The organism is Brucella pituitosa, from assembly GCF_965577835.1.
GTDB classification, from domain to species: domain Bacteria; phylum Pseudomonadota; class Alphaproteobacteria; order Rhizobiales; family Rhizobiaceae; genus Brucella; species Brucella pituitosa.
Genome location: NZ_OZ264093.1, coordinates 571,374 through 629,044, shown reverse-complemented (window position 1 = coordinate 629,044; position 57,671 = coordinate 571,374). Strand labels below are relative to the sequence as shown.

Sequence of the window (57,671 nt, the reverse complement as noted above, 5' to 3'; positions counted from 1 at the left end):
GCGAGCGTACCTGTTGGTGTTTATGAGGTCGTCGTTTTTGTAAATGACGGAACATTGGACTCGGAATCCGTCTCTTTCACGGTCACAGTAAACGAAGAGGGAGAACAACCTCCATTTGAGCCGTTGACGATCCAGGCGGAAGAGGCCGTCATTACATTGCTCGATAACGGTTCAAACTCGACCGTGACAACGATCCGCGACCCGTCCAACCCGGAAGACAACCAAAATCTTCCAACAGGCTTGCGGCCCGATTTCACTGGAACAGGCTACCTCGATTTCGGCGACACGGCAGGTGACAAAGCCAGCTATTCGCTGAACGTGGCTGAAGCTGGAACCTACATATTCAACATCCGATACGCTTCCAACACGAACCGGCCTCTGGATTTTGTTGTCAATGACGATGCAGCGATCTCCTTGCCATTCGTCTCGACCGACCCGGACGGCGCGGGAACGGCAGAAGGTTTCGACAACTGGCTATTCCAGACGGTGACGGTGGAATTGCTCGCGGGCGCGAACACCTTCTCCTTCGCAATTCCTGAAGGGGCAACCACAGGTCCGAACATCGACAGGATTGATGTCACACGACCGGACCAGCAAGATCTGTCAGCAGATGAGGACGATATTCCGCTGTTCCTCTCCGGCCCACAGGGCGAATTGAACGAAACCGAAGCGGCCTCTATCAACTTCAATATCGCGGGCGTGGACGACGATATTGTAAAGGTAGAAGTGAGCTTTGACGGTGGATTGACCCGTGTCGAGGTTTTCCCGGATGCCGATGGCGATTTCACGGTCAATGGCTCTGCTTTGGCACCGGGCAATCAGGTTGCGACAATCATCGTTACGGATGATGCAAACAACCAGGCCGAAACGACGATGAACTTCGTCATTGCTGGCGAGCCGGTCACCGTTCCGCCCTTCACGATACAGGCGGAAGACGCTTCAAAAGTATTTGTCGACGATACCGGAACTGGCGACAGCGATACGTCCCTGACACGCGAGGTCAATCCGGGTAGGGTTGATGCTTTCGGCAATTATCGTGATGGTGCCGTAGGTGGTGCATATATCGACTTTGGCACAAATCCCGGCGACGGTATTATTTTCAATGTCGATGCACCTGCCGCTGGCACTTACATGGTCACCTTCCGCTACGCCAATGGCGCGGCAGAAAACCGACCGCTGAACCTCATTTTGAATGATGGAACGCCAGTCTCGGTTGATTTCGTTCCTGGACCTGTTGTCGGCTCAGGATCGACAGCAACCGGGTGGGCGTCATGGGTCGAGCAAACGGTTGAAGTGACCTTGACCGAGGGGGCGAATACGGTTCGCCTCGAAATTCCAGCCGGGGCAATTAATGGACCGAACATCGATCAGGCGACTTTTGAATTCGTCGATGGTAGTGTCGATCCGGTACCGCCGTTCCTTGCCACAATCGAGGCCGAAACATTCAGCGTCAGTGATGTGGAGGCAAATAGTTCGACACCAGCCGACACTGTCGCACGTACGCCCGACAACAAGGAACCGGGTTCTAACGCTGGCAACAGTGGTCCCGGCCAGATCTACGACGCGAATGGCCTGCGGCCAGGCTACGAAGGTAGCGGCTATATGGATTTTGGCAATGATGTCGGTGATATGGCGTCGTTCAATATAGACGTTCCGTCTGCGGGCACGTATCAGCTCACGATCCGCTATGCAAATGGCGTAGTGACGGATCGCCCGATGACAATCTCGGTTGGTGGCGTCGAGCAAACGGTTGCATTCGAGTCGACAATACCAGTTGGTGGCGACACCAACTCGGGTTGGTCCAACTGGATCGATGTCACAATCGACATTCAGCTTGAAGCCGGTAGCAATACGGTATCCTTCATCAACCAGATAGCCAACGGTCCAAATATCGACAATGTCACGATTAGCCGTGAGGGCGATATTGGTCCTGTCGATCCACGTACTCTTGTTCGCTTCGAGGAGGTCGTCAAGATCAACTTCGAACCAGCTCCGGGTCAGACTACACAGGGTCTCCCATCCGGCTACACAACGCCAACGGGCTATCTGGCCGATACGGGATTGGCTTTTGGGGACCGCGGCAATGGGTTCTCCTATGGTTGGGTTACGGAGGCAAGTGTCGCCGATGGAACGGCTAACGGCACCATCGCAGCAAACCAGACCGCCAATGCCCATTGGTACAAGAATATCGCCACCGGTGCATCCGATCTCCAGAAGACCTACGCACATTTTGAATATCCCGGCGGCGGGGCTAATAATGCCCGTGCATGGGAGATGGCGCTTGAAGACGGCACCTATCAGGTCGTGATATCTGTCGGGGATACCGCCGGTGCCTTTGATAGCAATTATGTTATCAATGTCGAGGGCCAGAACTTCATGCCGAACTGGGTGCCGACAAACCCAATTGACGGTTCACAGAACGGCGGCGGTTTCCGATCAACATTGGTGACAGGCATTGTAACGGTTACCGATGGCCGGTTGACGATTGACTCGATTGGTGGAACCAACACCGAAATCCAGTATCTTGAAATTGAACGCATACCCGATCTCACCCCCGGTGACGGGCGGTCGGCGGATCTGGACTATTCGTTCTTTACAGCACCTGTTGCCGCTTCACTGGAGGACGGTCAGGTATCGATCGCCATCGGCCCGAACGGAGAGCTGCCAACTGATATCGACCCAACTTCAAGTTTTGTCATTGGTGTCAATATTCAGGCGGAGGGCAACCGTGGCCCAAACATTTCCTATGTGGAAAACATCAAGCTGGTGGAGACGCTCACCGGCATAGAAGTCCTTATCGACGTCCAGATCAGTGGTGGCGCGGATTCTATGACAATCCGTCCGCTGCAGCAACTGAAGGAGAACACAAGTTATACGCTCAAGGTTCAGGATGTCATGGATCTTGGCAGTATAACGGATCCCAATGGGGAGTTGCGGCAGTTCCAGGACCTCACGACGACTTTTGTGACCGGTGAAGCACCTGTCGATGTACCGCGCGAAGTGGCCTTTACGACGGATACATTGCTCAACGGCTTCAGTGACGGCGCGTTTGGATATACATCCGTGGAATTTGGTCCTGACGGCAAGCTCTATGTCGCCACGATTACCGGCGAAGTGCATCGGTGGAGTGTCAATGCTGACGGAACCATCAATAAGGCATCGCAGGAAACGCTTTCACTGGATTATCTGGATGCTGGTGGAGGAGAACGTCGCGGCATTGTCGGTTTTGTCTTCGATCCCGAAGATCCAAACACAATCTGGATTACTGACAACGCGCCGATTCCGCGAGAATCCAAGGCTTTCCAGACACCGGAATTCTCCGGGCGTGTCAGCAAGATAACACTTGGTCAAGGCGGTTCCTTCGAGGATGCCACCGCTGAGGCCTATATTACCGGGCTGCCCCGTTCCGGTGGCGACCACTTGACGAACAGTCTGGAATTCCGCGCCAACCCTAATGCAGGCAACGTGGGTGAACCCGATTATCTGTTGTATGTGTCTCAAGGGTCTAACTCAGCTGCTGGTGCGGCGGATGGAGCTTGGGGCAACAGGCCGGAGCGGCTGCTCAATGCGGCTATTCTTGAGATTGATCCGACACGGGATGCTCCGGAAGGCGGGTTCGACGTTCGCACAGAACCAATTAATCTTGGCGATGCGCCAACGACATCGTTCCCGTCCGGCCAGTTTAACGAAGATGGCACCTATCCTGGAATGTACAATCCATTCGCGGACGATGCCGTACTCAAAATCTACGCGACGGGTGTACGTAACGCTTATGATCTCGTCTGGCACTCGAACGGCAATCTGTACGTGCCGACCAATGGAACGGCATCCGGCGGCAAGACACCGACCGATCCGACGCAACCTGGTCTCGATACGACAATCAGCAACTCGCCGAAGCAGTACGACTACTTCTTCACTATCGAGGAAGGCGGCTATTACGGCCATCCCAACGTGCTGCGTGACGAATATGTTCTCAACGGTGGTAATCCCACCTCCGGTAAGGATCCGCATGAAGTCGTCGGCGGCAATGATGGCAATTCGAACACGGATGGATACCAAACCGGCGTTCAGGTTGACGAAAACTATGATTTCGACGGTGTTTACAATCTCGGATACAATCAGTCTCCAAACGGGGCTACTGAATATACGGGGAATGCGTTCGGATCCAATCTGAAAGGGGCCATCCTTTTCGCACAGTTCTCCACGGGTGATAATGTTCGTGTGATCCGCGTTGATGCGCAGGGCAATATCATCGGAGATGATGTGCTGCGGCGACCGGACGGTTCGGTCATCAACAACTATATCGATCCACTGGATATCATCCAGAATCCGATTACCGGCCAACTTTATCTTATGACGCTTAATCGTGGCACCGGTGCAAGCCAGCTGATCCTGCTGACACCCGCACCAGGTGGGGTGACACAAGATCTGACGGCAGATGTGGGCGGCGATCTTGCTCTTGTCGCAGTCGACGTCAGCGATCCGTCGCTGGCGATCTTCCAGGTCAACGGGCTGGACGATGACATCACGGCAATTCGCATCCAGTTCAATGATGGTCCCAGGACGACGATTGTCCTCGACGGTCAGGGCCGGTTCGTTATCGACCTCGGTTCACTGGAAGGGCCGGTCATAGCGACGCTCGAGGTTACGGACGATGCGTTGAACGTTGCGACCGCGAATGTCGAATTCACGCCGGGTGAAGAGCCTGTCGATTCTGATTACGTGACGCTGGTTACGATTCAGGCGGAAGACAAGACACCGGGCGACGGCACGTCGGTTACGGTCGCAACTGGACCGAATGCTCAGATCCAGATCCGGGACGCTTCTAATCTGGAGACAGGAACCGGTGTCGGATACGTCAACGGGTTGCGTCCAGGCGCTGTCGGCCTTGATGGCAATACGGACAATCTTGATGGCACACCAGGCGGATATGCGGATTTTGGTTCGACCAATGCCGATTTTATCAGCTTCACTTTTGATGTTCCGAGCGATAATGCAGGGACTGCAATCTTGAGGTTCCGCTATTCGAATGGTGCCGCGACCGACCGGCCGCTGCAATTGGAAGTGAACGGTTCCATCGTAAACGTCCAGTCATTCCTGCCAACCGGCAGTACTGGTGTTGACGGTTGGACGGTCTGGGCTGAAATCGAGATACCGGTTTCGCTTGTCGCGGGCCAGAATACCGTGACGCTGCGTTCGACGGAGGCCACAGGTCCGAATATCGACCAGCTGGAAGTTTTGGTTCAGGAAGCCACTGAAACCACGCCGAACGATGGTGAAGTTATCATCGATGGGGTCACCTATGTGGTCTATGAGGCCGAAAATGCCGACTACGGTAGTGCTGCCATCGTTACTGAGGATCGTAATCAGTCAGGTGACGCTTTCGTCGATTTTGTCGGCACCAATGACCAGACCATAAGCTGGACAGTATCAGCGGGAGACGCGGGAACCTATTCTCTTGATTTCCTTTACGCGTTGGCCGCCACGAAGGCCGCACGACCGATGACGCTGACGATCAATGGCGTGGCGGTTGAACTGCTGGCCTTCAATCCCAACAGCAATGCCATGGAAACGACGTGGGGGCTGCAATCGGCGACCGTGAATCTGCAATCCGGCATTAATACGATTGCACTCACTGCTCCGGGCGGAAATGGCCCTAACGTCGACGCTCTGCGTATGACCAAGCAGCCAATCAGCATCTTCGAACCGGATTTTGCCGATATCACCGGCTCTGGTCGTATCGAACTGGAAGCAGGTGACGGTTCGGCCAATACAATCAATGGAAGTGTGGTCGATTTCTACTTCACTGTGGATGCTGATGGCATCTACAAACTCGACACTGCAGCCAATGCAAATGCCACGAATGGACAGGGCTTGACCTGGTACATTAACGGCGTCGCTGTAGATGCCAGCAGCTTCCCTGGCATCGGCGATGCGGGCGAAGAGTCCATCTATGTCGAACTGGAGGCTGGGACCCAGTATCAAATCCGGATCGTCTCTGATGCGCCCGGTGCCAATGGTCTTGATTATCTGGATATTGGACCTGCACCTGGAAATGCGAATGCGGATATCGAAATTCTTAGCCTTGATGCGGCCTATCTAACCAACCGGCTTCATTTCTCCTATCTGGAGAACCCGGATGCGGTAAATCCCGATGCACCAGATCGTGATTTCAAGGACAGTGGAACGGTACGCATTTCAAATAGCGGCACCGAGACGCTTGAAATACTCGAAGCAACGATTACCGGGCCGTTTGTACTCGCTAATCCAGGCATATTCGATGGTCTTACCATTGCGGCTGGAGGCTTCATCGACGTTGAGGTGTTGTTCGACCGGTCGCAATACACGCCGCCGACATCGAATATCGACGGAACATCCACCATCTTTAACGGTGCATTGAAAATACGCACCAATGATGCGGACAGTCCGATAGCTACCGTGGAACTTGCAGGCTTCTGGCAGGCTCGCGATGAGGGGGGGCATGAGCCGAACGTCAACGAGATATGGCAGATTTTTGGTTTCGGTAACCGCATCGAGGGTCTCAAGCTCACCGGCGGCGGAGAAAATTCGACGCTGAGCACCAATGATGTTTTTGCGAAGACGGACGAGACCGAGATTCTTTCGCCATACTGGAAGATCGCGGAGGGATACTCAGCTGCCAAAATCACGCAGATTGCTGCTTTTCACGGAACTGGCGGCGCGACGATGGGAATTCATAATCCCAACAACAAGGGAGCAGGAATTACCTTCTGGAACCACGAGGGAACGGATAATCAACGTCTGCTGCCCAATAGCGGAAATGATACGACGTTCTCGACACGGACATTCACCATGAATGACATTCCAGATGGATGGCTTGGCAACGAAGTTTTCGGCATCAGCGTTGCCGGTCTCTCGACCGACCCCCGCTTGAACCCGACCGGCAGCGTTGTCGTTCCCGGAGCGCAGCAAGGTCATACGGTGAAAGTGTTCCAGGCGCTCGACGCGAACGGGAATGTGATCCCGAATGTCTATCTGGGCGTGATGGATTACACGGGCATCAACTACGACTACAATGACAACCTTTTTGTCATTGAAGGTGTGGTGCCCGTCGGTTTCGGCCAGGAAATCACGGTTGCGGGTCTGGACGATGCAGCGGCGGATGACAGGCTGGTTTTCACCAGCATAGATAATCCGGCAAATGCACAACAGAATTTCCGTAATGAAGCGACCTTCACGATCTCAAACGATGGCTTTGCAACGCTATCAATCAGCGACATCATTATTGGAAATCCGCTAGCCTTTGAAATTGTTGGCAGCATCCCGACTTCGATTGCCGCCGGAGCCAGTGCCCAGATAACCGTCAGGTTTATAGGTACACACGCTGGCACCGGGGCTGGAGCACAGCTTTACAACTCCACACTGACGATCATCTCGGACGATGCCACTGAGGGAACCACGGTCATTCAATTGGCGGGGCTTGCTCAGGAATACTCCGAGAATGGATCGGAACCGACCGTTGCGCAAATTGTTGAGGCCTTCGGTTATAGCACCGATATGGCCCAGGGCCAGCTAGCGGGCGGTGGCGTTGTCGAAACGGTCGGCGACGAGGTTCTGATGCCTTATTTGCAGCGACTGGATAACAGTCGTGCAGTAGAGGTGATCCAGCTTGCTGCCTTCCTGCAACAAAACAATGTTGCGCGGCTTGGTTTCCATGGGCTCGGTTCGTCTGATGTCACCAATCTGTTTGCACAGGACGATCAGGAATATCAGACAGTTCTGCCTAGCTCACATGTGACAGGAGCCGGTTCGGGTTCCGGAGTTGCGCGTAGCACGATCAACCAGAATGGTCCCTTCGGACTTTTCATATCGGTTGATGGCCGCCCGACCTATGCATCCTGGAGTGATCCGGAAGCCAACAAGATCGATCCGGATTTCGGTCATCTCGTTGGCAACAATCAGGGCCATCTGATCCGGTTTTTCCAGGCGCTCGACGCAAATGGCAACGCGATAGAAGGCACATATATTGCAATCCAGGATTACCCCGGAGCCGGAAACTATGACTATAACGACCATATGTTCATCATCAAGAACGTCAAACCATACGAGCTGACAGTCTCTGATGACAGCAATGGCGATGGCGTGAATGATGCGCTGCAGACTGATGGGGACAATGACGGTACGGTCGATTTCTTCGATCCCGATACTGATCCTGTCGATCCGGAAGAACCCGGAGAAGGAGGCCGCGGCGACTTCGTGTTTGGCATCAACTTCGGCGGCGGTGTGATCGCCAACGATCCGGTTCTCGGTGTGGCGCTTGTCGCGCAAACCGATCCACGGGTTACACTCTCCGGCAACATCAATCCAGGTATTGGCATTGATGAAGCGTCAAATCCGAATGGTGCGAATGCGACAGCCGGGTCGGCCTTTAAGACCTATGAGGACGGCAAGGACTGGACAGCGACGATTGACGTGCCGAACGGCACTTATGTCATCGTGTTGCATACGCAGGAGACCTATTGGAATTCGGCTGGTCAGCGTCAGTTCGATATTTCCGTCAATGGTCAGCAGGTTGTTTCCAACCTCGACCCATTCGCCCAGGCAGGTGGAGACAAGCCGATTGCAATTGAGACCGTGGTAACAGTCGTCAATAGTGCAATCACCATCAACCTTACAGCCGATATCGACAATGCAACCCTGAATGCGGTCACGATCTATGAATATGTCGGACCGGGCTCAGGTCAGGAACCAGTCAATGGAGCGCCGTTCCTCGTTGACGCTGACGGGATCAGCATTGATGCCGTGGATTACGATGAAGGTGGGCAGGGTGTTGCTTACAACGATACCGCCGGATTGCAGGGTGGTACAAACGGCGGTCGTGCTGGCGGCGACGTGGAAGTTACGGCTTCTGGCGATGTAGGCTGGATCGAAAACGGCGAATGGCTCGAATACACCATAGATGTAGCTAATGCTGGCCTATATGATCTTGGTATGCTGCTGTCCAATGGGGGAGGTGCTGGTCGTGCTGTAACGGTCAGCTTCTATCGTGCGGGTGAAGATACTGCTTATGCGACGAGCGGACCGATCAGCAATCCACAGACTGCAAACTGGTCGACCTTCCTCAACCGTACTGCAGAGGGGATCGAACTGGATGCCGGGGAACAGGTCGTGCGTGTTACGTTCTCGGGCGGCAGTCAGGATTTCCGCTCCTTCTCGCTAACACCTGTCGTCGTGCAGACACCGTTTGGTGGAACAGCACCAACATTCGATAACGGTTCGCTTACAGTCGACGCCACCAATTTCGATGAAGGTGGGCAGGGTGTGGCCTATAATGACAATCCCGGCCTGGACAATAGCTCCAACGGTGTGCGTCCTGGCCGCGACGTCGAATTCGTCGGGTCTCAAAATGATATCGGACACGTACTGCCCGGTGAATGGGTGGAGTATACGATCGATGTGCCTTCAACGGGGACCTACAGTTTCTCGGTCAATGCGAAAACACCGGTAACGGGTGCGACGGTAGCGGTCTCTCTGGCAGGAGGGCTCGAACTCGGAGTCATTGATCTTGCGGACGGTCATGCGGGAGGCAGCAATTTCAACAGTGCCGCCTTTGCACAAAGTGAAGCGATCTCAATCCAGCTCGACGCGGGTTTGCAAACCCTGCGGCTGACACTGGACGGCCCTCTAGCATCGAACGGATACGTACTTGATCTCAGGTCGTTCTCGCTGCAAGCGCAAAATACCCAGCCTTTGTTTGCGGGTGAGGTCGACGACTTACTGTTTCCGGCTTCTGTCTATGAGGAGCCGGTCATCGAACCGACCCCGCCAGTTGACGATAACGATGCGGACGGCGGGTTGGGACATATCTTCGGTTATGACGTGCTGACATAACCGGCACGCCAGGGGCGCGAAGCACCTCGCGTCTCTGGCTTTCTGCCTCCAAAACACAAAAATCTAACAAGGGTGGGCAAAATGATCGGGAATAAAGGCAAACAATCGGTGTCCGAGGTCATACGAACCTGTCGAACGGCATTCCTCGGAATATTTCTCATAAGTGCAGTTCTTAATATATTGATGCTAACCGGACCGCTCTTCATGCTTCAAATTTACGACCGCGTTCTGTCAAGCGCCAGCGTGCCGACACTTGTTGTACTAAGCGGGATTGCACTGGGGCTCTACACGCTTAGTGGGATGTTGGACGTTCTGCGTTCGAAAGCGCTGACGCGGGTCAGCATGCGGGTCTATACAAAACTATCACAACCTGCCTTACGTGCGAATATCCAGATGCCGCTGCTGGCGGGGCAAAAAGCTGGGAGCGTGCACCCCGCGAGGGATGTCGATGCAATCCGCCGGTTTCTTGGTTCGCCGGGGCCTGCTGCGATCTTCGACATGCCATTCATGCCTTTCTATTTTCTGTTGGTCTTTCTGTTTCACCCTTTGCTCGGTCTGCTCTCGGTGGCGGGGGGACTTTTGATCTTCCTGCTGGTCGTGGCAAATGAATTCCTGGCGCGGGGACCTACGCGGGAGGTAGGCAACCGAAGCGCAGCGAAAACCAAGCTGATGGACAGCTCGCGGCGCAATGCCGAGATCGTAACGGCCATGGGCATGACAGACCGGATTTCGGAACTCTTTTATGACCGGCTGGAGGCTTATTTCGGGGCGCAGCAGCTCTCATCTGATCGCAGCAATTTCTTCTCATCGACCATTAAATCCCTGCGGCTGGTGCTCCAGTCGGCCATGTTAGGACTTGGCGCATATCTCGCGATCCTTCAGGAAATAACCCCCGGCGTCATGATTGCAGCGTCAATTATCATGGCAAGAGCACTGTCACCGATTGAACAGGCGGTATCGCATTGGCCGTCATTCGTTTCATCACGACAGGCGGCCGCGAGGCTGGATCAGGCTCTGCGCCAATGTAACGACAATAATGGTGCAGACGGGCTGCCGTTACCGAAGAACGAAGTTCGCGTGGAGCAGATGGCAACGAGCGCGCCTGGCGAGGCGGTTGTGCTGTTGCATAGTGTCAACTTTGTCCTTCATGCGGGTGACGGACTTGGTGTTATAGGTCACTCAGGGTCAGGCAAGACCAGCCTCGTTCGGGCTATGACCGGTGTATGGCCGATTCTGAAAGGTTCCGTGCGTCTCGACGGCTCTACCATTGACCAATGGATAGACCGGGATCGTGGTCGTTTTGTCGGATATTTGCCTCAGGATGTCGAACTCCTCGAAGGAACGATCGCTGAGAATATCGCCCGTTTTAGACATGATGCCGATATCGGCGAGATTGTTGCTGCCGCCAAGCTGGCTGGGGTGCACCGGTTGATCACCGGACTGCCGGACGGATACAACTGCATTGTTGGAGAAGGAGGGGCTCGACTTTCCGCAGGTCAGAGGCAGCGTATTGCGCTCGCCCGGGCGCTTTATGGCAATCCATTCTTGATTGTTCTCGATGAGCCCAACTCGAACCTTGATCAGGAAGGCGAAAAAGCACTGTCCGATGCACTGAAGGAAATGCGCCGGCGCGGCAGTATCGTGGTCATTGTCGCGCATCGAATGAGTGCACTCGTTGCAGTCAACAAGGTTCTCATCATCCAAAATGGTCAACAGAGAACATTCGGTGACCGCGATGAGGTTCTCGGCAATGTTACCGAACTAGCCGCCCAGCACGACAACAGCAAGGCGCACGTCCATGCAGTATAAAGATATCGATACCAGGATTGGCCATTCGTTGCGCAAACAGATCTCAGCAGCTCTGCTTCTTTGCGCCGGTTTCGGAATTGGTCTGGGTGGTGTAGCCGTTTATGCCGAAATCAACGGTGCGGTCATCGGTTCGGGAAAGGTAATCGTGCAGGGGCGAACCAAGAATGTCCAGCATCGCGATGGTGGTATTGTGGGAAAGATTTTTGCCACAGAAGGGCAGAAAGTAAACTCCGGGGATTTGCTGTTTACTTTGGACCGCACTCTGGCGGATGCCAATCTGGGCATCATCGATAGCCAGCTTGACCAGCTTCTGGCACAAGAAGCTCGCTTGCTTGCAGAACAGGCGGATAAGCCCGAGATTGATTATCCCGACGAGCTTTTAAGCGTGGAGAACGAACGCTCAAGACTGTTGGTAGATGGTCAAACACAGCTTCGTGAAGCGCGCAGAATGACGATGGAGAGCCGAAAGGCACAGCTCGTCGAACAGGTCAATCAATATCAGGAAAAGGTTCAGGCCTTGGAAGCCCAACGTCAGGCAGTTGCGGAAAACATCGAACTGCTGGACGGCCAGATAGAAGACTTTGCTCATCTCCACAGTCGTGGGCTGATTGCCGACTCGCAGTATCTTACTGTTCGGCGAGAAATGGTTTCTCTCATTGGTAGCAAGGCAGCAATTGCTGCAGAAATTCAGGAGTCGAAGCAGGCGATAAGCCAGACTGAGCTTCAGAAGGTGCAGATTGACGAGGATTTCCGTGAGGGCATTCTTACCGAACTGGATCAGAAACGCACCGAAATTGCCAGATTGAAGGAAGAACGGATAGCGGCGATGGACAGACTAAGCCGTCTGGAGATCAGAGCGCCGATTTCTGGCTATCTTCACGAACTGAACATCCATACGGTTGGTGGGATAGTCTCTCCAGGTGAAACGATGGTTAGTGTCATTCCAGTGGATGATGAACTGATTGTCGAGGCCAGGTTGTCGCCAACCGATGTTGATCAGGTTTTCGACGAACAGATTGCACGTTTGCGTTTTAGCGGCCTCGATCAGCGTGTAACACCAGAATTATTCGCAAATGTAATTGATGTTTCACCAGATTTGATGACGGATAAACAGACTGGTGTTTCTTATTTTTTGGCGAGGCTTCGCATCAACGATAAGGATATCGAAAAAATCGGTGCGGACAAATTACGTCCTGGTATGCCGGTCGAGGTATTTATTCAGACCGGAGCACGCTCAATCCTGTCTTATCTTGTGAAACCGATTGTTGATCAAGTGCAACACGCGATGCGAGAAACCTGACAAATGGCGATGTCATTGCAGATGGTTCTGATGATGTAACCGCCACTCCAGCGGCCTTGATGTGGCAAGGTGGGTTTGCGGGGTTCCGTTGCAAAAACTCGTTCATCACGGAGCATGCCTCGGCTGCAGACGCAATTATGCTGTGAGGGCTGTGAATTGTTGTTTGAGTGAAAGCGGTGTCGCTGCGGCGAAGATGCTCTGCTGCTTGCGCATCATGTGAATGAGTTCGATACCAGCCAAAGTGATGCTTGCTGAGACTGTGGATTTGAACCCAAGCATGGATCTTATCCGACGTTTGATACGCCGGTGATCCTGTTCAATGTTGTTGTTCATGTACTTGGAGGATCGAATAGCAATCGGCTTTCCACCTCGCTTTAGTCGATCTTCGGCGTGGCGTTGTTGCATGGAGGCCAATTAAGGCGGATTGCGTTCTTTGATGTTTGGTTACAGGCTCACAGCTTTCACGCGGATGGAATTCGGGCGTGTGGATGCCAGCATTCGATTAAGAATGCGGCATCCGAGTTTGATTTCGGTTTGCTGATTGGCAAACTTGCGTGAGCGAAGACAGTTCCCATTGACGGATTTATACCGGCCCATTGTCGTTTCCACGTTGGAACGTCTGCCATAATTGATCATGGCCTGCCACTTCATCCGGCCATGATCTGCAATTTTATGGTTATGCCAGTCACGCTGATCCGGTGGGCCATAAATGTCTGCTGGGAGCTGCCGTGCGCGTGGTGGAACGATAATGCTGACACCCGGACTGTGATGGCGAAGGGATCTATACGTTTCATCACTGTCATAGGCCCCATCAGCAGTGAAGCTGGTGATGGGCTGGACAATCTGTTCAAGCAAAGCTGTAAGCTGGCTGATGTCACTGCTGCTTTGATCTGTCAGCACTTCAGCGATAATTTCACCCGTGTCAGCATCCACAGCAAGGTGCAGTTTGCGCCATTTTCTGGGAGATTTACCACCATGCTTGTCCTCAAGCCACTGGCCTGCGCCATAGATCTTCAACCCCGTGCTATCGACAATAACATGAATGGGTTCATCAGGTGCTGCTGTCTTGTGACGAACCAAAGCCTTCGAAAGTGACAAGCTGGAACAGCGCCTGCTCAGTGTCGTGTGGTCAGGGACTGGGAGATCAAGGCCCATCAACTGAAACAGTGAAGTCATCAAGCCTTCTGTCTGACGCAAAGGTTGATGGAAGACGATGCCACACATCAAAGATGTTTCAATCGCCAGATCAGAATAGCGCGACTGGCCATCTGGTGTTGTCCGCCGCGGAGCCAACCAGCCCGCAATCGCAGCTTCACTGATCCAGAAGGTAATGCTGCCACGCTGGCGCAAACCAGCTTCGTACTCAGGCCAGTTCTCAACCCTGAACTTTTGCGGCGGTATCCGATGACGGGGAGCAGTACGATGTTTGAAAGGCATGAGCCCGATCCCACAGACGAAAAGCAAGGCTGCTAAAGCCTAATTCTGTAAAATCTTTAAACCGCAAATGCCATCCGTGCACCAACGCTGGCCGTTTAGAGCATTTCCAGTAAAAGTGCGTAGCGTTTTTGCGTTCGGAAATGCGTAAAAGCAAATGACTAGAGCGGCATCCCACTTTTCGGGATGCGCTCCAGCGGCCTATTTTCACCAGCCATTATTCAGTACGCTGGCGTCGTTTCGTCATCAGCATGGGTGCATATTCGAGAACATACAGCCCGAAAGCCAGCATCCATAAGAGTGCCGAAGCGGCCAGGAAAGTGTGGAAGAAATTCGGCATCATCTCCGCAAAAGGACGGGTCAGAGCTGACAGGATCAGACAGAGATAGGCAATCTGGGTTGTGGGCGAAGCTACCAGTTCACGACCCGTATGACCACGGGTTGCGCGGGTCATCACCGCCAGCATCATGCAGCCGATGACGCCCACCGTCATGACATGCAGCGCCGAAAAAGGGTTGAGTTGTTCAAGTGCTGCCAGCGCTATGGCGACAAAACCCGCAGGCACAAAAAGATAGGCAATGTGCAGGATGAGCACCAGCTTGTCTTTCGCCACGCTCCATCCGCGCCAACGATAAAGCCGCACAAGATGCAGGACCGCTGCAATGATTGCGATGATGGCGGTCAATGAATGTTCAGGCGCAGCAATCCAGCTCACGCATGCAATGGCACCAACCAGAATGGCGAAGCCGTCATAGCGATTAAACGGCACCGGAAAGTGCTTTTTACCCATGCGATTAAGCCAGTTGCGCGTGAAGCTTGGAATAATCCGTCCGCCGATCAGCATCACCAACAAGACATAAGCACTGACACCGGCGCGATTGGCAGCGGCAATATCGCCATTCGTGATCGCCAGATAGTGGAAACAAAAATTGGCCAGCATGACAATGGAGACGCCAATCAGGACCTTGAGGTTCTTCCACTGATGACCGGCAATGATTTCTCGTGAGGCGATAAACAGAAGCAAAGGCAGAAAGAGACTTTCGATACCGATTGCAGCATAGAGATTAACAAAGTCGGGCACCAGAAAGACCAGTCGTCCAGCAAGCCAGACACCGAAAAGCAGGGCAAGCGGCGTTCCTGAAACGGGCAGACGGCCAGTCCAGTTAGGCACCGCAGTCAAAAGAAATCCGGCGAGAATTGCCGATGAAAAGCCAAACACCATCTCATGAGCATGCCAGTTGAGCGCACCATAAGCGCCGCCGACCGACAGGCCGAATGTGAGAGAGAGTATCCAGAGCAGCATGGCCAGAACGGCCCATATTGCCCCACCCAGAAAGAACGGGCGAAATCCATAGCTGAAGATTGCCGGGCCGGTCTTTTTGTAACCGCGGGCAATCGCGCCACGGCGTTCGGGAGGAGTTGCTGTGGGGGCTGTTTGGGCAATTGAGGCTGCGGGGGTGGCCAGCAGGCCTTCCTTTATTGTCATGACGTCCTCATCACGGAACCGCAGCCAGAGCGCAATTTATTCTGATCAAGCATATCTGCGCTCTAGCGGTAGGGGGATTTATGCAGCACCGCTGCATATTTGAAGCCCATTATTTCGCGCTGGCAATTGCCTTTTCGAGACGCGCCTGAACGGGTTTTGGCTTTTTAGCAGCAACGATCTCTTCAAGATTGGCCGGATTGTCGCCGACAACAATCAGAGCAACCATGCCCATGGCGTAATGCGGCGTGCACTTGACGAAATACGCACCTGGCTCAGTGACGGACAGAACATAGTTCTCGTTGATCTTGCTCTTAAACTTTTCCGCAGCTGCGGGGATCATGTCCTTGATCGACTCGACATTGTGTCCCTTGTCGACTGGCACGAAGGTAATCGTGTCACCGGGATTGGCTTTGATGTAGGCAGGCTCAAAAACCATTGCACCTTCAGCACCCTTATTGAGCATGTGAACCTCAATATTCTCGGCCAAAGCGGGAGCAGCCATCGCAAAGCAAAGTCCGAATGCTGCGAACGGGATAGCAAACTTACGCATCTAATTTCATCTCCATAGGCCGGTTTCTGCAGCATCACGATGGTGCCCGAAGAACCGCGCTGATGGAGATTTAGACCGACTCTCTTTCAATCTCTTTGATTGGGATCAAACACATTTAATATAGTTGATTATGGCAGTCAGATATCACGATAAGCCTGACTATTGGACGGCTCCCGATCACGAAATGATACTGATTTGCTTTGACTTGCGAGACGCTGCTTCGGCAAATTCTCGAAATTGCACGCCAGAATGAGCGTGACCCGCACGCAACACCATGCGTAAAACCCGGGTTTCACACAAATTCGTCGTTCTCAATAGCACAATGATTTCAGCTCCTTGCGATGTGTTTCAAAACACACCTGCAAATGTGATCGCCATTTGTGTTGACTATTAACATTTCGTTAACCACAGTTTGTTGCAATCTGTTACAAAGCGTTACAATCGCAGTGACAGGCCATATCGATACGAGGTGCATATTGAAAACAACACGGCGGATAAATCAGCAATCCTTGCAGCCAAGGAACAGCTCTGCCGTGTCCCAGATGACATCTTTCTGGGGCCTTATGCGCGCCTACTGGGTATCCGAACGCTGGAAGGAAGCCTGGGGCCTCACGATTGCGATCTTCATCTTCACAGCCTTTATCAGCAAGACCACCGTTTGGGTGGCCGAAGCCTCCGGCTTGCTGATGAACTCAATCGTCAATGTCAAAAGTGCACCGGTTCAAAATCCGCTGATGGCGATAGCAATGAATGCAGGCATTTTGATCCTGCTGATGCTGGCTAAGGATGTGATGCTGGTCGGCTTTCGGCACCTCCTGTCCACGACATTACATCGCAAATGGCGCAAGTGGCTTAACGACAGCTTCTCCAGCGCTCTGCTTGATAGCAATCACACGCATTTTCATCTGCAGCAGGGGAAAGGCGCAAACCTTCCCGACAATGTCGACCAGCGCTTGCAGGAATCCATCAAAGGCATGACGGGCGGGGCCATTGGTCTTGTCATGGGTGTTGTCGGCGTGGTGCTTTCCGCATTTTTTGTCGGGCAGAAGCTGCTCGAAATCTCCACCGAAGTAACCGGGCTGGAATTCCTTGGCTCCTATGGCGGTGCCATTCTCGCCTTCACGGCAATCATTATTTATGTACCGATTGGCACGCTGATCGCGATCAAGATAGGCCGTCAACTTGAACGCCTCAACCTCGGCATGCAGAAAGCAGAAGGCTCCTATCGTGGTGAGTGGACGACACTTCTGCGTCGCAGCTTCCAGATTTCTGCTTCTGAAGGCGAAGCTGTGCAGCGTTCCGTCAACAAGCGTCTTTACAAGGATGTTGATGGCACATGGAACAAGCTCAATCGTTTCGATGCCGCCTATCTCGCCTTCTCACAGGCCTATGGCTTCATGTCGAACCGGATCATCGCCTATATTCCGGGCCTCGTGCCCTATATGAGCGGCGCTGTCAGCTTCCGCAATTATGTTACAGGCGCTGAGCTTGTAGCCGCCATGATCAATGACTGCTCGTGGTTCATTCAGGTCATGCCAGCGATTGCCAATCTGCGCGCCAATGCCGGTCGCGTTACAGGTCTTGCGCAAGCTATCGACAATGTTCAGGAACCGAGCGAGTTTTACGCAAGTTCTGGCGTCAACCGCTTCACCTTCTCCAAGCAGCATCCTCGTTTTGGTCTTTCTGTTCGCAACCTCACGCTGATGCAGGGACCTGACAGTGAAGCACCTTTCCTGCGTTCCGGTGTGATCAATATCCGCAGCGGTGACTGGGTCTATATGCGCGGTGAATCCGGTTCAGGTAAAACCTCTTTCATCAAAGCGCTCAACGGGCTTTGGGCTTATGGCACTGGCGATATCATCTATCCGCAGAAGGCCAAATCGATCTATGCACCACAGGAAGCCAAGTTTCCGTCCGTGTCGCTCAAGCAGCTTGTCTGCCTCCCGGATGACGCGAACGACTTCAACGATCTGTCTATCGCTGTGGTTCTCCATGAAGCAGGACTCGGCGAATTTATCGAACGCATGAACGATCCAGATGCCGACGGCTCTCCATGGGACATGGTGCTTTCAGGCGGACAGAAGCAGAAGCTGGTGCTGGCGCGCATCCTGCTGCACAAGCCTGCAATCATCTATCTTGATGAAGCCACAGGCGCGCTTGACCCTGCATCAAAGCTGCGTTTTCACACCGCGCTTAAGACACGCTGCCCCGACGCGATCGTCATCAGCATCATGCATGAAGAAAAACTGCCGACACTGGAAAACGGCGAAAACGTCTATTCACATGTTCTTGAAATCCGCAATGGCTATGTCTCGCTGCGTCCAACCCATTTCACGATCGACGCGGGCGTTGCCATGGTTGCCGCTGAATAGCTGCCAGCAGAAGATTTGAGAAAACAAAGCTAAAAACGATCTGCCTTTGAGAAGCGGATTTCTTGTTCAGCCAAATAAGCCGGGTCATCATGGTGGGATGGATTACACAAGCTATGTTTATATCGCGATAGCCTTGCTTCCCTTCATTGTCTGGGGATCGATCATTGTTGCCCTGTCCCGTGAAAGCCAAGCCAGACGACAAAACCGGTCCGGGGCCTATAAAGGCCCCGAACGAGAACCTGCAACGGAAATCGCTATCATTCCTTATGGGCTGATTTTTCCACTTTATTACAGCTACCCATCAGACAAGCGCAACTTCGGCTAGAGTAGTTCAGTCATAACTGTAACCACCATGCGAGCGATTACAGGCTTGGCTGGTGTAGCGGTTCTGACTAAGGTCGAGCACAAACAAACTGACAAAGTGAGAATGTGCTTGAATAGAATATTGCTGGAAGTCTGTGTCGATGATGCCGAAGGCTTGGCCGCCGCAATCGAAGGCGGCGCTGATCGTATCGAACTCTGCTCGGCACTTGCTATTGGTGGACTGACGCCGTCCATTGGCCTCATGCAGCTCTCCGCAAAAGCTCCTATTCCGATCATGGTGATGATACGACCGCGCGCGGGAAGCTTCATCTGGACCGAAGATGAATTGCAGGTCATGGAAGCCGAGATTGCGGCAACACGCACCCTTGGTCTTGCCGGTGTGGTGATTGGCGCCAATCTGCCCGATGGCAGACTCGACCAATCTGCGCTCCAACGACTGGTCAAAGCAGCGGATGGCCTTGATATCTCGCTACACCGCTCAACCGATCTGACACCAGATGCCGTGGAAGCTGTGCAAATTGCCAAACGACTTGGCATTAGCCGCATTCTCTCTTCCGGTGGTGCACAAAAAGCCATATCCGGTCTGGAAAGATTGGCGACTATGCAGAAAGCAGCCGGATACGAGATCGTCATCATGCCAGGCTCTGGCGTTAATATCGACACACTACCCACAATCCTTGCGGCCCTGCCAGATACCACCGAAGTCCACGCGTCATGCGGTGCGCCGCTGACTGCCGATCCGACATTGTTGCATTTCGGCTTCGCCGCTCCCGGTGCCACCCGAACAGCCGCGGACAAAGTCGCAGAATTGCGCGCAACACTTCAGCGCAGCTAACAAAATTTGCGTTTACATGAACATTTGGAACGCAATATTTGTGTTGAAGTAAAAAATATTTTCAAATAAAAAACTGGCGCAGAAGCATGTCACCCAAAACTGGGAACACGTTTTGGGAAGGGTATGAGTTGCAACCGACCGAGGATCTCTATCAGACTGTGCAGGCTGCGGCACCGGACCTCACTCCGAAGCTGCGCGGCATATGCCGGTTGATCGAAACTGATCCGGTCGGCTTTATCCGCTCCACGGCGCGCGAGTTATGCAACCAGCTCGGCACGTCGGAGCCGACCCTTATCCGTTTCTGTCAGCGCTTTGGGTATGCCGGTCTTGCCGATTTTCGTATCGATCTCGCTTTGTCGCTTGCCCAAAAGCCTGCCCTCACACCATTTGGCGTTGAATCCAATCCGGTTGATCGACGCGCGGTTAACTTCGACGCCAAGGATATGATCGGGCGTAAGGCGGTTCACCTGCTTGAAGGCGATACGTCTGTACTCTTTGACAATGGTTCCAGCGCTGAACGTCTTGCAGCGCATCTTGGCAATCTTGCGCCGCTTGTCATCATGACCCGCAGTCTCGATGTCGCGCAAACTGTGCTCAGCCACAAGCAGCATCAGGTGATGCTGACCGGTGGTAACGTTCGTCGCGAAACCATGTCTGTGACCGGACGACTGGTTGATGCAGCTCTCTCTGAAATGCGCTTTGACACCTTCGTCATGGGTGCCGACAGCGTCGATCCGGAGACCGGCATCAGTACATTTCTTGAAGACGAAGCCCATCAGAACCGTGCAATGATTGAGGCTTCGGGCCGCGTTATTGTGCTGGCCGACAAGACCAAATTTAGCAAACCACGACTGCATCGTATTTGCGCAATGGATCGGATCTCAGCAATCGTGACCGATCTTGAGCCGAACCATGAAATAGCCAACCGCATCCGCGAACGTGGCGTGCGTGTCATCAGTACTCAAGAGGACGGCGTTAATGACTAAGCTGGAAACAAGCCACACCTGGCAGGAAATTCATGCGCAGCCGGGTATCTGGCAGGCATGGGCAGAGCCGCTTGCCGCGCAGTCGGCTGAAATCCGTGAATGGATCGCCGCCAAGGGCATCAAACATATCGTGTTCAGTGGTGCAGGCACGTCGGCCTTTATCGGTCAGGCCTTGGCCTCGGCAAAGACTGGCGCAATTTCACTGGCAGCTATTGCGACCACCGATATCGTTTCCAATCCGTCTGAAACGCTTTCCGACGATGCTGAACTCCTCGTCGTGCAGTTTGGCCGTAGCGGCAACAGCTCGGAAACCATCGCAACGCTTGACCTGCTGGATGAGCATTTCCCTAAAGTCCATCGCCTCAACATCACCTGCAATGGTGAAAGCGCATTGGCCGTCCGTCCGGCAAAAGGTCCAGGTGAACAACGTGTCATTGTGTTGCCTGAAGCAACCCATGATCGTGCCTTTGCTATGACTTCGAGCTATACCACCATGCTTCTGTCGGCGCTCGCCTGCATCGACGATACGGCTGATGTGAGCGCAAAACTTGGCCACCTTTCGGCTGCAGCTGCAAAGGCAATCGCCCAGCTTGACGCAACTCCCGCACCGCATCCTGAACGGGCCATTTTCCTTGGTTCGGGTGCACTGACCGGCGTCGCACGTGAAAGCGCGCTCAAGGTGCTGGAGCTGACCGCAGGGCAGGTCATGACCAATTGGGACAGCACGCTTGGCTTCCGTCACGGCCCGAAGGCTTCAGTCGTTGGCAACACTCGCGTCGTGGTCTTCATCCATCCGGATCAGCATACCGCACGCTACGATCTCGATATCGCGCATGAAATCGCGCAGCAGTTCCCGCTCGCAACAGTTACGACCGTTGGCGGTGAAGGCTGTGACCTGGCGCTTGAGCTAACTGGTGCCAATCATCGGGGTGACAGCCGTTGGGATGCTGTGCTTTATGTGCTTTTGGCGCAAATCTGGTCTGCCCGCTGGTCAGCGGAACTCGATCTCAACATCGACAATCCATTTATCGATCAAGGCAACCTGACACGTGTCGTTTCCGGGGTTAAGATTTACCCCTTTAAAGCATGAAGCATGAGGTCAGCATGATCTGCGGCGCCATTGATCTGGGCGGCACCAAAATTGAGGGCCGCCTGTTCGACGCGAATATGGAAACCGTTCGGACGCGACGGATTCCGACACCTATCGGCGATTTTGAAGCCTTTATCGATGGGCTTTCGACGCAGATTGAATGGCTGATCGAAACTGCAGACAATCCGAAACTGCCTGTTGGTATAAGCCTGCCCGGCTGGATCGATCCAGCCACTGGCCACGGCTTTGCCTCCAATATTCCGATCACCGGGCGTGATGTGGGTGCAGCACTCTTGGCGCGCTTTGGGCGAAGCTTCCCGCTGATGAACGACTGTATGGCTTTCGCTTATTCGGAAGTGCATGGCGGCGCAGGCGAAGGCGGCGACGTTGTAATTGGTCTCATTGTCGGCACCGGCATGGGTGCTGGACTTGTGATTAATGGCGATATTCCGCCGCGCTATAATGGCCTGGCACTGGAAATCGGTCATACGGGCATGCCAGCACGTATTTTAAGCCAGCAGAACCTGCCCTTGATCCCATGCGGCTGCGGCAAGACGGGCTGCATGGAGCGCTACGTTTCCGGCACAGGTCTTGCCGATATTGCAAAGATCAAACTTGGCGAGACAATTTCCAATCAGGAACTGACACTGCGTGCATCCAACGGGGACGCTGCGGCAGAACAGGTTCTCGATGACTGGGCCGAACTGATGGCGGAATCGCTTCTGACCATGCAGATGGTTGTCGACCCCGATTGCATTGTGCTTGGTGGCGGTCTTTCCAACATGGATGGCGTCGCCGAACGCGTATCGAAAGCATTCGAAAAGCAAAAGCTTGGTCCAACCCGCATACCCGCCATCAGAACTGCCCGTTTCGGCGACAGTTCGGGTGCACGCGGCGTTGCGCTTTACGCCCTCAACAAGGCAGGAGCACGCCAATGAACCGTCTTGTCGCCCCCGATTATGTGTTTCTGAACGGACAGCTTCAGACTGGTCTCGTGGCCGAGATCGGCACTGCGGCTATCCACCGCCTGCGTCCGCGCAAATCGAATGAGACCCCGGACTTGACGCCACATGTCCTGATGCCTGCCTGCATTGATTTGCAGGTCAATGGTGCGGGCGGCGTCATGCTGAATTCGGACACCAGCGCGAAAGGCATTGCGCATATCATTACGACGCTGCGCAAACGCGGCACCGGCTGGGTACTTCCGACGCTGATCACCTGTGAACCGGAGCGTATCATTCAGGCGGCTCATGCCGCCGTCGAATGCAAGGAAATGGACGGCTTCTTCGGCCTGCATATCGAAGGCCCGCATTTGAATCCTGTCCGCAAGGGCACGCATCGCGTCGAATTTATCCGTCCGATGGATGCATCCACGCTTGAAGCGTTGAAAATTCTGCGCAAGGCCGATGTGCCGGTGATGCTCACGCTTGCGCCCGAAATGGTGCCAAGCGACACCATTCGCCAGATCGTCGATATGGGTGTAGTCGTTTCGGCAGGCCATACCAATGGCACGACCGCTGAGGCAAAAGCAGGGCTTGAAGCCGGCATCAGCTGCTTTACCCATCTCTACAATGCCATGCCGCCAATGACCTCGCGTGAGCCGGGCGTGGTCGGCACTGCAATTGGCAGCGATGCTTTCGTCGGTATCATTGTCGACGGACATCATGTGACATGGGAAATGGTCAGCATTGCATGGCGTGCACGGCCAAAGCGTGACCACATGTTCCTTGTATCTGACGCCATGTCCACCATTGGCGGGCCGGATCATTTCGAGCTTTACGGCGAACAAATCGAAGTGCGTGACGGCGCACTCGTCAATGCCGCCGGTTCTCTTGCAGGCGCCCATATCGATATGGTTGGCTGTCTTGCCAATCTGGTTCAGCAGGTCGGGGTGCCACTTGAAGAGGCCATCCGCGCGGCTTGCGTCGTGCCCGCCGATGTGATGGGACGCGCTGCACCAAACCTTGGCTCTGGAACGCCCCTGCCCGAGCTTCTCGCTCTCGACAAGGATTTGAAGCGCATTTCCCTCTGAAACCAAACCGCATCCCGAAAAGTGTGAAGCGGTTTTCGGAAAAGAGGCGCAAGAAACCCGCGCCTCTCATTGAAATCTAGACCTTGAGGCTGTCCTTAGCCAGATTATGGAAGAAGGATACGCCGCGCTCCAGTATTTCATCATTGAAATTATACTTCGATGTATGCAAGCCGGAGCTTTCGCCATTTCCGATCAGGAGATAGGCACCAGCAGTCTTTTCCAGCATGAAGGAAAAGTCTTCGCTGCCCATGAATGGCTTATCCAGTTCTTCAAAAGCATCTTGGCCATAATGCTGCGTCACCGTGGCCTTCGCCTGCTCGAATGCGGCCGCATCGTTGATGGTTGCCGGGTAGCCGGTCATCCAATCGAAACTGACATCAGCACCATAGCTTGCCGCCTGCATCTTTGCCACCTGCTCGACCTTATCGCGCAAAGTTTTGCGGATAGCCGGATCCGTCGCACGCATCGAGATTTCAAGCTTGGCCGTATCGGGAATAACGTTGCACACTGCACCGGAATTAAATGCGCCAACTGTGATGACACTTGCCTGATGCGGCGAAACATTACGGGCGACGATTGTTTGCAAAGCCATCACGATGCTTGAGGCCACAATGATCGGATCAACGGTTTTTTCCGGTTCTGCCCCGTGCCCGCCGCTGCCCTTGACCGTTAGCGTCAGAGCATCGATGGACGCCGCAATCGGACCGGCCTTCGAGGCAAACTTGCCAGCCTGAAGACCCGGCCAGTTATGCAGGGCAAAAACCTGATCGCAAGGAAAGCGCTCAAACAGTCCTTCCTCAATCATGATCTGCGCACCACCGAAGTTTTCTTCGGCGGGCTGGAAGATGAAATGAACGGTTCCCGAAAAATCCTGATCCTGCGCAAGCGACCACGCAGCACCCAGCAGCATTGCCGTATGGCCATCATGGCCACACGCATGCATCTTGCCTGCGTTCCTGCTCGCATAAGGCAGGCCAGTTTCTTCCAGAATTGGCAGCGCATCAAAATCAGCGCGGAAACCGATGGAACGGTTTGAATTGCCACGGCGCAAAGAGGCAACGATGCCAGTCTTCGCAAGGCCACGACTTAACTCATAGCCCCATTTTTCGAGCGTCGAGGCGATATAATCGGAAGTCTTAACTTCCTCCAGGCCCAGCTCCGGAATACTATGCAGATGTCTGCGGATAGCTTTCAGTTCATCGCCGAATGCACCCAGTTTATTGTCCGTCATGATCTCCCCCTCAACTCATATGCAGAAACTGGCGCAAACGCGGTGACTTCGGATTGCGCATCACGATATCAGGCGAACCGCGCTCTTCAACCAGTCCCTGATGCAGAAAGATGACTTCGCTCGAAATTTCGCGTGCCAGTGCCATTTCATGTGTCACCATCACCATTGTCCGGCCTTCTTTGGCAAGCTTTTTGATAACCTGCAGCACTTCTGTCACAAGCTCTGGATCAAGTGCGGAAGTCGGTTCGTCGAACAGCATCACTTCAGGCTTCATTGCGAGCGCGCGCGCTATCGCGGCACGTTGCTGCTGACCACCGGAAAGCTGGCTCGGATACTGATCGCGCTTAGGCGTGATGCCCACCTTTTCCATCAGAACTTCGGCCTCGGCCAGCGCCTCCGCCTTCGACATGCCCAGAACATGGATCGGTCCTTCGATGATATTCTCAAGGATGGTGCGATGAGACCAGAGATTGAAGCTCTGAAAAACCATGCCGAGACGAGTGCGGATATGTTCAAGCTGACGCGGGTCGGCGGCATGCGATTTTCCATCGCGCCCGATCTTGGTGCGGATCACTTCACCCGCAACCGCGATCTCGCCTTCATCCGGTGTTTCCAGATAGTTGATACAGCGCAGCAATGTGCTCTTCCCAGAACCACTGCTGCCGATCAGCGATATGACATCGCCTTTCTTCGCTTCAAAGGAGATGCCTTTGAGAACTTCGACGCCTGCGAAGCTCTTGTGAATATTTTTGACGGCCAGTGCCATGGAAGTCATTTTGAATTGCTCCTGAAACAGATCAGACCATCGAGGCGCGTGAGCCACTCATGCGCCGTTCGACCCCGTTCATGATCCGGGTGAGGATGAACACAACTGTGAAATAGAGAATGCCTGCCGCGATCAGCGGCTCAAAGATCGACAAGGAACTGCGCTGTAATGCGCGTGCGGTTCCCATCACTTCCATGATCGTGATTGTGGAAGCGAGCGAGGTGGATTTGAGCAGGATGATCAGATCGCTGGTCAGAACCGGCATACAATGACGGAAGGCCAGCGGCAAGGTGATGCGGCGCAAAATCTTGAACCGGCTCATGCCGATGGAAAGTGCCGCTTCAATCTGCCCGCGCGGAATCGACTTGATAGCGCCGCGAATAACCTCGGCATTATAAGCACCCTGATTGAGGCTCAGCGCAAACACCGCATACCAAAGACCATCACGCATATATGGCCAGAGGAAGCTGTGTCTGACCCATGTGCCCGGCAGGATCTGCCCAAGCCCGTAATAGATCAGATAAAGCTGAACCAGAAGCGGCGTGCCACGGAAAATGAACGTGTAGACAAAAGCCGGCCATTTCAGAATGCGGCTGTTTGAAAGCCGTGCCAGCGCGCTAAGCGTACCGAAAATGAGACCAATAACACCTGCGGTCGCCGTCAAAAGCAGCGTAAGCGGCATTGCCTTGATGAGAGGCGGTAGGAACTCAACGATTTTTGTAATCGTTTCCATTATCCGTGCCCCCGGCTAAGGCGCTTTTCAAGCTGCGCAATCACAATGACCGAGACCAGCGTGATCGCCAGAAACAGGAATGCCGTGAGGCCATAAAAGAAGATGTACTGCTTGGTGGAGGCAGCTGCACGATAGCCGGTGTAAAGGAGTTCATGGAACGAACCCAACACCGATATGATCGCGCTTTCCTTGGTGATCGATAACCACAGATTGCCGATGCCGGGCACCGCATGACGCATCATTTGCGGGAAGGTGACGCGGGTGAATATCTGGCGTCTGCGCATTCCGATGGAGAGAGCAGCTTCGATCTGACCGCGTGGAATGGCAAGATAGGAAGCGCGCAGCACTTCCGTCATGAACGCACCATTGACGAAAGCCAGTGCAATGATCGCAGCCCAGAAGGCGCTGAACTGGAAATCGTTTCCAACAAGGCCTGTTGCTTTCAGAAGGTGTTCGGCACCCGTCGCAACGGAGAAATACAACAGCAGGATAACGAGCAGTTCAGGCAGGGCGCGAACCACCGTCGTATAAAAATCTGCGATCGCTTTTGTATAGCGATTACGCGAAAGCTTACCGGAGGCGCCAGTGAGCCCGAAAAGAAACGAGACTGCGAATGCTACGGCCGAGACCTGCAAGGTCATCATAAGCCCATGCGCGAACTCGTCTCCCCAGCCCTCACTTCCCCAGGCCAACAGTTGCCAATAAGAATCCATGCAGATTAATCCGATCAAAAAAGCCCAGCGCTTTATAGAACGACTGCTCGGTACAACTCTTATGAGCTGCGGTCTGCTACCGTTCCATTATATGAAAAGCGCAAAGCATTTTGTGAAATGTGGAGGTCACAGCACCTCGATGAGCGAACGCCGCTGGCGGCGTTCGCATTGGATCGAGTTACTTCTTCTCAAAAATCCACTTGTCGACCAGCGACTTGAGAGTGCCGTCCTTGTCGAGTTCAGCAAGTGCTGCATCGACTTTTTCAAGCGTTGCTGTGTCGCCCTTACGAACTGCATAGGCGACGCCTTCGCCCAGTACGACGCTCTTAGGCGTCACGAGCTTGACCTCGTAGTCTTCGCCCTGCGACGTCTTCAGGAAGTTCTGAACGAAAAGATCTGGTGCCAGAACATAATCGACGCGACCCGCAACCAGATCGGCAACCGAGTTATCAGCCGTGTCATAGCTCTTGATCGAAACATCTGGCAGATACTTGGTCATATAAGCCGACTGGACGCTCGATGTCTGGACACCGACGATCTTGCCTGAGAGCGCTGCCTGATCAACGACTTCACCGGAACCGTCGCTTGCTGCGACAGTGCCAACCTTATCTGTATCCGACTTGGCGCCAGCGACGACCGTACCTTCAGTGTAGTACGGCGTGCTGAAATCGACGACCTTGCGGCGTTCATCAGTCACGGAGAAAGCACCGATGATGAAATCGACCTTGTTTTCGGTGAGCGACGGAATGAGACCGTCCCATGCCATCGACTTGAATTCGCACTTGTCTGCGAGCTTTTCGCACAAAGCGCGTGAAAGGTCTGCTTCCAGCCCTTCCCATTCACCAGCCGCATTGACCTGCGTGAAAGGCATATAAGGCTCTGGCGTCATACCCAGACGAAGCTTTCCTTCAGCCTGAGCAGCACCGCTGGCCAATACAGCAAGTGCGATCGCACCAGCAATTTTCCCTTTAAAATCCACCATGTTCCCGTTCTCCTTATATTTTTGTTGGCTTGCCTGTAATGATAGCAAGCACAGGGAATGCGCATACAAAAACGGCTCAGGAGCGAATGCCCCTGAGCCGTCAGAATTACTTGCGATACCAGCGAAGCGACATGCAGGAAAGGCCAGCGTCAATCTTGCCGATCTCCGTGGTCTTGAGCGGAACCACGTTATAACCGCTCTTCTCCAGCAACTCGATGGTGCGTGGGAAATCGGAGCCAACCATCACGACGTCATTGACGCGCAGCGCATTGGCAGCCGCTTCTTCACCTTCTGGAACGATCAGCTGGCGAAGACCAGAAAATACGCCGGACTTCGCGAGACGGCTCGTGGAAAGAACGGTTTCTTCATCGACCAGCGAGCAGTCGGTTTTGAAATGAAGGACGCCTTCAGGGGTCGAGACAACCTCACCCTTGCGACCAATCTTATCGAGGCTGGCGATCAGTGCTGCTGCGCCCGCTTTGTCGGTACGGGCGGAAAGGCCGATCATGACACTCTTCTGTGTCGTCAGAACGTCGCCGCCATCAGCAAAGCCTGGTTCCGGCAGTTCAACAACCGTATCAAACATCTGGCGCAGCGTCGGTTCGATGACAGCTGTTTCACCAACGCGCGTAAGCGCACCTGGACGGAGCAGAATTGCACCCTCGGTGAAGACGAGTGCCGGGTCTTCGACGAAAATGGAATCTGGGAAATCTTCAAGTGCTGGAAGGATCGTAACCTCTACGCCTGCGGCGCGCATGGCAGCGATATAAGCATCGTGCTCAGCCTTCACGCCTTCATAGGTCGGGTTGCCGGTATCCAGCGCGCGAAGACCATTTACTACCGAGCGCGAAGGTTCACGGACGATGATCGAATTAAACTCATAAACGGGTCTGTTAGAAGACATGAAAGGTTACCCTCAATTTAGCTGGAGCCTATCTACCCGGCTCTTGTTGTTGCGTAAAGCAAATGTGTGCCGTTTGTTGTGCGGCGTGAGAGATGAATGCCTGCGAGCATGCAGCGTACCGATCCACCTGCCAGCTCAATCGTCGGCACAGCGAAAGGCAAAAGCTTTGCAGTCTGCTCGATTGTCTCGATCTGAGCTTTGCTTAAAGCAGCAAAAGCGCGGGCAGAAAGGGCCAGAACGCGGCCATCCCGGCCTTCAAGCTCAATGGCATTACCGGCAAATTCACCGATCTGTTCAGCGGTGAGATGAATGACTGTGCGGCCTGTTTCCTGCAGGCGATCGACGATCTCCTGACGACGGGCCGGATCGGTAATCATATCGGTGCCGACCAGCGCGTAATCAGTGCCAATGCACATCAGAACATTGGTGTGATAAATCGGCTTGCCGGACGAATCGAGCGCATCGAATACCATCGGCTCAAAATTGAAATGCGTGCAGAAACGCTCAAGCGCAACTTCGTTGGTGCGGTTGGAGCGGGCTGCATAGGCAACACGTCCAATATGGTCGAGCACCATGGCACCCGTGCCTTCGAGATAGAAGTGATCGCGCTCGAGACCCGAATAATCAATGACATCCTGAACGCGATAATCACGCTTCAACATTTCGATGACGTCGGGACGACGTTCTTTCTGACGGCTTTCCGAGAACATCGGATAAATAGCGACATGTCCGCCCGAATGGGTGGAAAACCAGTTATTTGGAAAAACGGAATCAGGCAGCGCGTGGGTTTCGTCTTCAAAGAGATGCACCGTCACGCCCGCATCGGCCAATCCCTCAGCCATGTCCGTCACTTCGTCGAAGGCTGCTTTTGCAACCATCTCAGCAGAGCGGCGCTCATCAACGGACTGAAACGCATTGTCCTTTGCGGTCTGCGCATTGGGGGTGAAGTGGTGCGGTCGGATCATAACGACCGATTTTGGACTCTGGACAGATGGTCTGCTCATTCTCAGACTATTCTCACTGCTAAAGCATGCCGCAAAAGACATGCGTAAAAACAAAGATTTAAAGCGCCTATCGCCTCACCAATGGAAACGAATTCAGCAAGAATTTGAGTTGCTCTATCAGGCCTCTTTGTCGGCTCTCAAACATGCTCACACTCTCCTCCATCAGCACTTCGAGAAGCAGAGTAAGAGGGCATAAAGTCAGTTAAAACTGTAAAATTGCTGGGTCATTTGTAAAAATTCTGGCAATTTGCACAGTCAGAATGTAAAAAATGCTATGCATATTTTTGATGAACTGGATCATAAACTCATTGCCATTCTGCGGGAGGACGGACGCGCGCCGCTTTCGAAACTGGCTACAATCCTTGGCGTTTCACGCGGCACAGTTCAGGTACGGCTCGACCGCCTGCTCGAAACAGGTGCCGCACTTGGCTTCACGATCCGGGTTCGGCAGGATTACGATGATGGTGTGGTGCACGCGATCATGTTGATTGAGGTGCAAGGCCGATCAACGACCAAAGTCATCAAGCTCTTGCGCGGACTGCCGCAGATACGCACCCTGCATACGACCAATGGATCGTGGGATCTGGTGGCAGAAATCCATGCGGAAAGCCTTCATGAGTTCGATCGCGTCTTGCGCGAAGTGCGAACAATCGAAGGCGTGCTGAACAGTGAAACCAGCATCCTGCTCAGCAGCGTATAAAAGGGCCGGTGGTTCCCGCCACCGGCCTTGCCAATAATCAGGCCGCTTTTTTCAGTGCCTTTTCACACCGGAGCAGCATACCGTAGAGATCGCGCGGCTCATCCGGGTCAGCAAGCATGTCGAGTTCGACATAGAGACCTGTTTCCTGCAGTTTGCTGCGCACATAACGCAGCGCAGAAAAATCTTCGATTGCGAAACCGACACTGTCAAACAAGGTAATGGCACGGTCTGATGCACGGCCTGCAACAGCACCCGTGATAACTTCCCATAGTTCCTTGACCGGATAATCGGCATCAAGCTGCTGGATTTCACCTTCAATGCGGGTCTGCGGCGGGTATTCGACAAAAATATCGGAGCGCAGCAGGATATCCTTGTTGAGCTCAGTCTTGCCGGGGCAATCGCCGCCAACTGCGTTGATATGCACGCCCGGGCCAACCATGTTGTCGCTCAGAATGGTCGCATATTGCTTGTCGGCTGTGACAGTCGTGATGATGTCGGCACCTTCAACGGCTTCCTGCGAAGTGGCGTGGATTGTAATCGAAAGGCCATTATCGCTCAGATTGCGTGCGCAACGTTCACTTGCCGAGCGATCAATATCAAACAGACGCAGATTTTCGATCCCCAGAATAGCTTTGAACGCCAGCGCCTGAAACTCGCTCTGTGCGCCATTGCCAATGATCGTCATGGTCTTTGAATCAGGTCGGGCAAGATGTTTCGCAGCAACCGCCGACATAGCCGCCGTGCGCAATGCCGTCAGGATCGTCATTTCGGTCAGCAGCATTGGATAGCCATTGCCGACATCGGCCAGCACACCAAAGGCGGTGACGGTCTGGCGACCTTCCCTGGTGTTCTTCGGATGGCCGTTCACATATTTGAAGCCATAAAGCGTGCCATCGCTCGTTGGCATCAACTCGATGACGCCTTCATCAGAATGCGAAGCGACGCGCGGCGTCTTGTCGAACTGCTCCCAGCGGCGGAAATCTTCCTCGATCACCTCGGCCAGCTCCTTGAGGAAGGTTTCGACACCCACGGTGAGCACGAGCTTCATCATGTGATCGACACTGACGAAGGGAACAATGTTCAGCTTTTCATTGGTCATTTATATGAACCTTTATCCAACATATTTCAGCAGAGCGCTGCTGGCTCAGGCCTTGGTTACGAGGAAATTTTCCGCGATCATCGAAACGATCTGCGGCAACACTTCAAAGGCATAAGGCGCGTGTACGCGCTCCAGCTTCTGATGGAACTCACGTCCCCATGGGCCGATATTAACCACCGGAAAACGCAAAGCGTCGCCCGCTGGATGATCGACAAGGCGGGCAACAGGCGTATTGTTCGACACGATATCCTGACCAAGCGTTGCCTGCCCCAGGAAGCTCATGTCTGAGATGCCCTGGAAATGCGGCTTCCAGACAAGCGACTGATCCGGGAAGGCCGCAAAAGTCTGCATCGTTGTGTCGATAGCCTGCTTAAAAGCGCGATCATTGGCCTGAGCATCGTCGAGATGGCTTGCCGGATAATGCAGACCCGCAAAACCAACCACAACTGCCGGACCAGACAGATGCGCAACGCCGACAAGCCACTCGGTCAACTGACGGCTGACCGATAGTGGATTGTCGATACCGGCAAGACGCTTTTCCTGCGTGCTGTAAAGCGCTTCAAACTGTTCACCAGCAACATCGGCAGCCATTGCACGCAACTGCTCGAAAGTGATGAGCTTTGGTGCAGCCGGAATTGCGCCTGCACGCTTGCCGATCAACTGGCCGAAAGCTTCTGATTGTGCTGCAAAGCGTTCGACAGCCTCTGTCGCGCCCGCCAGCACTTCATTTTGGAAACGGCTGAACAGCTCATCAGCAGTCATGGCGTGGTAAAGCCAGTTAAGTGCGATCCAGAAGCGCTCCGGCGTCGTCACTTCATAGCCATCGCGGAGGTCTTTCGCCTCAAGGCAGATCGGTGGCGGCGAGATATCATTTTCATCGCGATCGGCAAGCGCTGCATTGCCTTCAAAGCGCGCCAGAATGCTGGCGGCCATCGCCTGTGCGCTCACGCCTTCATAAGGATAGCTCGCATGTGAGCTCAATCCGATAACCAGCGCAAAGGGCAGCAGCTTTCCGATGGTCCCAGCATAAACCGCACGACCTTCTTTTCCGTCGCCCTGATCGGACGTCACATCGAGATTGATCGCTGCCGAGATTTCAATGTCGAAATCACGGGCAATCGTCGGCAGCGCGTTGCGCATTGAGCGCATGCCGCGGCTTTCGCGCTCTTCGTCCGGTGTGAAAACCAGCAGCAGATTGCCGCTGCGATCCGGGTCAGCCGCGAATTTCTCCGCGCATGCAATGCCCACGGCAAGACCGCTTTTCATATCAAGCAAGCCACGACCGGGAAGGAAATCGCCGCTAAGCAAATCTTCAAGCGCGCGTTCTTCCTGAGCGGAACGGGTGCGCTTCGACAGATCCTTGATAAGCGCATCTTTGAGGTTGCGGCTGTCGCATGCAAGCGACTTCAGCTCGTGATAATTATCAGTCGCGACCGTATCGAAATGGCCTGCGAGTGCAAGCGTGCGTTTGCCGTTACCACGGACCAGCGCGACCACATTATGCGTCAGCGGATCGCCATGGCTGGCAACGGTGCGAATATTGTCCGGGTTTTGCTGGAAATATGGAATTTCCTTCAACAAGCCAACGAGGCGCTCGGAAAATTCGGCTTCACCGGGAGTGCCGGTTTCGCTGCTCCAACCGACCATGCGCAGGGCCAGCTCTTCGACATGCTGCGCATTAATATGGTTGTGCGCCGTCGTTACGGCGTTTTGCGCGCCGTTTGAAACATTCGCAGTCATGAAATCTAATCTCCGTCGATTAGAGCGTATTCCGAGATGATAGAAATACGCTGCAGAATATAAGTATTACGATGCCGTTCGCGTTGGATCAGGCGACTAGTGCGAAAGATGTTTTCTCAAGAAGGCTCGGGTCCGTTCCTCGGTTGGATTGGACAGAACCTGCTGCGGCACACCCTGTTCAACCACCACACCACCGTCCATGAACATCACATGATCTGAGACTTCCGCCGCAAAGCGCATTTCATGCGTTACGATCAACATGGTCATGTGCTCATTTGCGAGCTGCTTCATGACCTGATTGACTTCCTCAACCAGCTCCGGATCGAGCGCAGAGGTTGCTTCATCAAAAAGCATGACCTTGGGCTGCATCGCCAGAGCGCGAGCAATCGCAACGCGCTGCTTCTGACCGCCGGAAAGACGTGCCGGATAGGCATTGCCCTTGTCGACAAGACCGACCTTGGCGAGCAGATTGTTGGCGCGTTCCAATGCATCGGCTCGTGACAGGCCCTTGAGCTTCATCGGTCCAACCATGATGTTCTGCAGAACCGTCAAATGCGGAAAGAGGTTAAACTGCTGGAAAACCATCCCCATTTCCTGACGGATATGGTTGATGTGTTTTTCAAAAGCGCGGCCTTTAAGCGGGCGATTGACCTGATGCCCATCAAGCCAGATTTCACCGCTTGATGTTTCTTCCAGCATGTTGATCGAACGCAAAAGCGTGCTCTTACCTGATCCGCTGGGGCCGATAATGGAAACGATCTTGCCTCGCGCGACGGTCAAATCGATGCCTTTCAGCACCTCATGCTCGCCATAGGATTTCCTGATCTGACGCAACTCGATCATGGGGGTCTGTGTGTTCATCGGATAGCTTCCGCTTTCTTGGCCGCTTTGCTCAAACCCCATTCCATCAAGAGATTGACGAGGTAATAGAGTACGGCTGCAACGAAGTAGAACTCAAAGGGGCGATAGGTCTCGCTGATGGCGCGTTGCGCATTCAACACCAGTTCTGTGATGCCGAGCACGGAGAGGACGGCTGTGTCCTTGAGCAGAATGATGCTGTTATTGCCAACCTGCGGCAGAGCCGTGAGGATCGCCTGCGGGATAATGAAATAGCGTAGCGATGCACCATGGCCGAAGCCGAGCGACCGGGCGGCTTCCATCTGTCCTTCGTCGACAGTCTCAAGCGATGCACGGAAAATATCGGCATTATAGGCCGCATAATGCATGCCAAGACCGAACACGCCGGTCCAGAATGCCGGCACCATGATCCCTATCTGCGAAAGGCCATAATAGAGCAGATAGAGCTGCAACAGCAGGGGCGTTCCCATGAAAAGGAAAACAACACCACGCACAGGCAGGCTGATAATTTTGGGCGCATGAAGCGTGATGATCGCGATCAGAATACCGAGCACAATGCTGATCACACCCGCAAGTACGGTGATCAGAACGGTCCAGAGCAGACCGATCAGCATCAGTTCGAGATAAGACGGAACAACGGTGAAATCCAGGCTCATGCTTCCGCCCTCCTGTCAGCATTGAAAAAGATTTCAAAGCCGCGGATGATCAGTGAAATGATAGCGATAATGACGATGTAAGCGGCACCGGCAATCGCAAAAACCTCAAATGGCTTGTATGTCGAAGTGACAAAGCGCTGAGCGGTATAGGTCAGTTCAACCACGCCGATTGTCGAGACGAGCGCGGTGCTCTTGGTCAAGATGACCGTATTAACGCCAAGCGAACGGATCATCAGCGGAGCCGCCTGCGGCAGGATGAAAAGCCGCATGGTCCCGGCCCTGCCAAAGCCCAGCGAACGCGCCGCTTCATTCTGGCCTTTATCGACCGCCAGAATTGCTCCGCGCATCCCTTCAGACATATAGGCGCCGATGTTGAAGCCCATCGTGATGACACCCGCCACAAACGGGGTAAATTCAAAACCAAACTGCGGGCCGCCAAAAAACACAAGGAACAGCTGCACCAGAAGCGGTGTACCGCGCATGATGCTGATATAGCCGATAGCGATCCAGCGAATAGGCGCATAGCGCGAGAAGCGCGCCATGACGAGAAGGCTGGCAATAACGAGGCCAATCAGCAGCGATACGATAGTCAGTTGGACTGTGACCCAGGCCGATTCAACAATGAAGGGAAAAATCCGCCCGATAAGTGCGATATCCATCCTTCAACCTTTCTGCTCCATCAGGAAAATATCTCCTATGGCGCATATGTCTCTCAGCCAAAGGGCTGGTGAGAAGCTGTAAAGCAGAGTTTAGGGACTATTGATCAGATAAGGGCAGCTCACTTTGCTGCCCTCACCCGAAACAGTTCGAATTAGCGGATATCCGCACCAATCCATTTTTCAGAAATGGCCTTATATGTGCCATCAGCCATCATATCGTCGAGCGCCTTCTGCATGGCAGCCTGAAGCTCCGGATTGTTCTTGCGAACCGCAATACCGATATCGTAACGCGGCAGCTGATCGTCCTTCACTTGTTCAATCGGCGCATTGCTCTTGCCTATTGCGACAAGCACAGGAACGTCATCAGCGACAACAGCGTCGATACGACCCGAACCAAGATCGAGAAGCATTTCAGGCAGACCCTTATAGGTGCGGACTTCATATTTGCCCTGCTCACGAACCCATTTTTCGGAGGTTTCGCCCAGCGTCACACCGATTGTCTTGCCTTCCAGTTCGTTGAGCGACTTGACCGTATCACCCTTGCGAATGAACAGCGCCAGGCCCGAACGATAGTAAGGTCCAACGAAGTTGATTGCCTTCTTGCGTTCTTCCGTGATGCCCATCGAGCCAACGATCGTGTCGTAACGACCAGTCACGAGACCTGCAATGATGCCGTCCCAGGCCGTGGTAACGATTTCTGGTTCTGCCTTCAGGCGACGTGCGATTTCCGAGCCGATATCGACGTCAAAGCCGACAACCTTATTGCTCTCATCGACAAAGCTGAACGGAGGGAACACACCCGAAAGGGCAATCGTCATCTTGCCCTTGCTCTGAATCTTTTCCAGATCGTCGGCTTTGGCTGTGTTTAAGGAAACACAGATGCCAAGCGCCACAAGGGCTGTGGAAAAAAGTTTTGCAAATTTCATGTTGAAGGTTCCCCTACGAGAGCCCCGTTTTGGAGCTATATTAACGCTGTTTTCGAGACGTTGTAACCGGCCTGAACAGGGATTTGCACAATGCTCCTATCACTTCGTTCGTATTAGAAGCTGCATTTGCATTCCCCTTATCAAAATCATTATCTGCAATCAGATTGACAAAAAAGAATATAAAGTGATTATTTTTATAAAATAGTGACGATATCGTCAGCCTAACTTACTTTTAAGAAAGTCACTGCCATGGATGAGCTGGACAAGAGACTGGTCACTGAGCTCCGCATCAACGGTCGCGCTTCTGTTCCACAGCTCGCGGAGCTCTTAGGCGTTGCACGTGCCACAGCGCAAAAGCGTCTCGACCGGCTGATTGCCAATGGCGACATCAAAGGCTTCACGGTCCGCGTTCGCGATGACATCGGCAAGGATCAGATCCGTGCGTTCATGCTCATCGAAATGTCGGGCTCGTCACTGAAAGCAACGATCAGCGCAATCAAACGCGTTCCCGGCCTGACCGGCGTATTCAACACCAATGGCATCTGGGATGTGATCGCCGAACTGGAAGTCTCGACCATCTCTGAGCTCAATGAAGTGATTTCGACAATCCGCTCGCTTCAAGGGGTCAGCAAAAGCGAAACCTTCATCATGCTTGGGCCAGCATAAAGCAACCTGTTTATCCTCTTTGCCGACTATTTATAAGCTTTATCGGAACCAAAGCAGACGCCAACTCGTTACTCCGCACACATTCACTTAACAGAAAAGTGGCCGATGCATGTTCTATACTGCAGGGCCGCTATTCTGTTGCGTGGAGCAATATTAAACCAGACGCAAGAAGGCGGTGGCGAATGGCGCAAAGCGATGCTGCAAGCAGCTCATCTCAGGCTACACCATTACAAATTCACGATATTAAGGTCATCGACAACACGAAACTCAAAAAAGCCATTACTGCAGCGGCCCTGGGCAATGCGATGGAGTGGTTCGATTTCGGCGTCTATGGCTTCGTAGCCTATGCTTTGGGGCAGGTTTTCTTTCCCAATGCAGCACCCGGCATTCAGACCATTGCAGCTCTCGCTACATTCTCTGTGCCCTTTCTGGTGCGCCCTCTCGGTGGCCTGTTCTTTGGCGTCATGGGCGACCGTTTCGGGCGACAAAAGGTTTTGTCACTCACAATCATCATCATGGCTGCCAGCACTTTCTGTATCGGCCTTATCCCGTCCTATGCCACAATCGGCATCTGGGCCCCGATCCTTCTGCTGCTTTGCAAGCTGGCACAGGGCTTTTCCGTAGGCGGCGAATATACGGGCGCTGCGATCTTCGTCGCAGAATATGCTCCCGACCGTCGTCGCGGCTTCCTCGGTAGCTGGCTCGACTTCGGCTCCATTGCAGGCTTTGTGCTCGGTGCAGGCCTCGTCGTGTTTCTCAGCACGATGGTCGGAGAACAAGACTTTCTGGATTGGGGCTGGCGTATTCCATTCTATCTCGCCGCCCCGCTCGGCTTGATCGGGCTTTATCTTCGCCATGCCGCAGAGGAAACACCTGCTTTCACACAACAGCTTGAAGCACTGGAAAAAGCAGATCGCGATGCCATCGAAGATCGTCCGATGGTGTCCTTCAAAGAGATAATCAACAAATATTGGCGTGCATTGTGCGTTTGTATCGGCATGGTTCTGGTGACGAATGTCACCTATTACATGCTGCTCACCTATATGCCGACCTATCTCTCCCAGAGCCTCGGCTATTCCGAAGATCGTGGAGTTCTCATCATCATCGTGGTGATGATCGGAATGCTGTTCGTGCAGCCCGTTGTCGGTTTTCTCAGTGACCGGTTTGGTCGCAGGCCGTTCCTGATCATCGGCAGCGTCGGCTTGCTGCTATTTGCCCTGCCAGCCTTCCATCTTATTGCCAGCGGACACATTGCGACTATTTTTGCCGGCTTGCTGATATTGGCGATATTGCTCAACTGTCTGACCGGCATCATGGCATCGACACTGCCAGCACTGTTCCCGGCACGCATTCGCTATAGCGCGCTTGCGGCAGCCTTTAATATTTCGATCATTGTTGCGGGTCTGACCCCAACTGTTGCCGCATGGCTCGTCGAGGCAACAAATAATATCTATTTGCCCGCTTATTATTTGATGTGTGCAGCCGTTGTGGGTCTCATCACGGCATTCTTCCTGCCCGAAACGGCCAATAAGCCGCTGCGTGGCGACACGCCAAGTGCCTCCAACAAAACGGAAGCCAAGCTGTTGCTCAAGGAGGCCTATTCCCACATCGAGGAACGCGTTGACAAGCTTGATGACGAGATTCTTTCGCTGGAGCAGCAGATCGAAGAGCTGCAGCAACGCCGCCAGGCGCTCGTTGACAGGCATCCAAAATTAAGCTGATCCGCACCAGCTTTCAGCCTGTTGCTCACCAAGCCCCATCAGATCAATGGCGCGCGCTGCGATCTGTTGGGCAACATCTTCTACCGTTTGTGGATGCAGATAAAAGGCCGGTACCGGCGGCATCACGATTGCACCCATTTCGGTGACCGTACACATATTGCGCAAGTGGACCAGATGCAGCGGTGTCTCGCGCGTGATCAGCAGCAGCCTGCGCCGCTCTTTCAGCTGCACATCGGCTGCGCGCGTCAGCAAACTATCGCTGAAACCATGGGCAATCGATGCTAACGTGCGCATGGAACAGGGCGCCACGATCATACCGGCGGTCGGCACCGATCCGCTGGCAATCGCAGCTCCCACGTCCTCGATCGAATAGGTCTTTTCTGCCAGCCGATGCAGCATTGAATAGCCGTTCGGGCCCAGCTCATAGCGCAGTGTCCGCTCTGCCGCCTGCGATATGACAAGATGCGTTTCAACGCCCTGCATCCTGTTCAGACATTCCAGTATTTTCAACGAAATCAATGATCCAGACGCGCCGGACACACCCACGACTACACGCTTCATCGTCTCGTCTCCCGGTCAATGCCCAATTCGCCCCACAGTGCGTCCACCCGCGCAATGGTCTCTTCATTCATGGAAAGGACGTTGCCCCATTCGCGATCCGTTTCCGCACCGATCTTATTGGTCGCATCAAGCCCGAGCTTGCCGCCAAGCCCTGAGCGCGGGGACGCGAAATCGAGATAATCCACCGGCGTATGATCGAGCGTCACCAGATCACGGCTCGCATCAAAGCGTGTCGAAAGTGCCCAGAGCACGTCATCCCAATTGCCTATATCGATGTCGGGATCGACGGCGATGATAAGCTTGGTGTAACTGAATTGCGGCAGCATCGACCAAAGCCCCATCATGACCCTGCGCGCTTGCCCCGGATATCGCTTGTCGATTGCCACCACCATCGCACGATAGGAACAGGCGGCAGGCGGCAGCCAAAGATCGGTAATCTCTGGGAACTGCTTGCGCACAACCGGCACAAACAGCTGGTTCATCACTTCGCCGAGCTTTGAAGGCTCGTCAGGCGGTCGCCCCGTGTAAGTGGAAAGATAGATCGGGTTCTTGCGCATGGTGATTGCGCTAAGACGCACAACCGGAAATTCTTCAACACTGTTATAATAGCCGGTGTGGTCGCCATAAGGACCTTCCGGCGCGGTTTCGGTTGTCGATACAAAACCTTCAAGCACAATTTCCGCATTGGCTGGCACAGTGAGTGGCACCGTGCGCCCCTCTGCGATCGCAGGCCTTCGTCCCGACAAAAGGCCCGAAAATGCAAGCTCGCTCATCCCTTCCGGCAAGGGCATGACAGCCGCCAGAATTGCTGCCGGATCGGCCCCGATTGCAACGGCAACCGGCATATCTTTCCCCGCTTTTTGCCACATACGATGATGCCGGGCACCACCGCGATGCGCCAGCCAACGCATGATCAGCCTGTCTGGCCCAAGCTTCTGCATCCGGTAGATGCCGACATTGATGTCAGAGGGATCATCTGGCGCACAGGTGATGACCAGAGGCCATGTCACCAGCGGCGCAGGCTCTCCCGGCCAGCACCATTGTATCGGCAACGCACCCAGATCAATCGCCTCACCTTCATGCACGATTTCATGCACTGGCGCACGCGTGACACGACGTGGTCGCATTGCCATAGCGGCTTTTGCCAAAGGCAGCTTGCTCCATATTTCGCCTGCTGAACGCGGCGGGGTTGGCGCTCGCAGCTCGGCCAACAGATTGGCCAAAGCAGGCAGCTCCTCAGGCGTGCGACCAAGCCCCCAGGCAATCCGCCGCTTGGCACCAAAGAGATTGGCGAGAAGCGGAATGGATTGCACTTTGCCCTCGGCATCGACCGGCTTTTCAAACAGCAAGGCCGGACCATCGGCCGCCAGAACACGCTTGTGAATTTCCGTGATCTCATGCACGAGCGAAACCGGACGCCGGATGCGGACAAGATCTCCGCGCCTTTCAAGTTCCGACACGAAACTCTGTAGATCGTCATAAGAGGAAGGCAGTGATGAGGCATTTTTCATGCCTCACTTTGAATACGCAATTCTTCTGCCGTCTTTGATCCAGATCAAACTCTTACGGGCTTGAATCACCTAGTCCTTGTGAAGACGTCACAAAGCAGGTGCGCATAGAAGTGTCTGGAGCAAAATCATGATGAAAATTCCGCCCGCCGTGGTTGCCCCGGTTCGGTTTGTTCCGCCATTTCTGCTCAGCCCGATCGTTTCTCGCGTGTTCTTTCAGGTTATCCGCGCACATCCCGGCCTGTTTGAACGGTTAGGGCAGCACGTCAACAAACGGTTTGGGTTCAGACCATCGGATTTGCCCCTCGCTTTTCTGGTTGAACCAGGGGCCCCGCGCATTTCGGTACTGCGCAGCAGCGCAGAATTTGTGACCGATGCCGCTATCGAAGGCCCACTCGTGATGCTGCTTGCCCTTCTCGAAGGCAAGCTCGACGGCGATGCCTTGTTCTTTTCGCGCGACATCACGGTGACTGGCGATATGGAAGCCATGCTTGCCCTGCGCAATGCACTGGATGATTGCAATGTCGACCTGCCAGCCGACCTTGGAAAAGGGGCGGGGCCTTTCGAGCCAGTGGTACGAACCATCGCAGGTTTTGTTCGCGACAGAGCGCTCGCCGCCGACACGAAAGAGGATGCCCGCTCATGGAACTGATCTGTCCTGCCGGAACACCCTCCGCATTTCGCGAAGCCGTGCAAGCCGGAGCGGATGCAGTTTATTGCGGTTTCCGCGATGAAACCAACGCACGCAATTTTCCGGGGCTCAACTTCAGCCGTGAGGAGTTGCGGGAAGCAATCAATATCGCCCATGCGCGGCGCACGCAGGTCTTCGTCGCCATCAACACCTTCATGCGCGCAGGCGATGAGCAACTCTGGTACAAGGCCGTTGATGACGCCTCGGCATTGGGTGCCGATGCAGTGATCCTCGCTGATTTTGGCCTCATGGCCTATACGGCTGAGCGTCATCCGCAGCAGCGGCTGCATGTTTCAGTACAGGCTTCGGCTTCCAATGCCGCTGCGATCAGCTTTCTGATTGATGCCTTCAAGGCAAAGCGCGTGGTACTGCCGCGTGTGCTGACGATCCCCGATATCGCAAAGCTCGGACGCAAGATTGCTTGCGAAATGGAAGTCTTCGTCTTTGGCGGCTTGTGCGTCATGGCCGAAGGGCGCTGCTCCCTCTCTTCCTACGCCACCGGACGCTCACCCAATATGAACGGTGTCTGCTCGCCTGCAAGCCATGTGCGGTATCGGAACGAAGGTGCCGAACTCGTTTCGGAACTCGGCGATTACACCATCAATCGCTTTCCGGCAGGCGAAGCCGCAGGCTACCCGACCCTCTGCAAAGGGCGTTTCAACATTGGTGATGAAGAAGGCTACGCCTTTGAAGACCCGGTTTCTCTTGATGTGATGAACCACATAGACGAACTCCGTGCGGCCGGTGTTTCGGCTCTGAAAATCGAAGGGCGACAGCGCGGCAAAGCCTATGTCGCGGAAGTGGTATCGACACTTCGTCAAACACTTGCCGCCGGACCCGAAAAACGGGCGGCCCTGCTTTCACGACTGCGCGCATTGAGTGAGGGTCAGCAGACCACATCGGGCGCCTATGAAAAACGCTGGAGATAGCCATGCCAGTTTCAAGCTGTAATCCCAGCCTTAGCCTCGGGCCTGTTCTCTTTCTCTGGGACGGCCCGAAATGGCGCGATTTTTATTTCCGCATTGCCGATGAAGCTCCGGTCGATCACGTCACGCTCGGTGAAATCGTCTGCTCTAAACGATTCCATTTCATCGATCCCTACATGGCAGATGTGATCGAGCGTCTGGAACAGGCAGGCAAGACAATCAGTCTCGGCTCGCTTGCACTCGTCATGCTTGAACGCGAAGCAAAGCATGTCCGGCAGACCGCCGAACAATCGCTCTTTCCGGTCGAAGCCAACGACCTGTCGGCATTGGGCCTGCTGGCTGGCAAGCCGCACATGGTTGGCCCACTGGTCAATGTTTACAACGCCGCCACCGCCAAGGTTCTGGCTCAGCGCGGCGCACAATCCATCTGCCTGCCACCGGAACTTCCGTTGGCTTCAATTCGTGAAATCATCAAGGGAGCGCCAGATGTTGCTTTCGAAATCTTCACTTTCGGTCGCGTACCACTCGCCATTTCAGCGCGTTGCGCCCATGCACGCTCTAAAGGACACATCAAAGACAATTGTCAGTTTGTTTGTGCCGAGGAGCCGGACGGTCTGCCAGTCAAAACACTCGATAGCCAGTCGTTCCTTGCCTTGAACGGCGTGCAGACACTGTCGCATACGTGTCAGGCACTGATAGAAGACATGCCTGACCTGAAAGCCGCAGGCGTTGCCCGGTTCAGGCTGTCGCCGCAGGATTGCGACATGGTTGATGTCGCAAAGGTTCACGACGACGTGCTGCATGAACGTATCGACACGGAAGAAGGCCTTGCCCGATTGCAGGCGATTTACCCGACCGTTCCGCTTTCCAACGGCTTTCTACATGGCGGCATCGGTGCCGCCTGGGTCAGCCGACACAAAACTGCATCGGTTATGCATAACTGATAAAATCAGCTTGCAGCCGACAGCGCTCTGAGCGGGGTAATGGTTTCAAGCCAGTCTGCGAGAACCGTCTGGTCCGGTGCAAGCAAAATACCGAAATCGCCTGCGAAGTCGTTCCAGCCCTCAACATAGGTTTCGCGAACGACTGTCAGCACGGGTATCTGCTTTGCATAGGCCAGCTCTATAACGGTCCGAAACCCCTGACCTTCCGTTTCGCCTTTGCCAAACCGGTTGAGGATCAGCAAATCTGCTCCGGCTTCGATTTCGGCACGCAACGATCCTGCCACATCTGCAAGTGCTGCCGGATCAAGCCTGCAACCGCGCGAGCCGGTGCCGAGCGGTTGCGAGATAATTTGCCGGATGCCGCTGCCAATCCGTTCAATAACAATTTCCCGGCAGCATTCGTCGGTATCGGGGCCACGGTGTTGCAAAAAACCCGCGACCTTCAAGCCACGTTCGCTGGCCCTCGCAGCAACCGACGCCAACAGCGGATCGACCGCCATGTCTTTTTGGGCCAGAATTGCTGCAAGAATCGGCTGTGTGGTCATTTGCTTTCTTCCTCATCGGACAATAGGTCGATACCGGTAATCTCTGCCTCGGCGGCCAAAATAGCAATATATTGAGAAACAGCTTTCGACCAAGTGGAAGCTTCAAGCCAGCCCGCGACGCGCTCAGCCACAAAATCGAATGGCAACACCTCGCCATCGACACGATGATCGAGCTTGATAATGTGAAAGCCAAAGCGGCTTTCAATCGGTGCCGCTGTGATTTCACCGGGTGCAAGACGATCAAGCGCACGCTCAAACTCCGGCACGGTACTGCCTCGCGACAATTGCCCAAGGCTGCCACCCTGTGCAGCTGAAGGGCAGGCGGAATATTCGTGCGCCATCGCCGCAAATGTTGCCGGTTCAGCCAGAATAGAAGTAGCCAGGAACGATGCCGTGCCGCGTGCCTTTTCGCGCGCCTGTTGATCGGCTGGGTCGGCCGCAATCAGAATATGGCTTGCTTGCAGCAAAGGCGAGCTGGTGAAACGCTGCCGGTTTTTCTCATAAAAGCGCAGACATTCGTCGCTTGATGCAGAAGGCACTTCAACTTCCTGATCGATCACCATGCGCACCAGCGCATCGTCGTCGGTTTCAGGACGCCCTTCGGCATCTTTCTCACGTTCTGGGGTAATGCCGACTTCTTTTGCGCGCTGCAAAAGCAACTCCCGGACTGCAAGGGCGCGAGCGGCTGCAAGCAAGGCTGCTCCCGGGTTTTCTGCCGGGTGGTTTTGTGCCTCCGTCAGAATGTCGCTTTCGGCAATCGCAACGCCGTTGACCGAAACCGCATCAAAGATCGGGCGCGGCTTTGGCGGTATGCGTGTATCCGGCTCCTGATAGGTGGAATAGCTACCATGCCCGCCTGAATGCTTATGGTCATGTGCTTTCGGCTGCTTGCTTTCAAAGAGTGTTGCCATCAGTTCTGCTCCGCCCGAAAGTTGTTCTGAACGCGAGCATGGGATGGTGCCAGGCTATTATTGCGCTTGCGCACAACCTGATAACCGGGACGCCAGATATAACGCACAGGTGCGCTCAGCATATGAACGAGACGTGTAAACGGGAACAGCAGCAGGATCGTCAGACCCAAACCAATATGCAGCTTGAAGATAAGCGATGCATCGGCAACGTAGCTTGAAGCCTGCGAGTTGAAAGTGAAGATACCCTGTGCCCAGCTCATGAATTTCACCATTTCATGGCCATCCAGATGCTGTAGCGATACCGGAATGGTCGCAAGCCCCAGCAGCAGCTGAATCCAGAGCAGAATGATGATGAGCGTGTCAGTCGGACGCGATGACGCGCGAATGCGCGGGTCGAACAGGCGACGATGCACAAGAAGCGTGGCACCAATAATTGCCATGACACCTGCAATGCCACCGGCCACAATGGCGAGTATCTGCTTGGCTTCATGGCTGATGCCGAGCGTATCAAATACCCAGATTGGCGTGAGCAACCCGACAAAATGCCCGGCGAAAATCACAAGCACACCGAGATGGAACAGTACCGAGCCCCACATCAGCTGTTTGCGGCGCAAAAGCTGGCTGGAACCGGAGCGCCATGTATAGGGCTCGCGGTCATAGCGGAAGATTGAACCGAGTGCCAAAACGCTCAGCGCAATATAGGGATAAATCCCGAACAGGAACGTATTGATATGACTAGCCATCATCCGTCTCCTAGATTTGGCTGGGGTTTGACGATGCCGCCGGATTACGGCGTGCAGCACGCACCTGCATACGCAACCGGTCCGGACCGCAGGCGTTTTCGCCAGCATTTGAACTGCCAAATGTTACGGCTTCTTCTTCCCAGATGCGATCGAGAGCGGCCAGATCGTCGGGATCATCCTCTTCCTGGCGCAGCAATTCACCCAACAGCTTCTCATCGGGCTTCACGCGGCCAAGATGCGAAAGTGCAGCAAACGCATTGGCATATATCGAGCGCCGCTTGCGCAGGCGTTCGCCGATGGCTGTGGTGATGTGTGCAGTCTGCGCCAGCAGATCGTGGATTTCTTCCGGCGAACGCGTCGACAAAAATTCAAGAAACAGCGGCAGATAATCCGGTAGTTCCCTGGCATCAATGTCGAAGCCATTTTCCTCATACATCTTCAAAAGATCGACCATTGCCTGACCGCGATCGCGGCTTTCGCCATGCACATGCTCAAACAGATGCAGCGACAGCGCGCGGGTGCGATCAAACAGATGCACATAACGCTCCTGCGCCTCATAGAGATCCCCTTTGCAAAGATCATCGATCAGATTGTCGAGTAGGTTCTGGATTCCGGGCGAAAGACTTGGGTCGCTGGCGACAGCGGCTTTCAGTTCCTCCCGTCCAGACTGCACATCCTTCGAAGGATAGGACAGCAGAAGTGATATGATTTTCAGAGCCTTGTTCATTATACCTGCTCCCTGAAAATATCGGTCGGTGTCTGCACGACCTTCTGACGCTTGGCACCGAACAGGTCTTCCGTGGAAGAACCACCCGAGCAGCCATTGCCAAAAGTGAAGCCACAGGAACCATGCAGATCATAGGCATCTTCTGTGACTTCGCGATGCGTTGTTGGGATGACGAAGCGATCCTCATAATTGGCAATTGCCATCAGTTGATACATTTCCTCGATCATGCCGCTACTCATGCCGACGCGATCAGCAATTGCTTCATCAATGACCCCATCAATGGTCTTGGTGCGCATGTAGGAGCGCATGGCCAACATGCGTTCAAGCGCCGAGATAACCGGCTCTTCCTTACCAGCGGTCAGAAGATTGGCGAGATAGCGGACCGGAATACGCATCGAGCGAACATCCGGCAACGGGCCATCCATGCCGAGCTTGCCCGCAGCAGCAGCCGACTGAAGTGGCGAAAGCGGCGGCACATACCAGACCATTGGCAGCGTGCGATATTCAGGATGCAGCGGGAATGCGATCTTCCATTCCATGGCCATCTTGTAGACCGGGGAATGCTTGGCAGCTTCCAGCCATGCATCCGGCACACCATCCTTGCGCGCCTGTTCAATCACTTTCGGATCGTTCGGGTCGAGGAAGATGCTAAGCTGTTCTTCGTAGAGATCCTGCTCGTTGGCGGTTGATGCTGCTTCCGAAATCCGGTCCGCATCATAAAGAATAACACCGAGATAGCGGATGCGACCGACGCAGGTTTCCGAGCAGACTGTTGGCTGGCCTGCTTCAATACGCGGATAACAGAAAATGCACTTCTCGGACTTGCCGGAACTCCAGTTGTAATAGATCTTTTTGTAAGGGCAGCCGGAGACGCACATGCGCCAGCCGCGGCATTTTTCCTGATCGATCAGAACAATTCCGTCATCCTCGCGCTTGTAAATTGCACCCGAAGGACAGGCTGCAACACAGGTCGGGTTGAGGCAGTGCTCGCAGAGGCGAGGCAAATACATCATGAAGGTGTTTTCGAACTGGCCGTAGATTTCCTTTTCCACGCCCTCGAAATTGTAGTCCTTCGACCGTTTGGCGAATTCGCCACCGAGAATTTCTTCCCAGTTCGGACCCCATTCGATCTTCTCCATGCGTTCGCCGGAAATCAGCGAGCGTGGACGGGCAGTCGGCATGGTCCTGCTTTCGCCTGCGGTCTGCAAATGCCCATAATCGTAGTCGAACGGCTCATAATAGTCGTCGATTTCCGGCAGATCTGGATTGGCAAAGATTTTAGCAAGAATGCGCCATTTCGCACCCATCTTGGGTTCGATCTTGCCGTTCTTCTTGCGAACCCAGCCGCCATTCCACTTCTTCTGGTTTTCCCACTCTTTCGGGAAACCAATACCGGGCTTGGTTTCAACATTGTTGAACCAGGCATATTCAACGCCTTCACGGCTGGTCCAGACGTTTTTGCACGTCACAGAGCAGGTGTGGCAGCCGATGCACTTGTCGAGATTGAGCACCATGCCAATTTGCGCGCGGATTTTCATTCTGCTGCCTCCTTTGCCACTGGTGTCGGGGGCAATGTCGCTTTGCTTTCGTCGAGCGGACCTTCCATCCAGTCGACCTTGTCCAGCTTGCGCACCACGACAAATTCGTCGCGGTTTGCACCGACGGTGCCGTAATAGTTGAAGCCATAGGACTGATGGGCGTAACCGCCGATCATGTGGGTTGGTTTGGTGATGATGCGCGTGACCGAGTTATGAATGCCGCCGCGCTGCCCCGTCAGAGGCGATCCCGGCGTATTCACGATCTTTTCCTGTGCGTGATACATGAAGATCGTACCGTCCTTCATGCGCTGGGACACAACCGCACGCGCCACGATAGCACCGTTGGCGTTGTAAACTTCCACCCAGTCATTATCGACGAGGCCCGCCTTCTTCGCATCCGGCTCCGAAATCCAGACAACCGGACCGCCACGATTGAGCGTAAGCATCAAAAGGTTGTCGGAATAGGTCGAGTGGATGCCCCATTTCTGGTGCGGCGTAATGAAGTTCAGCACGAGATGCGGTTGACCGTCTGCCTTTTCACGAATGGCAGGATTGACCGTCTTGGTGTCGATTGGCGGACGATAGACGCAGAAGCCTTCACCGAAAGCGCGCATCCACAAATGATCCTGATAAAGCTGCTGACGGCCTGTCAGCGTGCGCCAAGGGATCAGTTCATGCACATTGGTATAACCGGCATTGTAGCACACACTTTCCGATTCAAGACCGGACCATGTCGGCGACGAGATGATCTTGCGCGGCTGTGCCACGATATCGCGGAAGCGAATTTTCTCGTCTTCCTTCGGTATTGCCAGATGACTGTGATCGCGTCCGGTAAACTTCGACAGTGCTTCCCAGGCCTTCACCGCCACTTCGCCATTGGTTTCGGGGGCAAGCGACAGAATGACTTCCGTTGCATCAATGTCAGTCATGATACGCGGGCGACCTTCGGTAGCACCAGGCTCATGAACCTTGCCGTTGAGCTTGCCGAGAAGTTCTACCTCGTGATCGGTGTTCCAACCGATGCCCTTGCCGCCATTGCCGAGCTTTTCAAGCAATGGACCAACCGATGTATAACGCTTGTAGAGGTTCGGATAATCACGCTCGACCACAACAATATTTGGCATGGTCTTGCCGGGGATCGGTTCGACTTCGCCCTTCTTCCAGTCCTTCACATCAAACGGCTGCGAGAGTTCACCAGCCGTATCGTGAAGGGTCGGAACGAGAACCACGTCCTTCTCAACACCCAGCACTTCTGGCGCCACATCCGAGAATTTCTTGGCTATGCCTTTGAAGATTTCCCAGTCGCTGCGAGCTTCCCATGCAGGATCGGCAGCACTTGAAAGCGGATGAATGAAGGGATGCATGTCGGAGGTGTTGAGATCGTTCTTCTCGTACCAGGTGGCAGTCGGCAGAACGATGTCCGAATAAACACAAGTCGTGGACATGCGGAAATCCAGTGTCACCAGCAGATCGAGCTTCCCTTCCGGTGCCTGATCGTGCCAGACGGCTTCCTGAGATTCCTGTGCGCCTTCCGGACCGAGATCCTTGCCAAGCAGGCCGTTCGATGTCCCGAGCAGATGCTTGAGGAAATATTCGTGGCCTTTACCCGACGAACCCAACAGATTGGAACGCCAGACAAACATGTTGCGCGGCCAGTTTGCCTCATTGTCGGGGTCCTCACAGGACATGTTGAGACTGCCGGATTTGAGCGCTTCAGCAACAAAATCCTTGGCCTCTTTGCCCGATGCCGCCGCCTGCTTGGATACTTCAAGCGGGTTGGTTTGCAATTGCGGTGCCGATGGCAACCAGCCCATACGTTCAGCGCGGATATTATAATCGTGGAATGTACCGTCCCATGAACCTTCCGGTGCGGTTGGCGACAGGATGTCGTTGACCTTGACCGTCTCGTAGCGCCACTGATCGGTATGCGCGTAGAAGAATGACGTCGAGTTCATATGGCGGGGTGGACGGTTCCAGTCGAGCGCGAAGGCAAGCGCTGTCCAGCCGGTTTGCGGACGCAGTTTTTCCTGTCCGACATAATGGCTCCAACCGCCGCCCGATTGACCGATGCAACCGCACATCACCAGCATGTTGATGATGCCGCGATAGCTCATATCCATGTGGTACCAGTGATTGAGACCAGCACCGAGAATGACCATGGAGCGTCCCTTGGTCTTCTCTGCATTATGAGCAAATTCGCGTGCAACAGCGATGATCTGATCCTGCGGAACGCCAGTGATCTTTTCAGCCCAGGCAGGCGTGTAAGGCAGGCCTTCATCAAAAGCCTTCGCCGAGTTCTTGTCGCCAAGGCCACGATCAAGACCATAATTGGCCGCGAAGAGATCGAAAACGGTGGCAACCATCGTGTCGCCGTCTGCAAGCTTTACCTTTCGGGCTGGCACCTTGCGCACCAGAATGCTGTCATGATCGGTACCTTCAAAGAAGTCGTGTTCTCGATTGCCGAAATAAGGAAACGCCACATCGGCAACCGCATCGTGATCGCCTTTGTCCATAAAGCTCTTTGCCAGCTCAACATCGTGGCCTTTGCCGTCTGTTTCTTCCAGATTCCACTTGCCGTCTTCGCCCCAGCGATAGCCGATAGACCCACCGGGTGCGACGTAAGATGCAGTCTTCTTGTCGAAAGCCACCGTCTTCCAGTCCGGATTGTTGCTTTCGCCAAGTGTATCGACAAAGTCGGAAGCGCGGATGAAGCGGTCAGGCACATAATGACCGTCCTTCTTGCTGAGACGAACCAGCATTGGGAAGTCAGTGTATTTGCGGCAATAGTCCTCAAAATACTCCACCTGTCGATCAAGATGGAACTCGCGCAAAATGACATGGCCAATCGCCATGGCAAGTGCAGCATCTGTGCCCTGTTTCGGGTGCAACCACAGATCGGAGAACTTGGCGGCTTCCGAGTAATCCGGTGACACCACGACCGATTTTGCGCCCTTATAACGGGCTTCGGTGTAAAAATGCGCATCTGGCGTACGGGTCTGCGGAACGTTTGAACCCCAGAGCATCAGGAAGCCAGCATTGTACCAATCGGCGGATTCAGGAACGTCGGTCTGTTCGCCCCATGTCATCGGCGAGGCAGGCGGCAAATCGCAATACCAGTCATAAAAGGACATGCAGACGCCACCAAGCAGCGACAGATAACGTGAGCCGGCTGCATAAGACACCATCGACATGGCAGGGATCGGCGAAAAGCCGATTACGCGGTCAGGACCATAGGTCTTGGCTGTATAGGCGTTGGCGGCTGCGATGATTTCGTTGACTTCATCCCAAGTCGCGCGGACGAAACCGCCAAGGCCACGCACCTTCATATAATCGGAGCGCTTGGCCGGGTCCTGCTGGATCGCAGCCCATGCACCGATCGGGGTCTTCACCGCACGTTCCTTGCGCCAAAGCTTGAGCAGACGCGATCGGATCAACGGATATTTCACGCGATTGGCCGAATAAATATACCAGCTGTAGCTTGCACCACGCGGGCAGCCGCGTGGCTCATGATTGGGCAGATCGGCGCGGGTACGCGGATAATCGGTCTGCTGGGTCTCCCAGGTGATGATGCCGCCCTTGACATAGATCTTCCATGAGCAAGACCCAGTGCAGTTCACACCATGGGTTGAGCGGACAATTTTGTCGTGCTGCCAGCGCTTGCGATAGGCATCTTCCCAGTCACGGTTTTCAACCGTGGTAACACCATGCCCTTCGGAAAAGGTGTCCACATTCTTTCTGGCAAGAAAGTTTAGCCGGTCGAGGAGTAGGCTCATAATATTGTCCTCTCAATCCATTCATTAAGTGGCAGGCGCGGATGGAAAGCAGCTTTTCGCCTTCCCCGCGCTGCCTTTGTGGTCAGGCAGCAGCGGTCGCAGGTTTGCGATTGTGCTCGACGTCATAGAGAAGGCCACCTTTTCGGGTGTAGACGGCCCAGGTGATGATGAGGCAGCTCACATAGAAGATCAGGAATGCCCACAGAGCTGCTTCCGGTCCGCCCGTCATGCTGATGGACGTGCCGTAGCCTTTCGGAATGAAGAAGGCGCCAAAAGCAGCAATGGCCGATGTGAAGCCAGTAATGGCGGCGGATTCCTTGCTGGCTTCCAGACGACGTTCCTCAGCGCTTGCCTTGGGCATCAGGCGATCCATTTCCTTCGACATGATCGCAGGGATCATCTGGAAGGTGGAGGCATTGCCGATACCTGTTGCGAAGAACAGCAGAACGAAGGAAGCGAAGAAGCCGCTGAATGCATAGGGCTGATCCTTGATGCCGACGAACCAGAGCACACCGCTCACGCCGATCATCATAAGGACGAAAGCCCAGATGGTTACGCGTCCGCCACCATATTTATCGGCAAGCCAGCCCGAGCCCGAACGCGATAACGCGCCGACCAAAGGTCCAAGGAATGCGTAATGCAGCGCATTGACTTCCGGAAACAGAATGTTGGTCAGGAGTGGGAAGCCAGCCGAATAGCCGATGAAGGAGCCGAATGTACCGGTATAGAGCCAGCACATCAGCCAGTTATGCTTGCGGCGGAAAATGACAGCCTGATCCGCAAAGGATGCTTTTACCGATGCGATATCATTCATGCCGAACCAGTTGGCAAAGGCAGTGATCACGATGAAAGGCACAAAGAAGAAGCCAGCATTCTGCAACCAGAGCGGCGAGCTGCCAGCTTCGGTGGCCACAAAAGCCGGATCGCCACCAAGCTTGCCGAAGATGCCAGCGGTAATAACCAGCGGGACGACAAACTGTACGACACTGACACCGAGATTGCCGAGGCCTGCATTGAGGGCTGCCGCATTGCCTTTTTCCGCCTTGGGGAAGAAGAAGGAAATGTTTGACATGGACGAAGCGAAGTTGCCGCCACCAAAACCGCAGAACAGAGCGAGCAGCAGGAACACGAAGTAAGGCGTATTCGGATTTTGCACCGCATAGCCAATGCCGATGGCCGGAATAACCAGCGACCAGGTCGTCAGTGTGGTCCAGAGACGACCGCCGAAAATCGGCACCATGAAAGAATAGAAGATGCGCAGCGTTGCGCCCGAAATGCCGGGAAGTGCTGCAAGCCAGAACAACTCGTCCGTGGTGAACTTGAAGCCAACCAGCGGCAGCTTTGCAACAACCACCGACCAGACCTGCCAGATCGCAAATGACAGCAAGAGCGCTGGAATAGAAAGCCAGAGATTGCGCTTGGCAATACGCTTGCCTTTCTGTTCCCAGAAGGTCTTGTCTTCCGGTTCCCATTCAGTCAGCACGGCATCGCTCTTGCGGGCTAGCTTGATTTCAGTCTTCTTCAAGCCCTGCAGTTCTGCAAAAGCTGGAAGTTCCTCCGTTGCCTTGCCCTGTGCTGCGCGTTCCATCTGGCGGATCGAAACATGCATCCAGGCAAACGAGACTGCAACGATGACGAACAGCAGCATGAAGCAGCTTGTCCATAGACCTGTGAGATCAAGCAGAACACCAAACAGGATTGGCAGGATGAAGCCGCCGAGGCCACCGATCATGCCGACGAGACCGCCGACCGCGCCAACATTGTCGGGATAATAAACCGGGATGTGCTTGAAGACCGCAGCCTTGCCCAGCGCCATGAAGAAGCCGAGGATAAACACGGAAACCGTGAAGCCGACCACGCCCATTTCTGCCGTGAACCGCAGCGGACCATTATCGCTCTGGATGATGTATTCTGTTGGTGGGTAAGAGAGAATGAAGGTGGCGACGAGAGCAACGAGGAAGGTCCAGTACATGACCTTGCGCGCACCATAAACGTCAGACAGATGACCGCCATAGGCGCGGAACAGACTTGCCGGGATCGAGAAAAAAGCTGCTATCATACCGGCATAGCGAATATCGACGCCATAAACATGGATCAGATATTGCGGCAGCCACAGCGCCAGCGCCACGAACGCACCGAAAACAAAGAAGTAATAGAGCGAGAAGCGCCAGACCTGAATATTCTTGAGCGGTTCGAGTTCCAGAAGCGTGCTGACGGGCTTTTCACCCGTGCGCTTGCGCTCAAGCAGAACTGGATCATCGCTGGTGGTAAAATAGAAGATCAGCGCCATAACGATCATCGCCGCTGCCCAGATTTCGGCAACTGCATGCCATCCAAGCGCAACCATGACCATCGGTGCGAAAAATTTCGTGACGGCCGAACCGACATTACCGGCGCCAAAAATACCAAGGGCCGTGCCCTGCTTTTCCGGCGGATACCAGCGCGAGACATAAGCAACACCAACCGAGAATGAACCGCCCGCAACACCAACACCCAGCGCTGCAATCAGCATGTGAGGATAGGTCGTTGCATAGGTCAGGAAATAGGTGGCGACAGCTGAGATCAGCATGGTCAGCGTAAAAATCGCGCGTCCGCCATAGCGGTCAGCCCATATGCCAAGAATGACACGGATCAGCGATCCCGTAAGGATCGGCGTGCCAACCAGCAAGCCGAACTGCGTTTCACTCAGACCGAGATCAGCGCGGATCTGTATGCCAATGATTGCGAAAATGGTCCAAACGGCGAAGCATACTGTAAAGGCAATCGTGCTCATCGTCAGAGCAGTAGTCTGCTTACGGTGGGAAGCCACCGGGACGTGTGGCATAGGCGTACTCCGAATTGAATACCATGGAAGGTTTCGTTTGCACTTATGCGGTGTCTGTCTGTTGAATACATTGATTAGGATCAATATTTGATAATCAATCAAGGGTTTTTGTAGTTAATATCCATCATATGCTGAAAATAGATTTAGTTTTATGACACAATTGATAAAATAATACTTATTAATTGATATTGATCAAGACTTTTGCTATAATAAAACTAGAGATGAAAGGTAAGGTTTTAATGCGCGATGAGGATATCCTGGTTCTAAAGACGCTTCCGCTCTTTCTTGGAATGCGGGATAAGACTTTTGAGTTCCTCATAGCTCCCAGCTTTGCGCAATCCTTTCCGCCGCGAACCACCTTGATTGAAGAAAATCAGCCGTCTGATTTTCTCTTTGTCGTGCTCGATGGACTGGTGCTTATGTCTGCCCGCTCCGAAGATGGTGAAACGGCACTGGAAGTTCTGCGCTCAGGTGATGTTTTCATCCTGGCTGCGTCGTTAAACAATGATGTGTGTTTGCAAAGCGCACAGACATTGACCGCCGCGCGCGTGTTGATGATCCCGTCATCGCTCGTTCGCTCCATGATGAGCGAAGATTCAGGCTTCATGCAGGCTATCGTTTTCGAGCTGGCGCGGTCTTACCGACGGCTTGTAAAAGAGCTGAAGACGCAGAAATTACGCAATAGTGTCCAGCGGTTAGCCAACTGGATCGTTAAGGAATCGCTCGCGAATAACGGAACGGATGTCGTTACCATTCCTTATGAAAAACGCATCTTGGCGGCCTATCTCGGCATGACGCCGGAGAACCTGTCGCGCAGCTTTGCCAACCTTGGCGCACATGGTGTGAGCGTACAGGCATCAGCCGTTAAAATTATCGACTATGACAAACTTCTGGCATTTGCATCACCCTCGCCCCTGATCGATAAGGAAGAGCCGGTGCGAGGGACTGACCAAAGTCTCTGATCGTACTGATCGAAAGCTATCCCGCCAGCATTCGATAGATTGCGGGCAAAGCAATCGGCAATTTCGCGAGCTTCTCGACCATTGCAAAGCCGCCGTGGCCGAAGAGAGCAGGCAGATAAGCATTTGCCTCGCGGTCAACCGTCACGGCAAAAACGTTGACGCCTTTGGCACGCGCTTCATTTGCTGCCCGTCGGGTATCTTCCAGTGCAAAGCGCCCTTCATAATGATCGACATCATTCGGCTTGCCATCGGTTAGAAGCAGCAGAAGTTTCTTACGATTGTGCTGCTCGGTTAACTTTGCCGTGGCGTGACGCATGGCGGTACCCATACGCGTATAGAAACCCGGCTTGAGCGCTGCGATGCGATGCTCAACAGTCGGGCTGAAAGCCTCGTCGAAATCTTTCACCGTTTCAACACGCACCCATGAGCGTCGCCGCGACGTGAAGGTCAGGATCGAACAGTGGTCGCCACAAGCAGCAATGCCATTGGCCAGTACCAGAAGCGCTTCTTTCTCCACATCAAGCACGCGGCGATTATCCACCCATGCATCGGTTGAAAGCGAAACATCGACCAGAATCGTTACGGCCAGATCATTGGCCTGCGGGCGGCTCATCAGATGCACCCGTTCGCTGCCCTGCCCGCCAGCCGCAAAATCACAGCGTGAACGCACCACGGCATCGAGATCAAGATCGTTGCCATCAAGCTGCGCACGCATCATTTCGCGACCGGGCCGCAGGATTTCGAACTGACGCCGCACTCGCCGTACAAGACTTCGCGCTTCGTCATCCAGTGCCAGCGCCTCTTCACGCTCCTGCACCGGCGCTGCCAGAACACTACAATGATCTTGCAAATAACTCGCCTTGCGATAATCCCATTCTGGATAGGTAAGCTTGGCAGTCAGCAGGCTGCGATCAACCGCTTCCGGCGGCAGATCAAGATCGAAGCGAAAGCGGGCAGCAGGCCTGCCCTTGCGCTCGCCCAGTGTCAGATCATCGAGTTCATCGGCGGATTTTGCATTCTGCTCGTCACTGTCATCCGAAGGTCGGTCAACGCTGACCATCTCTGCCATGGCGAGAATTTTCTCGAAACGGTTGAGGATGAACGGGCTTCTGTCGGTAAGTTGTGCGTCCTGCTTCTCGCGCTGCGCTATCTGACGACCGGTTTCAGCACCTTCAGCCTGAGAGTTGCGGACGGGTTCGTCTTCCGCTGCGCGGGGTGCTGTTTCATCGCGCCGGATAAGCCCCGGCCAAAGCGGAACGGGAAGGATCGGCAGGTAGCCTGCGGGAGCACGATGTGGGAAAATGGCTGGAAGACTGAAATCCGGCAGACCCGCGCCGTCTTTCAGCATTGAAAGAATACGCTCTTCGACAAGCTGTTCGAGTTGATTGAGCCGTCTATTCGGTCGTGCTTCCAGTATCGCATCACAAAGCCGCGCATAGCGTTCTTCCAGCCCCGGAAACAATTCGCAGGCTTTTGCCGTCGTTTCCGCTGCCATATCGAGAGCCACGAGGTCGCGGCGTAACGGATCATCAGGCATGGCTTTCAGATCAGTTGGCATGATCGCCATATAGC

Annotated in this window: 43 protein-coding genes and 1 pseudogene (2 of these 44 cut by a window edge); 17 read left to right on the top strand and 27 right to left on the bottom strand. The window is 54.1% G+C overall.

What is annotated here, in order from left to right; translation table 11 throughout:
* The 3 genes from ACSME1_RS14165 to ACSME1_RS14155 all read left to right on the top strand — a co-directional run.
* Window positions 1–9,870, top strand: the 3' portion of a protein-coding gene (locus ACSME1_RS14165; protein ID WP_435655412.1) for a carbohydrate-binding protein. The gene continues 6,342 nt to the left of window position 1, outside the view; only the last 9,870 of its 16,212 coding nucleotides appear in the window; its start codon lies off the left edge, out of view; it ends in the stop codon at window positions 9,868–9,870.
* Window positions 9,871–9,951: 81 nt separating this feature from the next.
* The gene (locus ACSME1_RS14160; protein ID WP_024898688.1) at window positions 9,952–11,679 is read left to right on the top strand and encodes a type I secretion system permease/ATPase; all 1,728 of its coding nucleotides are present in this window, start codon (window positions 9,952–9,954) and stop codon (window positions 11,677–11,679) included.
* Window positions 11,669–12,979 (top strand): HlyD family type I secretion periplasmic adaptor subunit, encoded by a 1,311-nt coding sequence (locus ACSME1_RS14155; protein WP_024898687.1) that lies wholly within the window; start codon window positions 11,669–11,671, stop codon window positions 12,977–12,979. The genes ACSME1_RS14160 and ACSME1_RS14155 overlap by 11 nt, the downstream gene beginning before the upstream one ends.
* Before the next feature lie 135 nt (window positions 12,980–13,114).
* Here the strand turns inward: ACSME1_RS14155 and ACSME1_RS14150 are convergent.
* The 4 genes and pseudogenes from ACSME1_RS14150 to ACSME1_RS14135 form a co-directional block, all read right to left on the bottom strand.
* Window positions 13,115–13,357: pseudogene (locus ACSME1_RS14150) on the bottom strand (DDE-type integrase/transposase/recombinase); the annotation flags it as partial.
* 66 nt (window positions 13,358–13,423) lie between these two features.
* Window positions 13,424–14,416, bottom strand: a complete 993-nt coding sequence (locus ACSME1_RS14145; protein ID WP_024898621.1) for an IS5 family transposase — start codon at window positions 14,414–14,416, stop codon at window positions 13,424–13,426.
* A 214-nt stretch (window positions 14,417–14,630) separates the two neighbouring features.
* Window positions 14,631–15,899 carry an NnrS family protein gene (locus ACSME1_RS14140; protein WP_024895583.1) on the bottom strand — a complete coding sequence of 423 codons (1,269 nt, stop codon included), beginning with the start codon at window positions 15,897–15,899 and terminating at the stop codon, window positions 14,631–14,633.
* Between the two features lie 109 nt (window positions 15,900–16,008).
* Window positions 16,009–16,449, bottom strand: coding sequence for a pseudoazurin (locus ACSME1_RS14135; RefSeq protein WP_024895584.1), 441 nt, complete (start codon window positions 16,447–16,449; stop codon window positions 16,009–16,011).
* Between the two features lie 533 nt (window positions 16,450–16,982).
* Here ACSME1_RS14135 and ACSME1_RS14130 point away from each other — a divergent pair.
* The 7 genes from ACSME1_RS14130 to nagA all read left to right on the top strand — a co-directional run bounded on the left by ACSME1_RS14130 (window position 16,983) and on the right by nagA (window position 24,088).
* A complete protein-coding gene (locus ACSME1_RS14130; RefSeq protein ID WP_024895585.1) occupies window positions 16,983–18,821 on the top strand; it encodes an ABC transporter ATP-binding protein/permease in 1,839 nt (612 codons plus the stop codon).
* A gap of 97 nt (window positions 18,822–18,918) precedes the next feature.
* Window positions 18,919–19,146: a hypothetical protein gene (locus ACSME1_RS14125; protein WP_024895586.1), complete on the top strand. Its 228-nt coding sequence runs from the start codon at window positions 18,919–18,921 to the stop codon at window positions 19,144–19,146.
* Between the two features lie 108 nt (window positions 19,147–19,254).
* Entirely contained in the window at window positions 19,255–19,980 is a 726-nt protein-coding gene (locus ACSME1_RS14120; protein ID WP_244430425.1) for a copper homeostasis protein CutC, read from the top strand.
* A 128-nt stretch (window positions 19,981–20,108) separates the two neighbouring features.
* A complete protein-coding gene (locus ACSME1_RS14115; protein ID WP_024895588.1) occupies window positions 20,109–20,966 on the top strand; it encodes a transcriptional regulator in 858 nt (285 codons plus the stop codon).
* Window positions 20,959–22,056 (top strand): SIS domain-containing protein, encoded by a 1,098-nt coding sequence (locus ACSME1_RS14110; protein WP_024895589.1) that lies wholly within the window; start codon window positions 20,959–20,961, stop codon window positions 22,054–22,056. The genes ACSME1_RS14115 and ACSME1_RS14110 overlap by 8 nt, the downstream gene beginning before the upstream one ends.
* Before the next feature lie 14 nt (window positions 22,057–22,070).
* Entirely contained in the window at window positions 22,071–22,994 is a 924-nt protein-coding gene (locus ACSME1_RS14105; RefSeq protein WP_024895590.1) for an ROK family protein, read from the top strand.
* On the top strand, window positions 22,991–24,088 hold the full coding sequence (nagA, locus tag ACSME1_RS14100) for an N-acetylglucosamine-6-phosphate deacetylase (protein WP_024895591.1): 1,098 nt from the start codon (window positions 22,991–22,993) through the stop codon (window positions 24,086–24,088). Before ACSME1_RS14105 ends, nagA begins: the two co-directional genes overlap by 4 nt.
* 76 nt (window positions 24,089–24,164) lie before the next feature.
* On the opposite strand, the gene ACSME1_RS14095 is transcribed toward nagA, so the two are convergent.
* The 7 genes from ACSME1_RS14095 to ctlX all read right to left on the bottom strand — a co-directional run bounded on the left by ACSME1_RS14095 (window position 24,165) and on the right by ctlX (window position 30,421).
* Window positions 24,165–25,319: a M20 aminoacylase family protein gene (locus ACSME1_RS14095; RefSeq protein WP_435655411.1), complete on the bottom strand. Its 1,155-nt coding sequence runs from the start codon at window positions 25,317–25,319 to the stop codon at window positions 24,165–24,167.
* 10 nt (window positions 25,320–25,329) lie between these two features.
* Window positions 25,330–26,094: an ABC transporter ATP-binding protein gene (locus tag ACSME1_RS14090; RefSeq protein ID WP_024895592.1), complete on the bottom strand. Its 765-nt coding sequence runs from the start codon at window positions 26,092–26,094 to the stop codon at window positions 25,330–25,332.
* Window positions 26,095–26,116: 22 nt separating this feature from the next.
* Complete coding sequence (locus ACSME1_RS14085; RefSeq protein WP_024895593.1) at window positions 26,117–26,818, bottom strand: ABC transporter permease; 702 nt, start codon at window positions 26,816–26,818, stop codon at window positions 26,117–26,119.
* Entirely contained in the window at window positions 26,818–27,531 is a 714-nt protein-coding gene (locus ACSME1_RS14080; protein WP_024895594.1) for an ABC transporter permease, read from the bottom strand. The genes ACSME1_RS14085 and ACSME1_RS14080 overlap by 1 nt, the downstream gene beginning before the upstream one ends.
* A 178-nt stretch (window positions 27,532–27,709) precedes the next feature.
* Complete coding sequence (locus ACSME1_RS14075; protein WP_024895595.1) at window positions 27,710–28,513, bottom strand: transporter substrate-binding domain-containing protein; 804 nt, start codon at window positions 28,511–28,513, stop codon at window positions 27,710–27,712.
* A gap of 106 nt (window positions 28,514–28,619) precedes the next feature.
* The gene (locus tag ACSME1_RS14070) at window positions 28,620–29,417 is read right to left on the bottom strand and encodes a dimethylarginine dimethylaminohydrolase family protein (RefSeq protein ID WP_024895596.1); all 798 of its coding nucleotides are present in this window, start codon (window positions 29,415–29,417) and stop codon (window positions 28,620–28,622) included.
* A 32-nt stretch (window positions 29,418–29,449) separates the two neighbouring features.
* Window positions 29,450–30,421, bottom strand: a complete 972-nt coding sequence (ctlX, locus tag ACSME1_RS14065) for a citrulline utilization hydrolase CtlX (protein ID WP_024895597.1) — start codon at window positions 30,419–30,421, stop codon at window positions 29,450–29,452.
* A gap of 274 nt (window positions 30,422–30,695) precedes the next feature.
* Here ctlX and ACSME1_RS14060 point away from each other — a divergent pair, with 274 nt between their 5' ends.
* Complete coding sequence (locus ACSME1_RS14060) at window positions 30,696–31,121, top strand: Lrp/AsnC family transcriptional regulator (RefSeq protein WP_024895598.1); 426 nt, start codon at window positions 30,696–30,698, stop codon at window positions 31,119–31,121.
* Window positions 31,122–31,158: 37 nt separating this feature from the next.
* On the opposite strand, the gene ACSME1_RS14055 is transcribed toward ACSME1_RS14060, so the two are convergent.
* From ACSME1_RS14055 to ACSME1_RS14030, 6 genes are all read right to left on the bottom strand, one after another.
* Window positions 31,159–32,220, bottom strand: a complete 1,062-nt coding sequence (locus ACSME1_RS14055) for an ornithine cyclodeaminase (RefSeq protein WP_024895599.1) — start codon at window positions 32,218–32,220, stop codon at window positions 31,159–31,161.
* Window positions 32,221–32,265: 45 nt separating this feature from the next.
* Window positions 32,266–33,867 (bottom strand): M20/M25/M40 family metallo-hydrolase, encoded by a 1,602-nt coding sequence (locus tag ACSME1_RS14050; protein ID WP_024895600.1) that lies wholly within the window; start codon window positions 33,865–33,867, stop codon window positions 32,266–32,268.
* A 189-nt stretch (window positions 33,868–34,056) separates the two neighbouring features.
* Complete coding sequence (locus ACSME1_RS14045; protein ID WP_024895601.1) at window positions 34,057–34,821, bottom strand: amino acid ABC transporter ATP-binding protein; 765 nt, start codon at window positions 34,819–34,821, stop codon at window positions 34,057–34,059.
* Window positions 34,818–35,474, bottom strand: coding sequence for an amino acid ABC transporter permease (locus tag ACSME1_RS14040; RefSeq protein WP_024895602.1), 657 nt, complete (start codon window positions 35,472–35,474; stop codon window positions 34,818–34,820). The genes ACSME1_RS14045 and ACSME1_RS14040 overlap by 4 nt, the downstream gene beginning before the upstream one ends.
* On the bottom strand, window positions 35,471–36,133 hold the full coding sequence (locus ACSME1_RS14035) for an amino acid ABC transporter permease (protein ID WP_024895603.1): 663 nt from the start codon (window positions 36,131–36,133) through the stop codon (window positions 35,471–35,473). Before ACSME1_RS14035 ends, ACSME1_RS14040 begins: the two co-directional genes overlap by 4 nt.
* 152 nt (window positions 36,134–36,285) lie before the next feature.
* Window positions 36,286–37,059: an ABC transporter substrate-binding protein gene (locus ACSME1_RS14030; protein ID WP_024895604.1), complete on the bottom strand. Its 774-nt coding sequence runs from the start codon at window positions 37,057–37,059 to the stop codon at window positions 36,286–36,288.
* A gap of 249 nt (window positions 37,060–37,308) precedes the next feature.
* Here ACSME1_RS14030 and ACSME1_RS14025 point away from each other — a divergent pair, with 249 nt between their 5' ends.
* Window positions 37,309–37,725: an Lrp/AsnC family transcriptional regulator gene (locus ACSME1_RS14025; protein ID WP_100557622.1), complete on the top strand. Its 417-nt coding sequence runs from the start codon at window positions 37,309–37,311 to the stop codon at window positions 37,723–37,725.
* Between the two features lie 182 nt (window positions 37,726–37,907).
* Window positions 37,908–39,446 carry a glycine betaine/L-proline transporter ProP gene (gene proP / locus ACSME1_RS14020; RefSeq protein WP_024895606.1) on the top strand — a complete coding sequence of 513 codons (1,539 nt, stop codon included), beginning with the start codon at window positions 37,908–37,910 and terminating at the stop codon, window positions 39,444–39,446.
* Here the strand turns inward: proP and ACSME1_RS14015 are convergent.
* Both ACSME1_RS14015 and ACSME1_RS14010 read right to left on the bottom strand, forming a co-directional pair.
* Window positions 39,438–40,007: a UbiX family flavin prenyltransferase gene (locus ACSME1_RS14015; RefSeq protein ID WP_024895607.1), complete on the bottom strand. Its 570-nt coding sequence runs from the start codon at window positions 40,005–40,007 to the stop codon at window positions 39,438–39,440. The two genes, proP and ACSME1_RS14015, sit on opposite strands and share 9 nt — an antisense overlap.
* The gene (locus ACSME1_RS14010; RefSeq protein ID WP_024895608.1) at window positions 40,004–41,518 is read right to left on the bottom strand and encodes a UbiD family decarboxylase; all 1,515 of its coding nucleotides are present in this window, start codon (window positions 41,516–41,518) and stop codon (window positions 40,004–40,006) included. Before ACSME1_RS14010 ends, ACSME1_RS14015 begins: the two co-directional genes overlap by 4 nt.
* 127 nt (window positions 41,519–41,645) lie before the next feature.
* Between ACSME1_RS14010 and ubiT the strand changes: the two genes are divergently transcribed.
* Genes ubiT through ubiV form a run of 3 tightly spaced genes read left to right on the top strand, consistent with a single transcriptional unit; the run spans window position 41,646 to window position 44,076 of the window.
* Window positions 41,646–42,167, top strand: coding sequence for a ubiquinone anaerobic biosynthesis accessory factor UbiT (gene ubiT / locus ACSME1_RS14005; protein WP_024895609.1), 522 nt, complete (start codon window positions 41,646–41,648; stop codon window positions 42,165–42,167).
* Window positions 42,158–43,135: a ubiquinone anaerobic biosynthesis protein UbiU gene (gene ubiU, locus ACSME1_RS14000; RefSeq protein ID WP_024895610.1), complete on the top strand. Its 978-nt coding sequence runs from the start codon at window positions 42,158–42,160 to the stop codon at window positions 43,133–43,135. Before ubiT ends, ubiU begins: the two co-directional genes overlap by 10 nt.
* A 2-nt stretch (window positions 43,136–43,137) precedes the next feature.
* Window positions 43,138–44,076, top strand: a complete 939-nt coding sequence (gene ubiV / locus ACSME1_RS13995) for a ubiquinone anaerobic biosynthesis protein UbiV (RefSeq protein ID WP_024895611.1) — start codon at window positions 43,138–43,140, stop codon at window positions 44,074–44,076.
* 5 nt (window positions 44,077–44,081) lie between these two features.
* On the opposite strand, the gene ACSME1_RS13990 is transcribed toward ubiV, so the two are convergent.
* The 7 genes from ACSME1_RS13990 to ACSME1_RS13960 form a co-directional block, all read right to left on the bottom strand.
* Window positions 44,082–44,621 (bottom strand): DUF2478 domain-containing protein, encoded by a 540-nt coding sequence (locus ACSME1_RS13990; RefSeq protein WP_024895612.1) that lies wholly within the window; start codon window positions 44,619–44,621, stop codon window positions 44,082–44,084.
* Window positions 44,618–45,532 carry a peptidylprolyl isomerase gene (locus ACSME1_RS13985; RefSeq protein WP_024895613.1) on the bottom strand — a complete coding sequence of 305 codons (915 nt, stop codon included), beginning with the start codon at window positions 45,530–45,532 and terminating at the stop codon, window positions 44,618–44,620. Before ACSME1_RS13985 ends, ACSME1_RS13990 begins: the two co-directional genes overlap by 4 nt.
* Complete coding sequence (gene narI, locus ACSME1_RS13980) at window positions 45,532–46,275, bottom strand: respiratory nitrate reductase subunit gamma (RefSeq protein WP_024895614.1); 744 nt, start codon at window positions 46,273–46,275, stop codon at window positions 45,532–45,534. Before narI ends, ACSME1_RS13985 begins: the two co-directional genes overlap by 1 nt.
* Window positions 46,276–46,285: 10 nt before the next feature.
* Window positions 46,286–47,002: a nitrate reductase molybdenum cofactor assembly chaperone gene (gene narJ / locus ACSME1_RS13975; RefSeq protein ID WP_024895615.1), complete on the bottom strand. Its 717-nt coding sequence runs from the start codon at window positions 47,000–47,002 to the stop codon at window positions 46,286–46,288.
* Window positions 47,002–48,540 (bottom strand): nitrate reductase subunit beta, encoded by a 1,539-nt coding sequence (narH, locus tag ACSME1_RS13970; RefSeq protein ID WP_007877588.1) that lies wholly within the window; start codon window positions 48,538–48,540, stop codon window positions 47,002–47,004. Before narH ends, narJ begins: the two co-directional genes overlap by 1 nt.
* Window positions 48,537–52,313: a nitrate reductase subunit alpha gene (locus ACSME1_RS13965; RefSeq protein ID WP_024895616.1), complete on the bottom strand. Its 3,777-nt coding sequence runs from the start codon at window positions 52,311–52,313 to the stop codon at window positions 48,537–48,539. The genes narH and ACSME1_RS13965 overlap by 4 nt, the downstream gene beginning before the upstream one ends.
* Before the next feature lie 82 nt (window positions 52,314–52,395).
* Window positions 52,396–55,137, bottom strand: coding sequence for a nitrate/nitrite transporter (locus ACSME1_RS13960; RefSeq protein ID WP_024895617.1), 2,742 nt, complete (start codon window positions 55,135–55,137; stop codon window positions 52,396–52,398).
* Between the two features lie 239 nt (window positions 55,138–55,376).
* Here ACSME1_RS13960 and ACSME1_RS13955 point away from each other — a divergent pair, with 239 nt between their 5' ends.
* The gene (locus tag ACSME1_RS13955) at window positions 55,377–56,099 is read left to right on the top strand and encodes a cyclic nucleotide-binding domain-containing protein (RefSeq protein WP_024895618.1); all 723 of its coding nucleotides are present in this window, start codon (window positions 55,377–55,379) and stop codon (window positions 56,097–56,099) included.
* 16 nt (window positions 56,100–56,115) lie between these two features.
* On the opposite strand, the gene ACSME1_RS13950 is transcribed toward ACSME1_RS13955, so the two are convergent.
* Window positions 56,116–57,671, bottom strand: the 3' portion of a protein-coding gene (locus ACSME1_RS13950) for a nitric oxide reductase activation protein NorD (protein WP_024895619.1). It continues 346 nt past the right edge of the window; only the last 1,556 of its 1,902 coding nucleotides appear in the window; its start codon lies off the right edge, out of view; its stop codon occupies window positions 56,116–56,118.

Coding starts and splice junctions, on each gene's coding strand:
- ACSME1_RS14140 (WP_024895583.1), bottom strand. CDS start 15,899: ATGACAATAAAGGAAGGCCTGCTGGCCACCCCCGCAGCCTCAATTGCC.
- ACSME1_RS14015 (WP_024895607.1), bottom strand. CDS start 40,007: ATGAAGCGTGTAGTCGTGGGTGTGTCCGGCGCGTCTGGATCATTGATT.
- ACSME1_RS13965 (WP_024895616.1), bottom strand. CDS start 52,313: ATGAGCCTACTCCTCGACCGGCTAAACTTTCTTGCCAGAAAGAATGTG.
- ACSME1_RS14010 (WP_024895608.1), bottom strand. CDS start 41,518: ATGAAAAATGCCTCATCACTGCCTTCCTCTTATGACGATCTACAGAGT.
- ubiV (WP_024895611.1), top strand. CDS start 43,138: ATGCCAGTTTCAAGCTGTAATCCCAGCCTTAGCCTCGGGCCTGTTCTC.
- ACSME1_RS14155 (WP_024898687.1), top strand. CDS start 11,669: ATGCAGTATAAAGATATCGATACCAGGATTGGCCATTCGTTGCGCAAA.
- narI (WP_024895614.1), bottom strand. CDS start 46,275: ATGGCTAGTCATATCAATACGTTCCTGTTCGGGATTTATCCCTATATT.
- ACSME1_RS14070 (WP_024895596.1), bottom strand. CDS start 29,417: ATGTCTTCTAACAGACCCGTTTATGAGTTTAATTCGATCATCGTCCGT.
- ACSME1_RS14060 (WP_024895598.1), top strand. CDS start 30,696: ATGCATATTTTTGATGAACTGGATCATAAACTCATTGCCATTCTGCGG.
- ACSME1_RS14025 (WP_100557622.1), top strand. CDS start 37,309: ATGGATGAGCTGGACAAGAGACTGGTCACTGAGCTCCGCATCAACGGT.
- ubiU (WP_024895610.1), top strand. CDS start 42,158: ATGGAACTGATCTGTCCTGCCGGAACACCCTCCGCATTTCGCGAAGCC.
- ACSME1_RS14040 (WP_024895602.1), bottom strand. CDS start 35,474: ATGAGCCTGGATTTCACCGTTGTTCCGTCTTATCTCGAACTGATGCTG.
- ctlX (WP_024895597.1), bottom strand. CDS start 30,421: ATGAGCAGACCATCTGTCCAGAGTCCAAAATCGGTCGTTATGATCCGA.
- ACSME1_RS14135 (WP_024895584.1), bottom strand. CDS start 16,449: ATGCGTAAGTTTGCTATCCCGTTCGCAGCATTCGGACTTTGCTTTGCG.
- ACSME1_RS13955 (WP_024895618.1), top strand. CDS start 55,377: ATGCGCGATGAGGATATCCTGGTTCTAAAGACGCTTCCGCTCTTTCTT.
- ACSME1_RS14075 (WP_024895595.1), bottom strand. CDS start 28,513: ATGGTGGATTTTAAAGGGAAAATTGCTGGTGCGATCGCACTTGCTGTA.
- ACSME1_RS14080 (WP_024895594.1), bottom strand. CDS start 27,531: ATGGATTCTTATTGGCAACTGTTGGCCTGGGGAAGTGAGGGCTGGGGA.
- ACSME1_RS14160 (WP_024898688.1), top strand. CDS start 9,952: ATGATCGGGAATAAAGGCAAACAATCGGTGTCCGAGGTCATACGAACC.
- narH (WP_007877588.1), bottom strand. CDS start 48,540: ATGAAAATCCGCGCGCAAATTGGCATGGTGCTCAATCTCGACAAGTGC.
- ACSME1_RS14110 (WP_024895589.1), top strand. CDS start 20,959: ATGACTAAGCTGGAAACAAGCCACACCTGGCAGGAAATTCATGCGCAG.
- ACSME1_RS14105 (WP_024895590.1), top strand. CDS start 22,071: ATGATCTGCGGCGCCATTGATCTGGGCGGCACCAAAATTGAGGGCCGC.
- ACSME1_RS14045 (WP_024895601.1), bottom strand. CDS start 34,821: ATGAACACACAGACCCCCATGATCGAGTTGCGTCAGATCAGGAAATCC.
- ACSME1_RS13985 (WP_024895613.1), bottom strand. CDS start 45,532: ATGGCAACACTCTTTGAAAGCAAGCAGCCGAAAGCACATGACCATAAG.
- ACSME1_RS14050 (WP_024895600.1), bottom strand. CDS start 33,867: ATGGTCGGTTGGAGCAGCGAAACCGGCACTCCCGGTGAAGCCGAATTT.
- ACSME1_RS14095 (WP_435655411.1), bottom strand. CDS start 25,319: ATGACGGACAATAAACTGGGTGCATTCGGCGATGAACTGAAAGCTATC.
- ACSME1_RS13960 (WP_024895617.1), bottom strand. CDS start 55,137: ATGCCACACGTCCCGGTGGCTTCCCACCGTAAGCAGACTACTGCTCTG.
- ACSME1_RS14090 (WP_024895592.1), bottom strand. CDS start 26,094: ATGACTTCCATGGCACTGGCCGTCAAAAATATTCACAAGAGCTTCGCA.
- ubiT (WP_024895609.1), top strand. CDS start 41,646: ATGATGAAAATTCCGCCCGCCGTGGTTGCCCCGGTTCGGTTTGTTCCG.
- ACSME1_RS14085 (WP_024895593.1), bottom strand. CDS start 26,818: ATGGAAACGATTACAAAAATCGTTGAGTTCCTACCGCCTCTCATCAAG.
- ACSME1_RS14030 (WP_024895604.1), bottom strand. CDS start 37,059: ATGAAATTTGCAAAACTTTTTTCCACAGCCCTTGTGGCGCTTGGCATC.
- ACSME1_RS14145 (WP_024898621.1), bottom strand. CDS start 14,416: ATGCCTTTCAAACATCGTACTGCTCCCCGTCATCGGATACCGCCGCAA.
- proP (WP_024895606.1), top strand. CDS start 37,908: ATGGCGCAAAGCGATGCTGCAAGCAGCTCATCTCAGGCTACACCATTA.
- ACSME1_RS14035 (WP_024895603.1), bottom strand. CDS start 36,133: ATGGATATCGCACTTATCGGGCGGATTTTTCCCTTCATTGTTGAATCG.
- ACSME1_RS13990 (WP_024895612.1), bottom strand. CDS start 44,621: ATGACCACACAGCCGATTCTTGCAGCAATTCTGGCCCAAAAAGACATG.
- ACSME1_RS14125 (WP_024895586.1), top strand. CDS start 18,919: ATGGATTACACAAGCTATGTTTATATCGCGATAGCCTTGCTTCCCTTC.
- nagA (WP_024895591.1), top strand. CDS start 22,991: ATGAACCGTCTTGTCGCCCCCGATTATGTGTTTCTGAACGGACAGCTT.
- ACSME1_RS14055 (WP_024895599.1), bottom strand. CDS start 32,220: ATGACCAATGAAAAGCTGAACATTGTTCCCTTCGTCAGTGTCGATCAC.
- narJ (WP_024895615.1), bottom strand. CDS start 47,002: ATGAACAAGGCTCTGAAAATCATATCACTTCTGCTGTCCTATCCTTCG.